This is a genomic window from Dulcicalothrix desertica PCC 7102 (assembly GCF_003991905.1).
Taxonomy (GTDB): Bacteria; Cyanobacteriota; Cyanobacteriia; order Cyanobacteriales; family Nostocaceae; genus Dulcicalothrix; species Dulcicalothrix desertica.
Genome location: NZ_RSCL01000013.1, coordinates 40,360 through 98,030, shown reverse-complemented (window position 1 = coordinate 98,030; position 57,671 = coordinate 40,360). Strand labels below are relative to the sequence as shown.

General features: G+C 38.5%; 48 protein-coding genes and 5 pseudogenes (1 of these 53 running past the window's edge). 20 read left to right on the top strand and 33 right to left on the bottom strand.

The features are described 5' to 3' along the window. Positions 1-1,575, top strand: the 3' portion of a protein-coding gene (locus DSM106972_RS25945) for a two-partner secretion domain-containing protein (RefSeq protein WP_127083412.1). 894 nt of this gene lie to the left of the window's left edge; the window shows 1,575 of its 2,469 coding nt (coding positions 895-2,469); its start codon lies off the left edge, out of view; the stop codon is at positions 1,573-1,575. 574 nt (positions 1,576-2,149) lie between these two features. On the opposite strand, the gene DSM106972_RS25940 is transcribed toward DSM106972_RS25945, so the two are convergent. Next, a complete protein-coding gene (locus tag DSM106972_RS25940) occupies positions 2,150-2,860 on the bottom strand; it encodes an IS200/IS605 family accessory protein TnpB-related protein (RefSeq protein ID WP_233787274.1) in 711 nt (236 codons plus the stop codon). Between the two features lie 543 nt (positions 2,861-3,403). On the opposite strand from DSM106972_RS25940, the gene DSM106972_RS25935 reads away from it, so the two are divergent. Further along, a complete protein-coding gene (locus DSM106972_RS25935) occupies positions 3,404-4,507 on the top strand; it encodes a PDDEXK nuclease domain-containing protein (RefSeq protein WP_127083411.1) in 1,104 nt (367 codons plus the stop codon). Positions 4,508-4,637: 130 nt separating this feature from the next. Further along, a complete protein-coding gene (locus DSM106972_RS25930; protein WP_233787275.1) occupies positions 4,638-7,064 on the top strand; it encodes a HEAT repeat domain-containing protein in 2,427 nt (808 codons plus the stop codon). A 108-nt stretch (positions 7,065-7,172) separates the two neighbouring features. On the opposite strand, the pseudogene DSM106972_RS25925 reads toward DSM106972_RS25930, so the two are convergent. The 4 genes and pseudogenes from DSM106972_RS25925 to DSM106972_RS25910 all read right to left on the bottom strand — a co-directional run. Further along, positions 7,173-7,259 (bottom strand): annotated as a pseudogene (locus DSM106972_RS25925) (element excision factor XisI family protein); the annotation flags it as partial. 66 nt (positions 7,260-7,325) lie between these two features. Beyond that, the gene (locus DSM106972_RS25920; RefSeq protein ID WP_127083409.1) at positions 7,326-8,054 is read right to left on the bottom strand and encodes a hypothetical protein; all 729 of its coding nucleotides are present in this window, start codon (positions 8,052-8,054) and stop codon (positions 7,326-7,328) included. 90 nt (positions 8,055-8,144) lie between these two features. Continuing rightward, complete coding sequence (locus DSM106972_RS25915) at positions 8,145-8,465, bottom strand: YkvA family protein (protein ID WP_127083408.1); 321 nt, start codon at positions 8,463-8,465, stop codon at positions 8,145-8,147. 175 nt (positions 8,466-8,640) lie between these two features. Beyond that, entirely contained in the window at positions 8,641-10,191 is a 1,551-nt protein-coding gene (locus tag DSM106972_RS25910; RefSeq protein ID WP_127083407.1) for an ATP-binding protein, read from the bottom strand. A gap of 265 nt (positions 10,192-10,456) precedes the next feature. On the opposite strand from DSM106972_RS25910, the gene DSM106972_RS25905 reads away from it, so the two are divergent. The 4 genes from DSM106972_RS25905 (at position 10,457) to DSM106972_RS25890 (ending at position 12,479) form a co-directional block, all read left to right on the top strand. Continuing rightward, entirely contained in the window at positions 10,457-10,999 is a 543-nt protein-coding gene (locus DSM106972_RS25905) for a hypothetical protein (protein WP_127083406.1), read from the top strand. After that, positions 10,996-11,394 carry a hypothetical protein gene (locus DSM106972_RS25900; RefSeq protein WP_127083405.1) on the top strand — a complete coding sequence of 133 codons (399 nt, stop codon included), beginning with the start codon at positions 10,996-10,998 and terminating at the stop codon, positions 11,392-11,394. Before DSM106972_RS25905 ends, DSM106972_RS25900 begins: the two co-directional genes overlap by 4 nt. A 260-nt stretch (positions 11,395-11,654) precedes the next feature. Next, positions 11,655-12,017: a hypothetical protein gene (locus tag DSM106972_RS25895; RefSeq protein WP_127083404.1), complete on the top strand. Its 363-nt coding sequence runs from the start codon at positions 11,655-11,657 to the stop codon at positions 12,015-12,017. A 12-nt stretch (positions 12,018-12,029) separates the two neighbouring features. Continuing rightward, entirely contained in the window at positions 12,030-12,479 is a 450-nt protein-coding gene (locus DSM106972_RS25890; protein ID WP_127083403.1) for a type II toxin-antitoxin system VapC family toxin, read from the top strand. A gap of 119 nt (positions 12,480-12,598) precedes the next feature. On the opposite strand, the gene DSM106972_RS53875 is transcribed toward DSM106972_RS25890, so the two are convergent. Further along, a complete protein-coding gene (locus tag DSM106972_RS53875) occupies positions 12,599-12,853 on the bottom strand; it encodes a hypothetical protein (RefSeq protein ID WP_127083402.1) in 255 nt (84 codons plus the stop codon). 1 nt (position 12,854) lies between these two features. On the opposite strand from DSM106972_RS53875, the gene DSM106972_RS52700 reads away from it, so the two are divergent. Next, positions 12,855-13,598 carry a MerR family transcriptional regulator gene (locus DSM106972_RS52700; protein WP_186538544.1) on the top strand — a complete coding sequence of 248 codons (744 nt, stop codon included), beginning with the start codon at positions 12,855-12,857 and terminating at the stop codon, positions 13,596-13,598. Between the two features lie 368 nt (positions 13,599-13,966). Here DSM106972_RS52700 and DSM106972_RS25875 read toward each other — a convergent pair. After that, positions 13,967-15,035, bottom strand: a pseudogene (locus tag DSM106972_RS25875) (ISKra4 family transposase). Between the two features lie 1,128 nt (positions 15,036-16,163). Between DSM106972_RS25875 and DSM106972_RS25865 the strand changes: the two are divergent. Then, positions 16,164-17,564 (top strand): peptidoglycan-binding domain-containing protein, encoded by a 1,401-nt coding sequence (locus tag DSM106972_RS25865; protein ID WP_127083401.1) that lies wholly within the window; start codon positions 16,164-16,166, stop codon positions 17,562-17,564. 355 nt (positions 17,565-17,919) lie between these two features. On the opposite strand, the gene DSM106972_RS25860 is transcribed toward DSM106972_RS25865, so the two are convergent. The 14 genes and pseudogenes from DSM106972_RS25860 to DSM106972_RS25790 form a co-directional block, all read right to left on the bottom strand. Next, entirely contained in the window at positions 17,920-22,659 is a 4,740-nt protein-coding gene (locus tag DSM106972_RS25860; protein WP_127083400.1) for an nSTAND1 domain-containing NTPase, read from the bottom strand. A 4-nt stretch (positions 22,660-22,663) separates the two neighbouring features. Beyond that, on the bottom strand, positions 22,664-26,140 hold the full coding sequence (locus DSM106972_RS25855) for a DUF7379 domain-containing protein (protein ID WP_127083399.1): 3,477 nt from the start codon (positions 26,138-26,140) through the stop codon (positions 22,664-22,666). Positions 26,141-26,622: 482 nt separating this feature from the next. Beyond that, positions 26,623-26,889 carry a DUF1822 family protein gene (locus DSM106972_RS25845; RefSeq protein WP_233787276.1) on the bottom strand — a complete coding sequence of 89 codons (267 nt, stop codon included), beginning with the start codon at positions 26,887-26,889 and terminating at the stop codon, positions 26,623-26,625. Between the two features lie 139 nt (positions 26,890-27,028). Next, a complete protein-coding gene (locus tag DSM106972_RS25840; RefSeq protein WP_127083397.1) occupies positions 27,029-27,595 on the bottom strand; it encodes a DUF1822 family protein in 567 nt (188 codons plus the stop codon). Positions 27,596-27,616: 21 nt separating this feature from the next. After that, a complete protein-coding gene (locus DSM106972_RS25835; protein ID WP_127083396.1) occupies positions 27,617-28,249 on the bottom strand; it encodes a sigma-70 family RNA polymerase sigma factor in 633 nt (210 codons plus the stop codon). A 191-nt stretch (positions 28,250-28,440) separates the two neighbouring features. After that, on the bottom strand, positions 28,441-28,743 hold the full coding sequence (locus DSM106972_RS25830; protein ID WP_127083395.1) for a hypothetical protein: 303 nt from the start codon (positions 28,741-28,743) through the stop codon (positions 28,441-28,443). A gap of 71 nt (positions 28,744-28,814) precedes the next feature. After that, positions 28,815-29,477, bottom strand: a complete 663-nt coding sequence (locus DSM106972_RS25825; protein WP_127083394.1) for a Coq4 family protein — start codon at positions 29,475-29,477, stop codon at positions 28,815-28,817. Positions 29,478-29,541: 64 nt separating this feature from the next. Continuing rightward, the gene (locus DSM106972_RS25820) at positions 29,542-29,745 is read right to left on the bottom strand and encodes a hypothetical protein (protein ID WP_127083393.1); all 204 of its coding nucleotides are present in this window, start codon (positions 29,743-29,745) and stop codon (positions 29,542-29,544) included. A gap of 56 nt (positions 29,746-29,801) precedes the next feature. Further along, positions 29,802-31,229, bottom strand: a complete 1,428-nt coding sequence (locus DSM106972_RS25815) for a cytochrome P450 (protein ID WP_127083392.1) — start codon at positions 31,227-31,229, stop codon at positions 29,802-29,804. Positions 31,230-31,422: 193 nt separating this feature from the next. Then, a complete protein-coding gene (locus DSM106972_RS25810; protein ID WP_186538546.1) occupies positions 31,423-31,782 on the bottom strand; it encodes a hypothetical protein in 360 nt (119 codons plus the stop codon). A gap of 6 nt (positions 31,783-31,788) precedes the next feature. Continuing rightward, a complete protein-coding gene (locus DSM106972_RS25805) occupies positions 31,789-32,463 on the bottom strand; it encodes an XRE family transcriptional regulator (protein WP_233787277.1) in 675 nt (224 codons plus the stop codon). Beyond that, positions 32,460-33,191: pseudogene (locus tag DSM106972_RS25800) on the bottom strand (TIGR04255 family protein); the annotation flags it as partial. The pseudogene DSM106972_RS25800 and the gene DSM106972_RS25805, both read right to left, overlap by 4 nt. 443 nt (positions 33,192-33,634) lie before the next feature. Then, positions 33,635-33,721: pseudogene (locus DSM106972_RS56155) on the bottom strand (IS982 family transposase); the annotation flags it as partial. A gap of 587 nt (positions 33,722-34,308) precedes the next feature. Continuing rightward, complete coding sequence (locus DSM106972_RS25790) at positions 34,309-34,617, bottom strand: hypothetical protein (protein ID WP_127083390.1); 309 nt, start codon at positions 34,615-34,617, stop codon at positions 34,309-34,311. A 373-nt stretch (positions 34,618-34,990) separates the two neighbouring features. Between DSM106972_RS25790 and rbp the strand changes: the two genes are divergently transcribed. Beyond that, complete coding sequence (gene rbp, locus DSM106972_RS25785) at positions 34,991-35,296, top strand: RNA-binding regulator (protein WP_019493593.1); 306 nt, start codon at positions 34,991-34,993, stop codon at positions 35,294-35,296. Between the two features lie 136 nt (positions 35,297-35,432). Here rbp and DSM106972_RS25780 read toward each other — a convergent pair. Further along, positions 35,433-35,973 (bottom strand): annotated as a pseudogene (locus DSM106972_RS25780) (cytochrome P450); the annotation flags it as partial. Continuing rightward, entirely contained in the window at positions 35,960-36,154 is a 195-nt protein-coding gene (locus tag DSM106972_RS55895) for a hypothetical protein (RefSeq protein ID WP_411675337.1), read from the bottom strand. The gene DSM106972_RS55895 and the pseudogene DSM106972_RS25780, both read right to left, overlap by 14 nt. Positions 36,155-36,499: 345 nt before the next feature. On the opposite strand from DSM106972_RS55895, the gene DSM106972_RS25775 reads away from it, so the two are divergent. The 5 genes from DSM106972_RS25775 (at position 36,500) to DSM106972_RS25755 (ending at position 44,560) form a co-directional block, all read left to right on the top strand. Next, a complete protein-coding gene (locus tag DSM106972_RS25775) occupies positions 36,500-39,232 on the top strand; it encodes a PAS domain S-box protein (protein ID WP_127083389.1) in 2,733 nt (910 codons plus the stop codon). Positions 39,233-39,288: 56 nt separating this feature from the next. Continuing rightward, a complete protein-coding gene (locus DSM106972_RS25770) occupies positions 39,289-39,918 on the top strand; it encodes a response regulator (RefSeq protein WP_127083388.1) in 630 nt (209 codons plus the stop codon). Positions 39,919-40,234: 316 nt separating this feature from the next. Next, positions 40,235-40,720 (top strand): hypothetical protein, encoded by a 486-nt coding sequence (locus tag DSM106972_RS25765; RefSeq protein ID WP_127083387.1) that lies wholly within the window; start codon positions 40,235-40,237, stop codon positions 40,718-40,720. A 97-nt stretch (positions 40,721-40,817) separates the two neighbouring features. After that, entirely contained in the window at positions 40,818-41,657 is an 840-nt protein-coding gene (locus tag DSM106972_RS25760) for a fimbrial biogenesis chaperone (protein ID WP_127083386.1), read from the top strand. Next, positions 41,654-44,560: a carboxypeptidase-like regulatory domain-containing protein gene (locus DSM106972_RS25755; protein ID WP_127083385.1), complete on the top strand. Its 2,907-nt coding sequence runs from the start codon at positions 41,654-41,656 to the stop codon at positions 44,558-44,560. Before DSM106972_RS25760 ends, DSM106972_RS25755 begins: the two co-directional genes overlap by 4 nt. 14 nt (positions 44,561-44,574) lie before the next feature. Here the strand turns inward: DSM106972_RS25755 and DSM106972_RS25750 are convergent, their stop codons facing one another. Next, a complete protein-coding gene (locus tag DSM106972_RS25750; RefSeq protein WP_127083384.1) occupies positions 44,575-45,252 on the bottom strand; it encodes a pyridoxamine 5'-phosphate oxidase family protein in 678 nt (225 codons plus the stop codon). 56 nt (positions 45,253-45,308) lie between these two features. After that, entirely contained in the window at positions 45,309-45,869 is a 561-nt protein-coding gene (locus tag DSM106972_RS25745; protein WP_325052217.1) for a GNAT family N-acetyltransferase, read from the bottom strand. Between the two features lie 92 nt (positions 45,870-45,961). Here DSM106972_RS25745 and pdxR point away from each other — a divergent pair, with 92 nt between their 5' ends. Continuing rightward, on the top strand, positions 45,962-47,455 hold the full coding sequence (gene pdxR / locus DSM106972_RS25740) for a MocR-like pyridoxine biosynthesis transcription factor PdxR (RefSeq protein ID WP_127083383.1): 1,494 nt from the start codon (positions 45,962-45,964) through the stop codon (positions 47,453-47,455). 50 nt (positions 47,456-47,505) lie between these two features. Continuing rightward, positions 47,506-47,679: a hypothetical protein gene (locus tag DSM106972_RS51555; protein WP_158632880.1), complete on the top strand. Its 174-nt coding sequence runs from the start codon at positions 47,506-47,508 to the stop codon at positions 47,677-47,679. Positions 47,680-48,110: 431 nt separating this feature from the next. On the opposite strand, the gene DSM106972_RS25735 is transcribed toward DSM106972_RS51555, so the two are convergent. Continuing rightward, positions 48,111-48,842: a DsbA family protein gene (locus DSM106972_RS25735; RefSeq protein ID WP_127083382.1), complete on the bottom strand. Its 732-nt coding sequence runs from the start codon at positions 48,840-48,842 to the stop codon at positions 48,111-48,113. A 40-nt stretch (positions 48,843-48,882) separates the two neighbouring features. Beyond that, on the bottom strand, positions 48,883-49,482 hold the full coding sequence (locus DSM106972_RS25730; protein ID WP_127083381.1) for a TetR/AcrR family transcriptional regulator: 600 nt from the start codon (positions 49,480-49,482) through the stop codon (positions 48,883-48,885). A gap of 63 nt (positions 49,483-49,545) precedes the next feature. Between DSM106972_RS25730 and DSM106972_RS25725 the strand changes: the two genes are divergently transcribed. After that, positions 49,546-50,262 (top strand): phosphotransferase, encoded by a 717-nt coding sequence (locus DSM106972_RS25725; RefSeq protein WP_127083380.1) that lies wholly within the window; start codon positions 49,546-49,548, stop codon positions 50,260-50,262. Positions 50,263-50,345: 83 nt separating this feature from the next. On the opposite strand, the gene DSM106972_RS53870 is transcribed toward DSM106972_RS25725, so the two are convergent. Genes DSM106972_RS53870 through DSM106972_RS25715 form a run of 3 tightly spaced genes read right to left on the bottom strand, consistent with a single transcriptional unit; the run spans position 50,346 to position 50,908 of the window. Next, entirely contained in the window at positions 50,346-50,483 is a 138-nt protein-coding gene (locus DSM106972_RS53870; RefSeq protein WP_233787279.1) for a hypothetical protein, read from the bottom strand. A 3-nt stretch (positions 50,484-50,486) separates the two neighbouring features. Further along, positions 50,487-50,618, bottom strand: a complete 132-nt coding sequence (locus DSM106972_RS54985; RefSeq protein ID WP_267901157.1) for a ribonuclease HepT family protein — start codon at positions 50,616-50,618, stop codon at positions 50,487-50,489. After that, positions 50,615-50,908, bottom strand: a complete 294-nt coding sequence (locus DSM106972_RS25715; protein ID WP_127083379.1) for a nucleotidyltransferase family protein — start codon at positions 50,906-50,908, stop codon at positions 50,615-50,617. Before DSM106972_RS25715 ends, DSM106972_RS54985 begins: the two co-directional genes overlap by 4 nt. Before the next feature lie 190 nt (positions 50,909-51,098). Between DSM106972_RS25715 and DSM106972_RS25710 the strand changes: the two genes are divergently transcribed. Both DSM106972_RS25710 and DSM106972_RS25705 read left to right on the top strand, forming a co-directional pair. After that, the gene (locus DSM106972_RS25710; protein WP_127083378.1) at positions 51,099-51,668 is read left to right on the top strand and encodes a hypothetical protein; all 570 of its coding nucleotides are present in this window, start codon (positions 51,099-51,101) and stop codon (positions 51,666-51,668) included. Between the two features lie 1,058 nt (positions 51,669-52,726). Next, positions 52,727-54,325, top strand: a complete 1,599-nt coding sequence (locus DSM106972_RS25705; RefSeq protein ID WP_127083377.1) for an ABC-F family ATP-binding cassette domain-containing protein — start codon at positions 52,727-52,729, stop codon at positions 54,323-54,325. Positions 54,326-54,377: 52 nt separating this feature from the next. Here DSM106972_RS25705 and DSM106972_RS25700 read toward each other — a convergent pair whose 3' ends face one another. The 3 genes from DSM106972_RS25700 to DSM106972_RS51550 form a co-directional block, all read right to left on the bottom strand. Continuing rightward, positions 54,378-54,710, bottom strand: a complete 333-nt coding sequence (locus tag DSM106972_RS25700; protein ID WP_127083376.1) for a hypothetical protein — start codon at positions 54,708-54,710, stop codon at positions 54,378-54,380. Between the two features lie 323 nt (positions 54,711-55,033). Then, positions 55,034-57,103 (bottom strand): hypothetical protein, encoded by a 2,070-nt coding sequence (locus DSM106972_RS25695; RefSeq protein ID WP_127083375.1) that lies wholly within the window; start codon positions 57,101-57,103, stop codon positions 55,034-55,036. 174 nt (positions 57,104-57,277) lie between these two features. Next, positions 57,278-57,671 (bottom strand): hypothetical protein (locus tag DSM106972_RS51550; RefSeq protein ID WP_201800789.1); only part of this gene is annotated, 394 nt, incomplete at its 5' end.

Below are 57,671 nucleotides of genomic sequence, written 5' to 3'. Positions count from 1 at the left end.
ATATTTATTCAAAATCAGGAATCGCAAAAAGGAGGAAGTATAAATGTAAATACTGTGAGTTCTTTAAAACTGAGTGGGATTAGTCCTTCTTCAAAATTTAATGGAGGTTTAAGCAGTGAGACTACAGGCAGTGGAAGCTCTTCAAACCTAACGGTTTCAACTAAGCAACTAGAGATTAATAATGGAGCAGCAATAGTTACTCGTTCTTTCGGCTCAGGTCATGCAGGAAATATAAATGTTAATGCCTCTAGTTCTTTAGACTTGATTGGATTTACACCATCAAATCCGTATTTATCTAGTGTTATTGCTTCTGGGGCTTTTAATTCTGGAAATGCGGGAGATATATCAGTACTGACCAATCAAATAACAGCTTTAAATGGAGGAAATATAGGAACTGCAACTCTTGGTCAAGGTAACGCAGGAAATATAATAGTTAACTCTAAATCTATTGTATTAATTGGACAAAGCAGCACATATATACCAAGTTCCATATCTGTCGCCTCTTTTGGTGCAGGAGATGCAGGACAACTCACAATTAATACATCTAGCTTAGTAGTTAGAGATGGAGGAGAAGTAAATTCTTCTACTTTAGCTACTGGTAGTGCTGGTGATGTTACCGTCAATGCTAGAGATTATGTAGAAGTCAGTGGTACTTATCCAAAGTCTACACCTAGTTCTGTTGCTTCATCTGCGTCGATTAGAGATAAGTTGTTTCAACAAACTTATAAACTCCCACCAATTCCTAGTGGCTTTTCTGGGAATGTAACAGTTAATACTTCTATTTTGAATATAAAAGATGGTGGTTTGGTGACTGTTAACAATCAAGGTTTAGGTAGAGGCGGAACTTTACGAGTTAATGCTAATTCTATCAAAATTGATAGTAGAGGTGCTTTTTCCAGCGCCACCGCATCGAGTAGCGGTGGTAATGTTGAACTAAACGTCAAAGATTTATTACAAATGCGTTCTGGTAGCAGCATTACCACTGAAGCCAATGGAAATAATAGTATTGGCGGTAATATTACAATTGACGCTGGTGTTATAGGTATATTTGAGAATAGTCAGATCAATGCTAATTCGATAAATTTTCAGGGCGGAAAAGTACTAATTAACACGGGTGCAATATTTGGTTCTCCAGATAGTCAAATTACTGCTAGAGGATCAACACCTCAACTCAATGGCACGGTGCAAATTAATACACCATTAGTCAATTCTAGTAAAGGTTTAGTGCAACTTACAATTCGTTTTGTTGATGCCTCGAGACAAATATCTAATGCTTGCACTCCAGGTAATTCTAAGTTTAACGATACTTTTACTGTAACTGGACGTGGAGGTTTACCCCCGCATCCATATGAACCATCTCGTGTTATGACTACTGATAGTGCTTGGGTAAGATTTCCAGTCAAACGAGAAGAGACCAATGTGAAAATAAACCTGTCTTCCTTAATTACAGCTTATCCGACCATTATAGAAGCTTCAGGTTGGATAGCTGATACTCGTGGGAATATAGAATTAGTGGAGAAAGCAACTCAAACTCATATAATATTGCATCCTCTTTCTTGTTCTGAATTAAAATAAGTAAAAAAGGTTACTCTAATTTCCCCTTTATTTTGTTTTATCCACCTATATTTAAAACTCAATATAGTATGCCAACTCTAAGTAAAAGGATGATTTTGAAGCTGATATCATTTCATCTAGGTCTACTTTTTATTTGTTGAGTTGTATCCTGTCAAAGTAATATTTTTAACAGTTTGAATGTTCGCAACCAGCTTATTATTAATTGTCGCACAATTCAACACGGTTTAGTCGATATTCAAATTCTGCCACAAGCTGTGGCAGAATTTCTTTAATGGGTTAAGAAAAGCACCGATTGTAATTTTGGCATGGCAGTTGTTATAGTCATATTGATACTGGCAGAGTGTTGTGCTTTAGTAAAAGTAAAACTAGTTTTAACACTGTCACTTACTACTGGGCGTTCGCTTATTTTTAGAACCAAAGGGGAATTAAGAGAACCGCTCAAAAAAGTATACCCATATCTATCCACCAGTGGATAAATATTGACAACCGGAAAGATAGCAGTCAATCTTTCCTCCCTTGAAGGAGTCACACCTTCACTGCCTAATGGAGAGAATTAGACCCTCTTGCTCAAGAGTCAAGCTTTGCTCGTCCTTTTAACCACCTTATTGATGGTACGAACGGTGTTCACTGAGCTATCACTAGTAGAACCTGTTAGATTAGGTGAAGAGAACCAAGCATTACGAGAACCTACCTTCAAGTAATACTTATTAAAGCGTTGCCAATGTGCAAAGACGTGCTTACGAGCTTCAGGGCGTACTGAAGTCTGAAAGGCGTATCTCGCCAGCAACCGCTCATGATAAATTCTCATTCCACGACGAGCTATGACTAAAGCCGCAGAACTATCACTTCCCATGCCATAACGACGCATGTATTTTACAACACCAATCTGGCTGGAATATTTAGGACTGACTTCTATGACTTGAATACCTAATTTTAGGCATCGAGATTTTAATAATTCAAAAAACTTGGCATAAGCAAACCCAGATAACATGCGATTATATTTACGACCACGTAAAAAAAGTTTCTTTTTTGAGGAGAAATCTAATTTTTCAATCACAATTGGTTTTTTTGTAGCCAAAGCTCTGGATGTAATTTCCGTAATGGCAACAGCCAGTCGCGCTTCTGTTTGTTCAGTAGAACACGAATGTAAATCTAAATTAATTTTTCCCCAGCCAATTGGATTACCGTGATGATTTGTAGTACACCAACCAATAGACCCAGGATTAATATCTATGCCAATACACCCCTGAACAGGGCTATTACTAGTAATTACAAAATCGACCAATGTGGTAATAGCTACTACCCATTTACCTTTTTGATTTTTACTAAATACATAGGTAAGAGCTTTGTTTAATGCCCAAGCAGTAACTATTTTATCATATCCATATTCATTGATTTTGTGAAGTGGTAAAGTTACATACGGACCAAACTTTTCTTCTAAAAAATAGGGAACACGAATCGGTAATATTTATCACCATAACAAAAGCCTCTCTTAAGCGGTTATTTGGGGCATAGGGGTAGCATAAATCATAAAATAGCTAAAAGCCCTATCCTAAACGAAAATGCCTGAATCGATTGCATAGTCTAGATTATAAGCCCAGTAAGCCTTTATTAAATCATGAGGTCAAAAATGAGCGAACGGGCAGTTACTAGGCGCCAAACCCGGATTTGAGGAAAGCTACATTAACTTAAATTGAGCAAGGTCAAGATATTTCAGTACAAAAGCAGTAATTAATAGTTAAAAAAAAACTTAATTTATTGAGTAATTACTGAAGACAGAGAAACTACAACTAAGGAAAAATTATAGTACAATTGTAGAGTTCGGAATATGTCTCCTAGAAAGAAAAGTAATCTGCAATTACCAGCCAATTACGCCGATGTACTTAAATCGATTAAAATGCGTATCCAGTCTGCCCAAATTCAAGCGGCCATAGCAGTCAACAGAGAATTAATATCCCTTTATTGGGATATTGGACATGAGATTATCTCACGTCAAGAGTCAGAAGGGTGGGGAACTGCCGTAATTGAACGATTAGCTTCGGATTTACAAAAATCTTTTCCAGGAGTTAAAGGCTTTTCTGCACGAAATATTTGGCGCATACGAGCCTTTTACTTGGCTTACACTCAGGATATTCAAAGCACTTTAGATATTGCCACAGGTGTGGATGCTCAAATTCTGCCACAGCTTGTGGCAGAAATTCCTTGGGGTCATAATCTGCTGTTATTAGAAAAAGTCAAAGACTTACAAGCAAGGTTTTGGTATATTCATAAAACTCTTGAGTATGGTTGGAGTCGTTCGGTCTTATGGCATCATATAGATACAAAACTTTATGAAAGACAATTTGAAGCCGAAAAGACAACAAATTTTAATTTAACTTTACCTTCTCCTCAATCTGATTTGGCGAAAGAAGTTTTAAAAGACCCTTATAACTTTGATTTTTTAACTTTAGCAAAAGATGCTCAAGAGAAAGATTTGGAAAAAGGCTTACTAGACCATATACGAGAGTTCCTCCTGGAATTAGGAGTTGGTTTTGCTTTTATTGGTAGCCAATACCATTTAAGAGTGGGCAATGACGATTTTTATCTTGACTTACTTTTTTACCATGTTAAATTACGTTGTTATATAGTTATTGACCTAAAAATGACGGAATTTAAGCCAGAATTTTCTGGAAAAATAAGTTTTTATATTTCGGCTGTAGATGATTTATTACGCCACCCTGATGACCAACCAAGTATTGGCATTATCTTATGTAAGTCAAAAGATAAAACAATAGTCGAGTATTCATTGCGTAGTACGAATATGCCAATTGGTGTTTCAACTTATCAACTAAGGGATGCTTTGCCAAAAACATTAGAAGGAAGTTTACCAACTATTGAACAGTTAGAAGCTGAGTTAGATACGCTTGCTGCAACAATTGAAGATGATGAATAAATGTAGCAACTAGTTTACGGCGCCTGTAAATATAAAATCATCATCCGTTACATCCGTTCTCATCCGTTGCAAGCTACCCACTTGGCGCTTAGAGTAAAATAGATACAGTAAAGCAACGGAGCTAATAGCAGTGAACATCACCGCTTCAATAACCAAAATGCTGAAACTAGCTATTTTGTGCCTGATGATGTTCCTACTGTGGACTGGTAATAGCTGGGCACAAGTTACTGTAGATGAAAAAATTGCTCCTCTAGTTGAAAAATTAATCGATAACAACGCGCGTGTTCGACTAGAAGCGCACGATGCACTTGTAAGTATTGGTTCCGGTGCAGTTCCCACACTTGTAGAAACTTTAAATAATCCAGATTGTAATATACGTTGGCGCGCAGCTTGGGTATTAGGAGATATGGGCACCGAAGCTGCATCTGGAGTTCCAGCACTAACAAAAGCTTTACAAGACGAAGATACTCAAGTACGTATGTATGCTGTATTAGCATTAGGCGCCATTGGTATACAAGCAAAACCAGCGGTTCCAGCTTTAATGGCAGCATTACAAGATAAAGAACTGTACGTTCGGATTTATGCAGCTTCGGCATTAAGAAGAATAGGTATGGAAGCAAAAGTAGCTGTTCCATCTTTAATAAATGCACTCAAAGATGATAACCCGCGCGTTCGGAAAAATGCCGCTTTGGCTTTGGGTGCAATGGGAACTGAGGCAACTTCTGCTGTTAAAGATATGATTCCTCTGTTGAATGATACCGAATATTATGTGAGGTATGGGACGGCAAAAGGGTTAGGTGGTATTATTGGTGCCTATCAGGATGTTGCCGATAAATTACCAAGTGCTAAGTTAACAAAGGTAATTACTGACTTTGAGCAAGTTACAAAAATTGTAGAAGAACATCAACAGAATTTTACTGAAATTGACGCTGCAAGAATACGGCGCCCGTTGGAAGCTTTGAAATCTGAGAAAGAAACGCGGTTATTTGATAGAGTAGTCGAATGGCTTCTCAAGCATAAGTTACTTTTGGGTGTTGCTGCATATGTGACTTTGTTGCCTACTCTATGGTTTATGATGTTGCGAGTTAAACCAATATGGCTGTTAAAGATTAATAATGCTCTTAAGCCATATACTGATTTTTCATTACCCCTTGTTAGTATTAATGTACCTTTAAGGTATGTGTTATTCGTTGGATGGTTTCATTACCATCCTAAAGTACTTGATGCATGGGTAAGTAAATATATTGAGTCAGCGCGCGAGCAGTTTCCAAAAAAAGATACTGTTAGTAATCGCAATACTTATATTCCCATTCCAGTTGTGCTTGATGGTAATACGGTAGCACAACTGGCGCCGGATAATTTACGTGCGACTTTTTCTAAACAGCGTAGTTGCTTGATAATATCAGGTGAAGGTGGAATTGGTAAAACTAGTTTGGCTTGTCAAGTTGCCAACTGGGGAATGAGTGATACTGCTGATAAGCGCTTGTGTCAGCATTTAATGTTACCTGTGCTGTTAGAAGAAGACTTTCGTGCGGTAGATGGAAAGTCATCATTGAAAGAAGCTATTCGTGGACAGTTACAAGCATCAATAGATGAACCAGAGCCAATATGCGAGGAATTACTAGTTAAGCTGTTACGAAAACAACGTATATTAGTAATAGTAGACCGTTTCTCTGAATTAAATACAACTACTCGCGAAGCTTTACAACCAGACTCTCCAGACTTTCCAGTTAATGCGCTGGTTATTACATCACGGTTAGAAGAGAAGCTAGGAAGGGTAAATAAAACTACAATTAAGCCATTGCGAATTGAAGCAAACAAGCTTTCCTCATTTATGGAAGCTTATTTAATGCAGCGTGGAAAGCGTGATAAATTTACAGACCAGGAATTTTTTGACGCTTGTAATCGTTTGTCGTTAATGGTCAGTCACGGTAATATTACGGTACTATTAGCAAAATTATATGCCGAGCAGTTAATAGCTAATGTTGAAAAACAAGTTGTATATGATATTCCGCAAACGATACCAAATTTAATGCTGGGGTATCTCAACGAACTAAACCGCGATGTTGCTGGTGATAAATTGGACGATAGAATTATACATCAAGATACAAAAGCAATAGCTTGGGAATGTTTACAGCGTAATTTCCAACCAGGTACAGCTTTGCGTACTGATGCTATAGCTGCTTTATTAACTATAAACCCTTTAGATGTAGACAGGCGCCTCGACTACTTAGAAAATCGTTTACATTTAATTCAAACCGTTGGTTCCGCAAAAGATAAAATCAGGTTTTGTCTCGACCCATTAGCTGAGTACTTAGCTGGTTTGTATGTTGTGGAGATATATGCAAACAACGATGGTAAATGGCGTTCAGGATTTTTTAAAAAAGCTGATGATTTAGTGAAAGCCAATGGGCAGGATATAATTAAAGGGTTTTTACTGGCAGTTTATGATTGCTACCTGTCACAAATTATAGGCGCCAAACCTTCAGATTTTGTACCAGTTAGATTAAGTAAGCTGACAGGTGTTACAAGTGCTATACAATCAGTGGCGCCGTGATTTTTAGAGATTATATATATCTCTTGTGGAACAGGCATCCCTGCCTGTCATAAAATTATAAATCTTGTAGAACGGGCAAGGATGCCCATTCCACAAGAGTAATATTATTTAAGCAACAGCATAACCAGTATATTGCCTAACATTAGGATGATGAAACGCTAAAACAATCTTGTCTTTAGGTACACCCGCAGAGACGTGACATGTCACGTCTCTACATTTAGGTTATTTAATAATTGTTAACGACTATTTTGTTCTATCAGTTTACAGTTTTGCGGCGGTAGATTCTAGAATAGTTTTGAGTTGCTTTCTAAGTACTTGTTCGGTTTGAGCTACTGTTGCTCCAGCTTTAGCCGCTTTTTTATCTGCTTCTGTTTGATATTCGTCTACAGGAGAAGGTTCACCGTTGGCTATTTTTGTTTTTGTTGCGTTGTATGAAGTTTGTGCTGTTTCCCAACGTTGCTTAACTTGGGTGTAACGGTCGCCATATTGCGCTGTTAATTTATCATCCCAGTTAGCTAATAGTTCTTTGAGGGAAACGTAATCTTTTTGAAGACTTACAGATAATTTGCCTCTTAGAGCGTTGAAAACTGTTAAGAGTAAAGATATTATACGACTGCGAGGTGCTTTTTGCTTTTGGGTTTCGACTGCAACAAGGGCGCCATCAACAGCATCTAGAATTTGTTGTTCACCAATAGCTTGGTTGGTAACTGTTTGCTGTTGAGTATTGCTATCTTTTACACCTGCGATGGCGCCTTCCATTGCTGCCATTGTTTCATCTTTAGCTTGTTGACCCTTAGTCTTGAAATTTTCTATAACTGCTGTAACGGCATCTTTAGCGATATTGCGAATTTCGCCAGAACCACCTTTAAGCTCATTTACAGCTTCATTGACTGCAACTTGAACTATTTCACGAATTCTTTTAGTTCTGGCGCCGCCTGTTTCTTTGACTTGTGCTAAATCTTGAGCAATACGTTCTTTAATTGTAGACATATGATATTCCTCCCAATGTTCTTAATTAAAATAATGACGTGTGTTTAAAATATACGCAGATAATAAAATACAAGTAAATCGTAATTGTGTTTAATTTACAGTCACAGCTTCAACATCAATTACATTATTTACTACATTATATACTTTGTCCGTATCGACTTGAGCATAAGTATCATGCTTTTTGCGGTTTTGAAGTTTCTCCATAACAATTTGGGATACTTCAGCAACTAAAAAGGTAGCAATTACACCATCATCAATAAGTCCTAAAAGTGGTATAGCATCTGGTACTATATCTATAGGACTAATAAAATAAAACAACGCTGCAACAACTGCTGCCCAACGATACTTAGGATTACGTAAAGCTTTACGAATTCCGTTTTGCAATACCTGTGTAATAAATTGCTTTCTCATTTATACTTCCTTTGCCTCACAAATTTATATTGACAGATATATCGCAGAAAATCCGGTGTAGATAACCATCAATAAATTCGTAAAAACACACCGTTCTATTTTTGTAGTGTTAACCGTACATAAACACTATCTTGTAAGGATAATCTTATGGAGCGGCTATTGCGAACCGCCCTTACTACGCGCGTATAACTGTGACGGAACGTTTGTTTTTTGTGGTTGTAATTTGAGTTGATAGGCGTTCTTCTAAAGATGGCGCCTTTGTACGTCGGTCGAAAATAAATAACCAACCAGAGTCTAAGCCTAAGCGTGCTAAATATGAGTCTAATTGTTCAAGACCTTCTTGTTGGGGGTCGCCTTTTTTATTGCGCCAAACTTTTAATTCAATTCCTAATGTCACGCTTCCGTATTTTAAACATAAGTCCATGCGGTCGCTTCCAATGGCGTATTCCCGTTCGAGAGTTCCACCCCCGTTGACGACGCGATGTAAAAATGCCATTAGTACTAGATGCGGTGCGATTTCATGGTATACAGCACTACCTAGTAATGGTTCGCCATGCTGGCGCCAGAATTTTAAAAATGCTTCGAGTAGGGCATCGATATTTAATTCGCCTTCTTGAGTTAACCAAGTAGGTGCGATTTTAGGCAACGAAGCCATCGGTGTCACTGTTAATACTCTAGGTAAGACCTCGCGGTAAATAGGATTCGCAATTGTTAAGCCGCCTTGCGGATCCATTTTACATAAACCTAGGTCGAGAACAAATTGGATATCATCCGAAGGCACATTCCCTAGTTCCAATCCTGCTAACATTGGTTCGATGATTGCTCTTATTCTTGGTTCTCGAAGTCTTTCTGCAAGCGAGTCGAGATGAGTATCTTGACGTGCAATTAGTATTTCCTTGGCTTTTAAAATATGTTCATGTGTAATTGCAACCGAAGTATCTTTTACCATCTTTTCTACAACTTCTTTGGCAAGCGCGTTTACTAACCAAGGTTGCCCCTGAGTTAAATTAAAAGCTGTCTCGATAGCAATGGGAGTGAAAATTTGTCCTGTATCGTCAGTATGTTGCTGGTATAGTTCTTCCACCTCGGAAGCGTTGAAATCTCTCAGTATTATTGAGCTAACTTTAATATTAAATGGGCTTGATGTATTTAATCGCTCACTTCCACCCGATGCGACTTTGTAATCGCGTACATCTCGTAAACCAATTAATCCTACGGACAGCGGAAAATTTGTCGGACGGTCAGAATAACCGTCTCGTAACTGCCGCAACATAGAGATTAACGCTTCATCGTGTAGCGAGTCTATTTCGTCTATAAATAACACTAAAGGTTTTGGAGAAGCTTGTGCCCAACCTTGTAAAGCGGCTTGAATTCTTCGTCCTGGCGGAACTTCATCCCATGTGGGGGGTTGTAAATCAGCGGGTAAATGAAACTTGGCACGCGCTCGCCAAGAATCTAAAATAGCTAGTTCTGCTGCGCCTGGGTCATGACTATAGGGCGCCCCCACTTCTGCAGATACCATGATTGCTGTGTAGCTTCCACTACTCGTTAGTTCCTTGGCTAACGCTAGCATTGCAGTAGTTTTACCAGTTTGGCGAGGTGCATGAATCACGAAATAGCTACGTTGTTCAATCAACCGCTTTAAGTCTGGCAATCGACTAGTTGGCGACAACATGTAGTTAGTATCAGCTTGGCAGGGACCTGCGGTATTAAACCAACGAGACATGGATAATTAATATATTTACTTGTGGGCTGCGCGATTCGATGCTATAAGTTTAGCTCATAATGGGATTACCTTTAGTCTTCCATATTCCACTTACAGCGAGGCGCCTATTCCCAAATGATACGAACAAATAAGTATAAATACTATAACTTTTGCAGGGTTAATAAAGGTAAAAGAAAGCGATGCCCGCGCGCTGTGGATACAGTGATATTTTTATAATCAAACATTCATAGTACAATACAACTAATACAAGTAATTAAATTTATTAATGTTTGGCGAACCTATAGAACTTGTACTAACTGATTTATCACAAGGATTACCTGCTATTACTCCTGCACTTGGTGCCGTGCTAGCTGAAGCTTGTGCTGTATGCTTAGATGAACAGGGTCATTGTCAAGGTGTTGAGATTATAGTCAGCGGGGAATTTAGTGCTAAATTCAAGTTGCGATGGCAGACTGTTACATCACAAATGTTACGTTGCTGGAATGATGAGGAGTTTACAACTGAACAAGCGGCTTATGGTATTGCCTTTTTAATTATTAGGCAACTTACTAATTTAACCGTTATCGAACGTTCGAGTAAAGGTACAGGGTTTGATTATTGGTTGGGTACAATTGATGCAGAAGGAGAAACTCCTTTTCAAAACAAGGTTAGGTTAGAAGTATCAGGTATACGTAAAGGAGATAGTACCCGTGTTAAAGCTAGAGTAAAACAGAAGAAAGAACAAACAAAACCTTCAGATGGAAAATATCCTGCTTATATCATTGTAGTTGAATTTAGCACACCTTTATCTTTTGTTGCAGAAAAATGAGCAGTATTCAAGAAAAACATACAATAGCAATGGATTTAGCTGAGGCGGCTTTTGTTGCTAAACTTAGAGGTGATTTGGAACAAGCATCGCAACTAACTCGGCAAGCATTTGAGAACGAGCAAGCAGCAGCAACGTTAATTGCTAATCAATTAGACGCGGAACCAACACGCTCAGTTTTACATCGTAGTGCTGCAAATCTTGCTGTTAACTGTGGAGAATTGGAAGCGGCAGAACGTTTGATAGCTACAGCTTTATCTGGTAATCCACCGACTGAAATAGCTGAGGAATTAAAGGATTTATTTATTCAAATTAATTTACGTCCTTATTTACAACGCCACGGCATCAAAGTTGACAATGAACAAATTAATGCTTTGATTTTGAAAAATGTATCATGAATAAATACATAATTAGTTCTATTTTTCAAAAACTTGATCAAAACCGCCATAAAAATAATCTTAAAACTCAATGTTAATCCGGCGCCACTGCAGGATTTTGTGATGTGGTTGGTACTTACTGATTATTTGAGGCAGATTGGACAGAGGAAATTCAGACTAGTGGATGAGAAACGATAAACTTATAAGCCGCTCCCTAGAAATCTTTGGCCTCTCAAACAGTATCTGTTAAAGTAGGATAAAATAAAACTTAAATAATAAATATGCTTGAACAAATTAAAGAGAAAGAATCCTTACAAAATAACTCGATTGAGCCGTCTCAAGATTCGCTAGCGTCGATAGTGCTAGAAATAGAGAAAATTCCTCAAGAACACTGGTCAAATTTACTACAAATCATTCGTTTGTACGGTGAAAGTGTAAAAATTAAAACACCACCAGTCGATGCTGCTTCAAAAGTAATAGATGAATTAACAAATCAAGACCCAATAGTCAAAGCTGCACGACAGCAAGCGCTCCTCCAACTTTTGGAAACTTGGGCAGAAAAAGGAGATGAACAAGAGCAAAAAGAAACTTGGGCAATTCTTAGCCAAGCTTTAGGTGTGAATGACAGTAGCATTTCTGCCTAATTGAGCCTTTGTATGAGTACTTTTGTTTTGCTCGATTCTGGCCCCTTGGGGATGTTAACTAATCCTAAAGCAACACCGCTATGCGAAGAATGCAGACTGTGGTTTAGTAGTTTGGTTTCAAAAAACTATCAAGTAATTTTGCCTGAAATTACCGACTACGAGGTGCGACGTGAATTACTTCGTGCTGGTAAATTGGCTGGTATAAGACAGCTTGACTTACTGAAAACACTGATTCCATACCTTCCTATTACTACAGAAACAATGCTTAAAGCGGCACAATTGTGGGCTGAGTCCCGGCGTTCAGGAAAGCCAACAGCAGACCCTAAAGAACTTGACGGTGATGTAATTTTAGCTGCACAAGCAATATTAGTAGAAGACTTGGGGCACGAAGTAATAATTGCAACTACAAATGTTGGTCATTTGTCCCAGTTTATAGATGCTCGTGAGTGGCGTTTAATTTAGTTGACAATGGCGCCTTCATTACAAAAATACTGTTTTGCATAAGTAATATAAATACTAAGATAGTTTAAGTTAGTTCATATCTTGCGTTACTTCCACAAATCCAACCAAATCGCTTTCACTCATTGCCCACTATTCGTTCTCTTACTCCTCGCTGCTTTAGCAGGTCTAGAACGCTTTATTTGAAGATCGATCTTATCTTGCAGAGCGTCAACCAAATCTCCGGGTTTTTGCGGCATACGTGATAAACGCGCTTCTTTGGACAAGGGAAGTAGCTGTGGTTTATCAGGTACATTACCACGACCCGAATTTCGTTTATTTTGTTTATTTCGCTCGTTTTGCAATATTGCGACAATTATAAATACATGTTGTACCAAGTTGTCATTATTGTTTGCTTGGAAACACTCCGGCGCCGGAGCGTCTCTATATTGTGCGGCAATACTATATTTACTAACTTGGCCTTTTATTCTAATTGAAGCTTACGAAACTAAATACATACGACACTTTCTATCCTGCAAACGGGTAAAAAGTGAACTTTGTCATGCTGAGGAACGAAGCATCTTAAAGATTTACGTTTACTTGAAAAGTATAGTTTTAAGCCGTTTTGAGTATACCAACCAAAACGTCAAACAGGCAGTACCCATGAGCGAAGATGCCGCTATCCCCGTCCGTAGCAGTCAAATTTTGGCATCCTACTTGCAGAAAAACGTTTCTCACGGAACGTTTAAGCTGATTTCAGATGATACAGAGGGCGAGATTGTCACTATACCAACGACGGCTTTAAATTTGCTCGTAGAAATTTTGACACAGATGGCTGCTGGTAACACTGTTAATGTAGTTCCTATTAAACAGGAACTTAGCACCCAAGGAGCTGCCAACATTCTGCTAGTTTCCCGTCCTTATTTGGTAGATTTACTGGAGTCTGGAAAGATTCCTTATCGTAAAGTGGGGACACGTCGTGGGAGCATCCAGTTTTGGCAGAAACACCACAACTACAGGGCAAACGCATCTAAATTCTGTAAGTCTTACATAGCAAGGGTTTTAAATTTTAGTTACAAAACTAAACAATGTCTGAAACCTTTACCTAGTAAGCATTTTAAAAATAAGATGCGTTTGCCCTGACCACAACTAAGGGCGCCTATCCGTGAACACTCTAATCTTAAATATAGTTAGTTATAATACTCACCACATATACTACAAAACCATCTCAAACCTTATTCAATTTTACACATCTAATCAATAATTATTCTTAATATATACCAAACATTAACCTAAAAAATAATACTAACAAAAACTATATTCAATAGAAAGCGGAGGTTATAAGCTTTAGCTTGTAACGATGCCACGGCGCCTGTAATCAAAGCATAAGAATCTGTTGATACTGTAAAATAACAGTACAGCATCATAATTTGTTTGCAATATTTCTATATTTTATGGACACCAGCGTGCAGCAACGCTCATGCTTCTGAGCTTTTATAAAGAGATTAAATTCAAACGTTAAGTAAACCGTTTAAATAAGCACAACGCACTCCTAAAATTTGGTTAACACTCCCAATATTCCACTTCGCCCCAGAAATTTTAATTCTTCTTCCAATTTGTTTAATTGCAGATTCTACGGCTCCAGAACCAATCGAGTATATTCCTTCAGCTTGATAATAAGCGTAATTAACAATCCTTGATTTATGCTTGTCAATATAGGCAATAAAGTTTTTTGCTTGTTTGCCCCTTAAACCCGTAAATAATGCTTTAGTTTCATCAACAGAACCTTGCCGTAAAAGAGTCTCAGCAGCTTTTAAACGTTTTAAAGAACCACCAACTTTATAAAGATTTTCTTTTAAGTGGTACCAATCTAATATTTCCAATCGCTGAAACTCCAAAGTCCCAAATTCTCTCGCTATATTCCAAACTCCGTCATGACCATCTCCCAAACAAACTAATGGATTTACTAAGGGCTGACTATTTACATAATCAATTAATGATTGGTTATCATTAAAAAACGCAGCAGTCGGGAATTCCTTGAATGCGAATCGCTTTATAATCTTTCCAGTCAAAGCCTTATGCATGGTTGTCCACGTAGTCTTACTTTTCCACCATCTACACTTACTTCAGAAATACTTTGCTCTGCTTGTGGTAATTGAAATTCATGTTCTAAAACTAGTTTTTGTTGTGTTGAGTGTCCAACTTTAACACCTGTTAATACTTCAACCTCTATTTCTGCTTTCTGATATGATTCATTAGCTGATATCCTTAAACAAAACTTTTCAAGCAATGGACTTAATCTACTTCTTGGCTTCAACCCGAGTCTCTCTAACTGTTTAGCTTTCAGTTTGAGTTCTCCAACAATACTTTTTATTTTTCTTTTCTTGCCTACTTGCCTTCCAGTTGTTTGTTCAACAAAAAAAGGGCTATTTCTGGACTTACATACTTTAATACTTGACTGCGTACAGTTTTTTCTATACCTTCAAGGTCTGTCAAATTAGCTTTGTCTGCTTCTTCATACAATATTTCTGCCACTTCTTTTAGGCAAGCATTAAGACGTTCTTGTTTATCTTGATTCATAACGGTTTCTGCACACTTTTACTGATTAGACGCATTATCTCATAATTGATGTATTTTTATGTATTAGCTTCCAAAATATTTTAGAATATCATTACTTATTAATTTGACTCAGGCGCCGTGGCATCGTTACAAGCTGAAGCTTATAACCTCCGCTTGTGTTGAATACAGTTTTTATTAGTATTATTTTGTGGTTAATGTTTTGGTAGATATTGAGAATATTAATTAAATTTGTGGATGAATATTGTACGGTTAGTAAGTAGTAAATGCCGTATTTTTTGTGATTAATTATACTGCTAAATCGAGTGCTTGTCTCTCGTACCACATCGTTTTGGCAGAAGCCTCCTGCGTTCTGATTCAGGCGCCATGGCATCGTTATAAGCTTCAGCTTATAACCTCCGCTTGTGTTGAATATAGTTTTTGTTAGTATTATTTTTAGTTAATCTTGGGTATATATTGAGAATAATTATTGATTAAATGTGTAAAATTGAATAAGATTTGAGATGCTTTTGTAGTATTTGTAGTAAGTATTATAACTAACTATATTTAAGATTAGAGTGTTCACAGATAGGTACCCTTAGTTGTGGTGTTTCTGCCAAAACTGGATGCTCCCCACGTCGTCGGATTCTTGCCCAAGATGTTATTGATTATAAAAATAGAATAGATGCAGCACGAATGCAAACTTTAGCTGAGTAGGAGAGCGCAAGCGCAAGAACTAAATATGGGGTATTAAGTTAGAAAACAGCTGAATAATATTATTTATTCAGATAATATTCTTAACTGTTATATTCAAGCGCAGTCGTGATTTTAAAACTGCATAAGTCGCTTTTACTTGTACCCATATATATTATTTGGGCTGGATAAAATAACCAATTAAGTTATCTACCCAAAGGTAGATATTTTACATTTATAGTTTGTTTATATAGATTTTTTATAACTAGTTGTGCAAGAATATTTTTGTTGTATTAATTATTTCTGAAGCTGCACATTGCATTGAGCCGAGATGCTCTCTTCTAAGAAGCAAAAATCTTTCTTTATATCCATAGAGAATTCGATCGCTTTCCTCGGACGCTTTTACCAGTTTCGGAGAACCTAATTGCTGAAAGCCTTTCGGAGCTATTCTTCCGTCTTATGAAAAAATTAGCTGATTTCAAAATAGTTGTTCGTCACGAAGACTTAAATCCACCCTCTAAGCTTAGAGCTTTTAGGAATATAAAACACAAAGCACTCAATGTAGTGAAGTCTATTGCGCTCACGGCTGGATGCATTACCTCCGGAGTAGTCGCAGGAACAGCAGCTCAAGCAGAGACTGTACATAAAACCTTTAGCTACGGAGATAGAGGTTCAGGTATAGCAACATTGCAATCTAAATTAGGAGGTATCGCCGTTGATGGGATTTTTGGTCTTGAGACCTTAAGAAAACTCAAATCTTACCAAGCAGCGCGCGGGTTGGCAGTTGATGGTGTTGCCACACCTAAAACTCTTGCACGTATTGGCTTGCTTAAGCTAGCTCAAGCTTCCAACCAAGCCCCCCTACAGCAAGGAAAGCTGAAATTGATCAACGATCTACCAAGGCCAATGATTATCTATTTGAAAAAGCAAGGGGATGTGAGGTATTCCAGATATGCCTACCTGCGTGGATGCACAGAGAGAACACTCGACGCACAATATAGTAGGAGTTGGAATGTCAGCAATGATCTTGAGTCATGGCATGGACTAAATGTTCATCGTGGAGGGGTTTATTATGTGACAGCGAGTAGTATGGAAAAAAATAAAGAAGGAGTAAAGTGTCTGGGGTATATAAAATTAAAGGAGAGTATAAGAAAGCAAGACGAGGAGGAACACGGACAACGGGCAACACAAGTATCTTTTTTATCACCTCTAGACGATGCGTTGAGGGCGATTCGTATTGGTGACGATGCACTAGCCCACGTAGCTAATAAAGGGATAAAACAAACGGACGAAGGCTTTAGGTTGGCACAAATGAGCAAGCGATATATAAGTCCAGAATACCAGGAAGTAAACAAAGCATACAAAGCGACAAAAGTTATAACCGACGATATAATACTACGCGAGAATCAGACAATAGTAAACCTCATATGGCAAGCCAAACAGAAACAGAAAAACCTTATCAAAGAATATTTGCAACTGAACGGAGACACAAACAATTTCAACGATATAGAAAACTTTACACAGACATTGATTAATGCGAGTGTATTGGAGGGCACAGTAGACCCAAAGACCTTGAGGCAACAATTGTCTGAGTTTTTCAGAGTGAAATGTAGATACCAATTACAAACAGTAAAGGTGGTAGATGCATTGGTAAGCAGTGCGGTGCATGTGGCAAATATCACCAGAAAAATCAATACTATGAGTACGAACAACAAAGTAGTCAAGTCGCAACCGTTGGTGGTGCAAGCAGAGTTAACTCCCCGTGAATCGCTCGAAACGATCTTTAAAGGGGCGAATTGTATAAAGAATGAAAAAATTCGGAGAACAGAAATGGTACTGAGTTTCGCACCAAGGCAGTAGTAAGAGTGATGGCGTGTGGTGGTGGAGTAGGAGAATAAAAAATCCTTACCCCAAATCAAACATAATTCCCAAAACCGATAGCATCCCGACTTTAATAGCTCTTGGAAAAGAGGTTTTTCCTCAAGCCATCATCGCCGCATCTGCAACACATCCCCATTAAAATGATGATGGGCACGTTTTTCACACAGCCATTGATAAGCTGTTTCTAAAATTTCATCTGAGGGGATTTGTTCGAGCAAGGGCAGACTTGCTCGTAGTTTTTCTGGGAACCATTTCTTGCCAACATTATTCGTGTGTTTGTCTCAAATGTATAGAGATAAATTAATTCATAGTATATTTCTCTAAGTGATACGCTCTACTCATCCTCAAATTTTATATTATTAAGTTGTATGTAATTTTGTATACGGATACAAGCAGTTTCTATCAGTTTCTCAAGACTTAAGTTATAAGTTTGTATTATTCTATAGCTTTCATACCTTTTATTTATACGAGTTGCCATAGCAATTCCTTTTCCATTGGAACTAAAAGCAGCAGCCTCAATATCTATATCCAATGCTTGTTTATTCAATGTTTCAATGCGCTTCTGACAAGTTCCATCGATGCTCCAGATATCTATGTAACCAGGTTGGTTGATGGAAACTATTATTTTATCTTCATAGCAAAATTTTAAAGCATAAATCTTACCTGTAGTCTCTTTACACCAACGCTCAATTAAATCATTATGGACAATACTACTTCCAACATCAGAGATTGTATAATCTGCTTGATTAGCATCGAGATTCCAAAGTTTTATTGTGCCGTCATCACTACCTGAAACAAAAAAGTTACCATCGTCGCTAAAAGTAATTGCTGTAATTTGCTCGTGATGCCCAGTCAATGTTTTCCATAACTTTACATTCAATGTATCTAGCTCTCTATTTATTCGCCAAAGATTTATAGTATTATCTTTGCTGGTTGTTACAAAGATATCTTCTTTAGGGATAAAATTAAGGCTATTAATTACCTTTTCATGCTTGATAATCGAACGAGCTTGGATCATCCCATCTAAGCTATATAGCTTTACTTCGACCTCACCCTGACTCGCCACTGCCACAATGATTTCATTATCTCTGCTCAATTGAACATCGCAAATGTCGCTTGTATTATCAATAGATATTTTCAGTAGTTCTCCGGTAGAACTCCAAAACTTTAAATTTCCGTTCGTTTCTACCGTAGTAACAATTTGATTACCCGCGCTAAAACTAACTTTCTTAACTTCAGCCCTCGTGTGTCCTTCAAATCTGTCTTTAAAAGACCAAAACTTAACTGTTCCGTCATTGCTGCTAGAAAGCAATTGGGAGCCATCTAATGTGAAGCTAATCCTATTGATCCCATCTTTATGCCCTGCTAACTTATATAATCTTTGCAACCGATGACTAGCTTCGGTGATTGAAGTATCCCAAAGATTAATAATGCCATTGGTATGAGATGATGCCACTATCTTACCATCAGGGCTGAAAGCAACAGAGCTTATACTTGCCTCTTCATCCGTAAACCCATTGTTCCTAATTTTGCTGCAATCTTTACTGATGAGCCAGATGTAAAGTTTCCCATCCTTACCCCCTGAAACTAAAGTTTTGCCATCAGGGCTAAAGTCAATTGCTGAAATTTCGCCTTCGTGTTCTGGATCAAATTCTTCAAATTCCAAGAGACTATTACCTTTGCTTGAGACAGCTTGATTCTCTCTATCTTCGTAAACTTGATATTCCAAAATCTTTATATTACCCTTTCCGGTTTTTCTGTTCTGATAAACAAAAGCGATAAGTTTATCTCTTGAGCTAAAAGCTACATTTCCAACAGGATGATTATGGGTGATAAACGTTCTGATAAATTTGCCTCCCCGTTCCCAAAAATTTATATTTCTATCTGAGCCAACAGAAACCAAGACATTTCCACCAGGGCTAAAGTTTATACAAATAACTGCGCCGCTATGCTTTTTTGCATGACCTTGAGTTTTATAGAAAGAATGCCAGCCGTTATCCTCTTTTCGATAGAACTTAATTATTCCATCATTTCCACCAGTAACAAGAGTTTTCCCATCTGGGCTAAAAGCTAAATCGTAAAACTTATCTTCATCTTCTTGATCTTCTTCAAAATCTATTGGCTTTCCAGCCCAATGCCATAAGCTAATTTTGTCATAAGATTGACCAGATAGAGTAGCAATGACTTGGGCTTTTTGGTTACAACTGAAATTGTTTACTGGTTCTCCTATATTAATGCTATTAAGCTCTCCTAATTCACTCAAGAAATGGTTAAACATAATTATAAAATAGAGTTCTTTATACTCAGTAATTTTGGTACCTTTCTGCAAAAAAAATGCAGCTTCAATCATCTTGACCATTGCATCAAGTCTATCGTTTGCATTAAAGAGTTTTTGTGATTGTTCAGTATAAAGCTCCACATCTTTTTCCAATTTTTCTCTTGCCTGTATTTTGCGGTATTCCACGCAAGCCTCAACAAAGTCTATCTCTAATTTGTTTAGCCAATTATTTTCAGATTTAGCTATGTTTTCTAACAATTCAATACGAGGGTCTTGTTTCCAGAGAAATTGAGGGTCTTTAGTACTGTTCCAATCAAGCGTAGGTGCAGCTAGGCGCTTTTGAAGCACTAAATTTTCTTGCTCCACTGCGATCCATTCCTTTAATAAAACCCATTCACGTATTAGAACATCATGGGCTGGTTCAATATATTTATCTGCTTTCTGGTTTGTGCCTCTTACAAATAAGCGAGCATCCACAAAGCGATTAATTACTAATTTGCAGATTTTGTTGTTTTTTTCATCAGCATATACCAATTCAGCATCTAGAACTGCTTGCTTAGTTGGTACACCGCCATCTAGAGTAACCATCCGCAGCATCGTCCAACGTAGCATTGTTTGGCGAGCTTGCGCTTCTAATTGATCGATCTCGACTGCTTGACCATTGTCATCAAAGTCATCTTTTAGATTATCGTATTCTTCAGTTGCTTTACGTGTGAGAGCTTTGGTAACACCTCCCAGTTCGTCATAGTCGTGCCATCTTAGTGTTCGATCGTTTCGCGCTTTTTCAACAGACTTGCAGTAAAGCTGACTGAGGGTGAAAGATAAAAGCGGTAATACTCCTGATGTATCGCCAATGTCATCAAGCAACTGATTAACTAAACTTTCACCATTTTTCTCTTCAAAATTCAACACTTGTGCTAACGCGGGTTGTTCGATCGCCTCACGCAACTGGTCGCGCGCCATTGAAGTTACGGGAAAGCAAGCCTTTTTCCAATATTCTTGAAGCTGCTCGCAGTTCTCGAAGTCGTGTCTAAAATCATCGCGCAGTGTCAAAACTAACCGAAGTTGTTGGGAACAGAATTTCAAGGCTGCTTGTAATGCGTTTGGGAATTGCTTTCTTTCCTCCTGATGGCATTGAGTGATTAATTCTTCAAACTGATCGATAACCAAAAGTATCTTTTTATCTTTGACATAATTCTCAACAAATTTACCGAACTTTTCGCCATCTTTTTGCCATTCTTCACTCCAATCCTGAATTTTTTTGTTGCACTCCTTATAGAAACTAGTTAGTTGCTTTTGTTCTTCAGAATTTAGTAGTTGCTTTTGTTCGGCGGAATCATTATTTTGTTTAAGCTCGTCAAAGTTATCCAACACTAGCCGACTGCGACTAAGCCCCATTTTCCGCAGTTCTTCAAGAGTTGTTTTTCCTATTCGATCTCCACACAGTTCTTTGAAGCGAGCGAAGTTCTTGATAATGACTAACAGCTTGTCTTCTGGAGCAGTTCCCCGCCACTGGGCGAACAAATTGTTCAAATTATTGTCGTTAGGAGCTTTTTTACGTGCCTGCCGCAACACAGCATCTATCTGTGTTAAAGGCTCAAAATCCGGATCGCTATCTTCTAAGGTAAGAGGTAACACTGCTTTTGCCAGAGCCTTAAAAGGTGTAACTCCAGGACGAATCGGTTCAAGTAGGCGCCATTGTGTTGGATTCTCACGCAGTTTTGGAATTAAACCTGCTTGAACTAAGCTAGATTTTCCTGATCCAGAAATACCTAAAACAACAGTCAGTGGCTGATTTTTATAATCTATCTTCTCATATAAACTGTCGATTTCTTTACTGCGCCCAAAGAATAATCGGCTATGGGCTTCTTCAAAGGACTCCAAACCTCGATAGGGATTGTTATCCTTGTTGAGATTGATGGCTTCAGGTAGTTTCGTTGGATCGAACTCTCCAGTTTGAAAAAAGAACTCTCCCTTGTCAAGTGTGGGTAAGCACCAAGTACGAGAAACTTGAGGCTTATTCTGCTTTTCTGTAAGTTCACGTAATTTTTCGCTCAGATACAAATTAAGCTCTGTAACAGTTGTAATTCCATCTTTGGTACAGTCTGCATCTCCTTCTTCTAACGCCTTAAAAAGCAACCAAGCAAAAGGAGAATGGTTATAGTTTTCATATGTCCCTCGATCATCTTTAAGCTTCCTTACGGCTTCAAGTATATCTAAGGCTTTCTGATCGTGGGCAGCTGAGGTAATGACTTGTCCGACTTTTTCTTTTTTATAGCGATCGTAGCGCTCTTTGGAAAGTTCTTCTGGGCTGGAGCCAAGATCTCTCGTCCCAAAACGAAATGCGCCTGCATAGCAGCAGTCTAGGATAATTAATAAATGATGGCACCCAAGTTGGGTTAGTACATCATGAATTTCCTTCATCGACAGGTACTTGTCATGCCTGTTAACTTCTGCGTCTTGTGGCAATAAGTAACCTGCTTCGCCATCTTCTCCTTGTGGAGCAGTTCCATGTCCTGCAAAATAAAACAGCAATCTTACCTGTTTATTTTTATCTTGCTTAATTTTTTCAGACAATTCGGTTTTTAGGTAATTCCAGATATTGTTCGATGTTGCCTGTTTGTCGATGAAAAGTTTAACTTGATAATCGTGCTTTGTCTCCAAAATCTTAGCGAGTCGTTCAGCATCGCATCGTGCCGTTTTAAGTTCTGGGATGCCGTTTTGATATTGATTAATACCGATAACAACAGCAAGGTCATCATCGAATGGACGAGGATTTGGCGAAGATTCAGGCATAATACTATCTTGCTGTAATTGGTATGGATTGTTGACTCAGTGCTTGACTAATTGCTATAGAAAGTGCGTTCAACCCTTCTCGATCTGTAAAGTAGACCAGATGATCGCAGCCGATCTCTAGAACTAGGGGTTGCGGTGATCGCCCCTCTGGAACCTGCTTGATGCTATAGACCGTAGCAGCAATGTCATTAGGTTGTCCAAAGAACGGTAGCGCGACTGCATGACTCATCAACTTCTCCATCAGTGGCTTCAGGCGATTTGAGTCCACGGCTATTGAGGTATTGCCTGCCAAGATGGTGTAGGGAATCTGCGGATCGGGACTGGCGCCTAATGACTTGAGAAATTCCGATCCCGGCTGTATCTGATCCAGCGTGGTATCAATTGTCTCGATTGCCGCAACTAAACTCCCCAGTACTTTCACAGGCCAAGCAACGGTTGTCAGGCTATTCAATAGGAGCGCTAGAGCAGCAGTACCCCAAGCTTGGACTGTAGGCCAAGGAGATCCGCCATTCGGGGTTCCCAACATAATTAAATGGTTGGCAATCGCATTGCCGCCTTCCCGTTCGATAAACCAGCGTGCCACCAGTCCGCCCATTGAGTGGGCCACAATGTGGAGGACTTTGCCGTGATTATGCTCGAGCCCAACTTCTGCGAGTTTTTGCTTCAAGCTGCGTGCATGGGTCTCAATAGACGTATTCAAGCTTTCATAGTCAAAGGACAGTACCAAGTCATATTGATCCCCCAGAGATTTTTGCTGTCCGTTCCCTGTAATTTGAGCATTCCGAACACTGGGCGCCATACTCTCGGTATCACCAATAAAGCCGTGGATGTAGAGTACAATACGCTTGGCTGTGGCAACGAGTTGCTTGACATTCTTTTGCTCCCTATCATAGGCAACCGTTCCATCAGGACTGACGTTAACCGCCGCTAGAATTGGGTAGGGAAACTCTAACCCCAGCTTTTCGCTCACCACTTTTTGGAAGAAAATACGAATCGCTCCAGTTAGGTTGCGCTCTCCTTGGCTCACGGGATCTGGCAATCTTTCTATTATAATCTCGGTTTTACCCGCCCTCGTCCGTCCCAATCCCAAGGGCAGAAAGAATTCGCCGTCATGGGCGATCGCTAACACCCGCTCTCCCTCACGCACGGTTGTATCTACTGATAGCTTCAGGGGTTGTTGGGGAGTTACCGTGGCAATTGTCTCTGCATCTACATGACTGAGTTCCAAAGCACTCAACCCTGGATCGCTGCCACGACTAGTCGTAAACTGAAACGGTTGAGTCACCGCAGAATTTTCCCGAAAGATGATTGGCAAGATTCGGCTGCCCAAATCTCGCGTAGATTGCGTGACGGTAGTTAGGCTTGCCTGAGCCTTTAAGCCAGGATGCGGTTGTAGCATTACCCCAGACCCTAAAGAGATCCCCTCTCCTTTAATGTCGTTGGGAATGACTGTGGAATTTAATGGTCGCACAGTCGTAATGCTAACCTGGCTACTCACCCAGTCATCGTAAAGCTCTTCTTCTTCGGGAGCCGCTCCAAGTTCACGCAATTGCACCCGCCGCATCAAGCGATTCAGTGTTCCTTGACCTCGTTGAGCAACTCGCGCGTCACGGGAAGGGGGTAAGTCTAAATTTCCTTGTTCGAGTAATGTGGCATCAAATTCAGCCGTACTGACAATCAGTTTAAGCAGATCTTTCTTTTCGGTAATTTCTTGCTTCCACAGTTCTTTCGGCACCTTGGCATAGATTAGATTTCCCCCTAACGCCCACGTTTCTTCTCCCGAAGCGAGCCAGACTCCGCCGCCACTAAACAAATTTGCATCCACCGCATACTGATCGGTTAAATCCAGAAGCGCACAGTAGAGAGGTTCATTGCTGGTATTTTTGAGCTTGACCCTGAAAGTCGGTTGTTCCCACTTACCATTTTTCAATTGATACTCTAGACGAATCTGAGCCTCTTGGAGTTCTCGCCCCTCTTGGAACAGAGACATTTGCACCGCACCCGGTTGAATACGGCTCTTGGCAGGATTCGAGAGTTCAGCGATATTTGTCCAGCGAGCCATATGTTCCAATCGCTGAATCGCTTGCATGGCACTTGCAGCAGTATAACCCTGAATTTGAGCAACTAGTGGGCGATCGTCGGCGGGTCGGGAGATCAGATATTGCCCGTCACGAGCCATTAACTTAAATTCCGCCGCTTCAACTGTGGTAACTTCGGCAACGTACAGTGATGGTTGCTGCCCCGAACCAATTTTTTGCAAAGCGGCACGAGCTAATTCAATTCCGTCTGCATCCCCGATCATCAAAATGCCTTTGGGTGGTAAAGGCAGACTGGTGATGACTGCTTTATAAGTTGTTTCTGGATTTAAGTTCTCGATGTCGCTGATCTTAACTATACTAAGTTGCGGCAGGATATTGATGACTTCAGCACGCCCAATCGGTGCTGGCAATTGACATAGTTGTTCGGGGGGACTGTCAAAGGGAAACAAAGCCAGTAAGGTAGTTTGTCCTCCGGTGGGTTGAGGAATCCCATGCACGGCGCCACCATCGATCACCCAACCGTGTTTTTTGTCATAGCTGACGGTAAAGTAGGGAGTGGAGGGGGCGATGGCGCCTCCCAAAAACGGCTGGTCTAGATCTTTCAAATTGGTGGCTTCAATTTGAGGCGATTGATCCGTCACTTTTGAGCGTACTAAGGCATTTGTGTGTTTAAACAAATTGCGATAAGTCAGGCTGCCATTGGCTTTTTGCAGCGTATCCAGCAAGAAGTAGGAGAACGCCCCCCGATACTTCCCCTCTCCGGTGTATTCTTTAGCAAGTTCGCTGTCGCGGCAAGCAGATAGGACAATGTGTTTGCCTTTCGGTAATGTCCAGCCACTCGGATTTACCTCTGGATTAGGGGAGGCAACCGCCAAGTGTTTAATGTCTGCCTCGGAGAAAATAAAGCTATCGAGGGGACGTTCACGGCGATCAATCGAACATTTGCGAACAGCTGTGTCTCCGTCTAAATCGCCACGAGTCGCTGCCCCTGAATGGCAACAGTCCAAAATGATGGTAATGTGAGGTTCTTTCTGGTCAACCTCAGCAATCAGCGTTGCCAATTCCTTATCGGCTAAACCCCAACCACCTGAATCTTTACTGTTGTCATAATCATAACAAGCCAGGATTTCATCCAAGCGATCGGGTTCCAATGCCCAAAAGGCTTCAGGGGAGACTTGCTGTCCGCCATGTCCAGCATAGTAAAATAAGGCAACATCCTCTCTCTCTGCTTGGCACAGGTGTTGGCGGAAACCCTCAATAACGAATTGACGAGTAGCTTCTTTATTTAGCAGGGTGCGGAGATGGAGCTGATAACCATCAGTCGCAACTCGCCCTTTTAGATAGGCTTCGACTGCACGAATGTCGTTAACACAACCCTTTAACGGAGAAACACTAACGTAGTCGTCAATGCCAACAAGAAGTGCATAAAGGTTACGAGTCATAATCTTCTCAAAAGTAAAGAGGTTAGACGTAGTTTAGATATAAATAGTTATGTAGTGCATTATACTTTGTTACAGCACCTCCCTTAACGATTTATTCTGTTCCGGATTACAATCAAAGTGCTTGTGCTTGTAAAAACACAAACACTTCGCTCTACCCTTTACTCAGGGGATTAGAATCATCTTTATCCATTACTAAATAATTATTTTATAAAAGTTTACAATTCTTGAGTCAGTAAATTTATTTATAAAATAAACTATATCAAATGCTTATATCCCACATTCCACACCCACTGGCGCCACAATAAATAGTTCCTCAAATTCATTAGTCCAGATATCCGTACTAGCAGTAAACTAGAATTTCCTCAAAAGCCTTGATACAGAAGTGGCTTTGCATAATCGCCCCCGTAATGCGGGAACCCAAACAGGTGAAACGGTGATAGTATCGTTGTAGGGTTAAAGAACGATAAAGTATATTATCAATATTAAATTACAAAATTTTCGATTACGCTGAAATTCTCTAGAGTTATTTTAACGCTAAAATGCTCCCCAACGGCGCCGCTCAACTTTAGTTGAATTGCTTTGTTATCATTTTTGGCTTTAGCTTCGATAACAGAGGCGCTATCTTCATCTAAAATCATTACGTGTAATGATGGTGGTAAATATTCTTGGTCTTCTAAAGGATACAAATCTAAATAAACCTGCATTTTTTCCACATCGACTTCATCTTGTTTTACCCTCATGACTATCACTACTGATTCATTGTGTGTTTCTATACCAAAGTTAATTAACTTAGCTCTTTCGACTACATCTAAAATTGGCTGTTCAAAATTTGTAAATTCCCAAGCAGGTTCAGCGAATAAAAGCGTTTATACAGGTTGCCAACCAAAGTCATAAATTTTTTTCACGCCATTTTCTCAAACTTACAATCTTATTTTTACGTAATCTTGTATCTTGCAGTTTTTGAGAATTCATCTGCTCAAATTCAAGAGAATCTAAATATTCTAAGAAATGTTCTAGTGACTGTAATTCGTTAATAGGCAAATTATCTGTAGATACCTCCTTCAGAAATCCGAGAATTTTTGCTTTTCCCAATAATGCGTTTATTTTTACAGCCAAATAGCCAATTCGCTCTGACTGTGCTTCTGGTGGTACATATATCCATTGTTCATTTTCTAAGACTGGACGACACTCTAGCTTTCCCAAATTTTTAACTACTAAATCAGCTACATTTGTTAACATAATTTGGGCTGGGTTCATGCTATCGCTTTCTTTGATATCAGTCTCTACTCCAATACAGTCTAAATAATATTTCACAGACCATACAGCTAAACTATTTAGATACACTTGCTGACTTTTCTCTGGAGTTACTTGCTGCTGTGATAACTCCTGTGCCAGCTTTATAGCAGCAGTCGATATTGGACTTGTAAACGTATGAAAAGTATTTACTTCATTCATGGTAGATTTAACTATCGATAGTCAGACAAATAAGCTGTTTAATTCATCACGAAATTTATCCAGGCGCCGTTGGTAAAAGTTACTTAAAGTTGGTATTGGTACACATAGCTCTTCTGATATTTGCTTCCAAGATGCTCCAGATATTTTTTTTAGAGCGATTTTTTGGAAGGTGACATTTGGGTTGCTTTTCATTTGAGATTGTTTAAGAATTCCTTTGGGGTCTGTTTCTATATACCTTCTGACTTTTTGAAATCGCTCAATAATATCTTTCTCATAGTTGGTGCCATGAAAATCATATGAAGGTAAATTGTCCCAGAAAGATGGTTCAACAGATATCTCATTTTTTTTACCCATTATCGTTCGAGCCGCTTCTCGGTAAAATCGTTTGATTAATAGCGTGTTGACCCAAGCCATGATATCACCACGTGTATTGTCATACTTGTCAATGTTGTGACAAAGCCATAAAGATAAATTTTGTAACCCCTCTTTACGTATTTCATCATGAAGCGATGCAGGTAGTCCCATGTTTGGACGGCTAAGTTTATTGGAACAAAAAATACTATTGATAAGTATTGATAAAGCTCTACGCCTTTCTGTTTTGCCTACTGGATGCTGCTTTGCTTCTAACGCTAACATTCCTAGCTGGTTATTCATATAAGCTTCTAATTATATATTTGGTCTGAACTTTGAACTTTATCCAGATATTTGGAGAAACTTTACAAAACTTTTCTTGTGGGGTGGGCATCCTTGCCCGCCCTAGATATTAAATGGGCAAGGCGCCTTGGATATTGGATGCTTTTAAGATTTGACGGCTGGGGACAGCCGTTCCACAAGAGTAATAGTTTCTACTTTGAATATATTTGTTGTACTGAGATTCTTGCTACTTCTCGTAAAGTCTGAGTGATAGAGTTTGCTTGTATGCACAATCCAATACTTAATGAGGCAAGAAATCCGATTAGTAGATATATAGCCTGATTCTGAGATTTAAATTTCTCTACTCTTTTTACAGGTAAGTTAAAAGTTGATTTAAGTTCTTTAAGAAGCTGTTTTTCTATACAAGGACTCCAGTAATTATTACTATACAGTTCAGTATTGGATATAATAAATCTACCTAAATGTCTATTATGATAATTTTCTTGTTGTGACATATTTATCCTCCAATTAGCTGTTAATCACTTTTAAAAACTTAATTAACAAGTTAAAGAACGAGCAGCAGACCTTAAAGACTAACTTCAATTCCTAATTCACTTCTCCATTGCAATAGTGGCTTTTCCCAATTTTCTTCCCACTTTTGAGCAAAAAGGGGTTTTGCTTTTTCACCCATTTGATATCCCAAAATTATTTGTTTTAATAAATTAGGCAAAGCTTGCGGAGAAGTCGCAAGTGTTGCTAACATTGCTGCTCCTACTAGAAAAACTGCTAAATTTCTGCGCGTTTGAGCTAATTCAAAAGCTTTAAGTCCTATTTCTCCATTAGTATCTGTCTTAAAACCTGTAACTACGTGCCATATGTCATGTGTCTGACGTACACGTAAAAGGAAGTAACTAACATTATCTTCCACTTGAATCGTGCGATAAAAGCTAGGGTCAAAACCTGCTTTTTGAATGTAAACAGCATAAGCATACCCTAATGAATCTTGAGGATATTGTAATAATGCTTCAATATCTGGAGGTGGTGCTATATAACGTTCTTGAATGAGTTGAGCTACTTCGGGTTGAGTGTTTAGCCACTCTAGCGCTAGTAAACTTGCTTTAGTGTCACGCAACCCATCCTCTAAATCATAAATATGGTCAAGGTTTTCAGGTTCTCTCACTAGACAAACTATTGAGCGCAATATCGTTTTTATATTAGGGTGAATTCTTCGCTTTTCTACAACCAACATGGCAAATCCTTATTTGGTAAGCTTAAAAACTCTTTGCTATCAATTATACACGCCTAAGTTATTATTATATTTTAACTTTTTTGTCGCCATTAAAAAGTTTTAAAATAGCTGATGGAGCATTATCTAAACCATCAACAACATCAAAAGAACAAACTTGGAGTGCTGTATTTAATCCCTTAATACGAATTAAAGCAGTCCATTCCTCTATAGTTGAGAGCAATTGGGAAAATTCTAGATTTTGAGAAGGGTAAAACTCACGGGTCGTCACGAAGTTCGTAAATCACAACTTTCTTAACCATTGTCTACATAACTAAAGTAGTATTTTTAGAGTTTGTTAATACTAAAATTGGAGGCTTCTTTATCAACAGAACTTGTAGTTGAGCTAATCCTTTTACCTGTGACTACCATCTTGATAGGAGATGCAGGCGCCGTTACTAAACCACGGCGCCCAGCTTTTACGTCACGATTATCAGTCAAAGCCAATGAACACTCAGAAAGTATCTTGACGAGTGCGACTTTCATTTCAAACATCGCAAAAGCGGCGCCTATACAACGTCTGACACCACCACCAAAAGGTAAAAACTCGTAGGGAGAAAATTGACGAGCTAAAAAACGTTCTGGCTTAAACATATGAGGTTCAGGGTATAAATCCTCACGATGGTGTGTCAAATAGATATTTCCGTATAATATAGTACCAGGCTCTAAATCATATCCACACAGATTTACAGGCGTTTCTACTACTCGTGGGAAAGTAAGCATTCCTACTGGGTATATCCGTAAGGTTTCGCAACAAACCGCATTTAGATAAGGTAATTTATTTATGGCAGTTGCGTCTATATCTTGACCTAAACTATCTATTTCTTGAAGTAACTTCTCTTGTACCACAGGTAATTTGTGTATCCAGTATAAAGCCCAAGCTAAAGCAGTAGCAGTTGTTTCCTGTCCTGCTATTAATAGTGTTAACAGTTCATCACGTAATTCCTGGTCGGTCATTGACTCACCCGCTTCATCACGAGCGGACATAAGCAGACTTAGAATATCTGTTCTAGATAAATCTGCTTGCTCTTGACGGCGTGACTCAATTTCCTGATAAATGAGTTGATCTATTTGTTCAGTGCGTCGCAGATGCTTACCCCAAAGACTCCAGGCACCCCAATCTTTTTGCAACACCGGGAAGTAAAGCATTATAACGCCACCAAGAGAACTGCTGTTATTTACCATTGCATTCAAAAAGCCTTCCAATGTTTTGGCACGCTTATCGTCATACAACCCAAACACAGCTTTAATAATTGTTCTTAGGGTAATACCTTGAGTAATATCTCGCACAGAAAAGGACTTACCTATTTGTAATTCACCCATTACCTCTTCTGTAATATCACTAATTACCTGGGTATAGCTACGCATCCTTTCGCCGTGAAAAGGAGGTGTGAGTAGCTGACGTTGGCGTTGATGCTGTACTCCACTTAAAGTCATTAGAGAATATTTTCCAACCAACGGTTCAAATATACCATTCTGTTCTCCTGGGGCAGAAAACTGCTTGGTTGAATCACCAGTTAAAATTTCCTGCAACGCGATTGGATTACTAACAAATACTACAGGGGCATATTTTTCACCAAGGCACAAAGTAAATATATCTCCATAGCGCTTGGCACACTCGGACATCATAGACAACGGATTTACAATCCATTGCATCATTTGTAGAAAAGCAGGCGCCTTGGAACCATTTGGTAATTTTGTATTGTTTTTAGTCATATTTACATGAAATTAAATACTTTTATAATCTAGTGTTCTTGTGGGATGGGCATCCTTGCCCGTCCTATATCCAAGGGCGGGCAGGGATGCCCACTCCACAAGAGGAGTGTTTTGTTGGGTAAGTAAATAGGTTTTAATATAAATTTTGACACTTATTTTGCAGTATGACACTTAACTTTAGTTAAGTTGTCAGTTACATAAATATTAAAAACTGAGAAATTCCTGAAATGTAAGCAAATTGAGGGCGCCTGCATCTTTTAATTTCATACAAAAGTTGCTCGTTAACTTCGACCAAAGGCGCCACTTCTATAAATGGACGTTCAGCACAAGAACGCACAATATCGCAAGTCTGTGTAACCACAGCAAAGCCTCTAACCTCCGATTCTACGAGGTCTGTGTCTTCTTGTGCGTTAGCGATGGAATCGGGTGTTAAAGGATATTGAGGATTAAAACGTTGGACAAACCAATATTCTCCTAAAACGCAATCACCTTGACACCACTCCTTAAGTATGTTATCAATTTCCACAAATCTAACCGAGTCGCTCTCATTCATTGCTCACTACTTTTTCTTTTGACTCTTTGCTGCTTTAACTGGCCTAGAGCGCTTTACTTCAAGCTCAACTTTGTCTTGGAGTGCATCAACTAAATCTTCGGGTTTTTGCGGTGCCCTGGATAAACGTGCTTCTTGGGATAAGGGAAGTAGCTTTGGTTTATTAGGTGCGTTACCACGACCAAGAATCTGTTTAACTTCTTCGTATTTACCTAACATTAATAAATCGAACAGAGGTTTACCATTATTATCAGGTTTTAGTAAGAGACTACGATTTAGACTTGCACTGCCTCTGTCAATATATTGGATAGTACCTAATAACCGATTCAAGTTCTCCTCATTGAAGTGCGATAGTGGCTGTCCACTCGCCCAAAAATGAAGGCTTCTGCGTGAAACATTAAAAAGTTTCGCAAGTTGTTCCCATGTTAAGCCACTCAACCTTCTTAGCTCGTTGAGAGCTTTTCGTGTGACTTCACCGGAACAAGCTGATGGTAGGGTCAGCCCACTCGTCGTCATCTCGCAAGCAGCAATTAAATCAAAATTGATTGTAGTGTCCGTAGCTGTACTAGGATGAGCCATTAAAATTCTACAGCCAGTAAACCTATAGTTATGTAGATGTCTCATAGCTCCTAGTGCAGAAGTTCCAGGTAACTTGTTAGGGTTTACGACTGAGAAATTACTCACAGTTCCCCTCCAAAGCGCCGTAAAAATTCATCTTGTACTGCCCATCGGAAAAAAGTATAAATTCTTTCAGAAAAACGCTGTGCTTCACTTATCAGCCCCTCAACACTAAATTCTCTATTCTTTGACAGCGACATATCTAAATCAAGTATCCAGCTAGGCTCTTCGATAGGCTCAATCGCATCTGGATCAAAAGTTATACCTTCAGGCAGAAGCCCCCATCTTGCTATTATTTCCTCGCCTCCATCGGGAATAATAAACAAAGATTCATTAACTGTTTGACGAATATATTCTTTGAAGTCGGCAGCCGTAATACCAGCTATCTCTGGTTTTACTAGTGAGGATATATTTAAAGCATTCTCTCCACTGAGCCTATGAATATATCGCAATCCAAACCGTTCAATAACTTTTGGGTTGATATTTTCTTCAAGAAGCTCAAATATGTTTTGTAAATGCTGTATAAAATCTTTACGATTAGAGTAAGCAGTTGTCTCAAGCGCCATAAAGTTAGGCGCCAACGAAACGCGCCAATTATTTGTTGCGTCTAAAAAGCGCCAAGTGAGTTGAGATGTAGTTTGTACAGAACCTTGAGAACTCAGCACCAAAGCTTGAGTTTGTTCAGACCTTAGAATCGGATATTTTTCTCGGATTGCTTCTTGCAACGAAGCAACAAAGTCTTTTTTTTCAATCGAAAGAATCGGTGGGAAGCGCACTTGCGAAATTACGCGAACTAGAGGTGCTTCCTTTTACCTATTTTATCTGGTAACAATAAAAGCTTTTTTTGAAACAGAATTTATAGTTTGATTTAACCTTTTTACCTATAACTACCATATTTATGGTCGATGTAGGCATAGTTACCATACTATATCGTTTCGCCCTAACTTCACCATTATCAACTAAACTTAACGAATACTCATATACTATCTTAGTTAGGAGTAGGTAAGTTAATTCACGTTGATTACTATGTTGCGGAGGTTGAAATATTTTGCTGGTCTACCGTCTAAGCTTTCGCTCTCTACTAACCCAAGTTACGGGTTATCCTCTCCGTGTGCAAAGTACGCGGAGTCGGTACTGGCGCCCATCAAAAATTAGGTAGATGTGAATCGCACAACCACGACTTAAACTAACGATAATCACATAAGTACGCTAGTAGTCTTAAAGTCAGATATATGACTTACTCTATAAAAGCTGATTTAAGAGAGAATGCAATAATAAAAGCTTCAAGTTTAAGTACGAAACCTTTATAAGTAACTGCGTGAATGTAACTAGCAACTTATGTTAATAAATTACCAGCATATCAAACGGTGCCACCGCAAACGCCCTCTGATGCAACAGGCAAGGATGCCTATTCCACAAGATGGAGGATTAAATTTTTTGAAATCCCTTAGAGTAAGCCAAAAAATGAACGATCCTGTGGTGTCATGAGTCGCGAACGAAGGGCGCAGTTTTCCCGCTTTCGCGCGCATCTTAAAGCGCCACTTAAAAGTAGTTTTACCACAGGGAAGCATCTGGACAAGATTCTACCCTTCGGGAAAACTCCGTTTACGTTTACACTGCGTTCGCTTGGGACCGAAAAGCATTTTTTTCGTGGAGTTCTCTACATGATGAGGAAGCTTAGGTGGACATCCTGTAAAAGCTCGATATGGACGGGCTAGAAGCCCATCCCACAAGAGTGACAATATAGTATTTTTTTACTTACTGTTTGTTATTGATATCAGATATGAAGAGAATTTTATTTGATTTGATTTAAAAACCTTTGGTAGAGATGCGATTCAATCGCGTCCCTACATTTTCATTCATACAATAATTCAACGATGCCGATATTTTAAATACTAAGAATAAAAAAATTTAGCTTTCTTTATCTACAGTAACAAGGTTAGATTCAGAATTTTTCTTAACACTAGTCACACAAGATTTGATGTGCGCTCTAATTGCCTGCTCATAAACGACAGTCTGCTGTGTGCGTATCCCTATCGGCTGATAGACTAAGGTAATTTCTGGAAATTCTCCCCAAGACATTAAAAATATGTCACTAGCTGGAGTAATTATCTCATAATTATTTTCTTGTTTCTTCTTTTTGAGTTTACAGTTATTCAGTTGCAATTTTTGTCTAAATAATTTTTCAAAGTCAGAAATGAGATTTGAAGTTACTATCATACATATACACGTTAAAACGTGGCATTGAGGAAATGAATATCCCGTGATATTAGTGAGTATAACATCTTAGCTACACCGAGAGAGTTAATTCTCTATAAATAGGCTCTACAACGTTGTGTAGCATAGGTTATACTGATAAATGGCTCTCAACGGTAATTATACTGTGCTATAAATTTTACATAAATTTACATAAATTTATATAACAATTTTTAGAACATCCACACAAAAGTTCTCTGCTATGCCATAATGGGTGTAAGGTTAATTCGGTTAACAGCGTTTGTTTTTAGTAGTGACAGGTTTTGTTCTTGGTATTTACAAACTTCAATCTCCGAAACCTAAATCTCTATAAATTTATTAGTTCGGAGACAATCTCATGTCAGTTTATGTAGGCAACCTTTCTTACGATGTTACAGAAGAGAGTTTAAATGCAGTATTTGCGGAATACGGTACTGTTAAACGGGTTCAGCTGCCCACAGACCGTGAAACTGGTCGTTTACGCGGCTTCGGATTTGTTGAAATGGGTACAGATGCAGAAGAAACAGCTGCGATTGATGCGCTTGATGGGGCAGAATGGATGGGACGTGACTTAAAAGTAAACAAGGCTAAACCCAGAGAAGAAAGAGGTTCATTTGGTGGGAATCGTGGTGGAAACAACAATTTCCGCAACAACCGCTACTAATTTTCAGTCTTCGCCAAGCAACCTAGGTTTTCGTATAGATTATCTCAAGGAAAATTAGAAACACTTATCTTTTATAAAGAAATTATGTTTCTAATTGCATGGTAGCTAACAAATTAATTTGTATGCACGTAGTGGTTCAGGCAAGAATGCTTGAGCCTTTTTGATTTAAGCCTATATTCGAGTTTACTCTTTTACCTGTAACTACCATATTTATAGGAGATGCAGGCGCCGTCACGCTCACCACGACGTTTAAGCTCTACTTCATCATTACCAACCAACAAGAGCGAATACTCAGATAGTATCTTCACTAATGCCACCTTCATTTCCAATAAAGCAAACGCGGCGCCTATACATCGTCTAACTCCACCACCAAAGGGCAGAAACTCGTAAGGAGAAAACTGTCTCTCCAAAAAACGTTCTGGCTTAAATTTCTTCGGTTCTGGGTATAAATCCTCACGTTGATGTGTCAAGTAAATACTACCGTATAATAATGTGCCGGGTTCTAAATTCCAACCACACAGCTTTACTGGTTTTTCGACTCTACGCGGAAAAGTAAGCATTCCGACTGGATAAATACGCAACGTCTCGCAACAAACAGCATTGAGGTAAGGCAATTTAGTTAGCGTGCTTACATCAGCATTGGCGCCGTTTAACTGAGCTATTTCAATAAGTAGTTTTCTCTCCCAACAATGTTGCAAATATCACATTTTTATCACCGGGTGCCGAAAAATATTTATTTGAATCACTTGTTAGAATCTCTTGCAATGCTTGCGGATTGCTAATAAATACGATGGGAGTTCGTTTTGGACTGACGCGCAAAGTGAATATATCACCGTAGCGTTTAGCACAGATCTCCATCATCGACAATGGAGCAACAATCCACTGTATTGCCTGTACGAAAGCAGGTAACTTTGAATTATTTGGTAACTATATATTAGTTTTGGTCATGTTCAATATTGAATGAATTGTTTTCACCTGCTGTCAATGCGGCGCCGTTTAACTAAGCTACCTTAAAAAAACACTCAAAATTAAATTCTTACCTTGAAAGACAAGCTGATACACTTAACTTTAGTTAAGTTGTTAGCCTAAAAATTATTAACGCTTGTAAACCCTGGTTTCCTTCATAAATTTATTGTAATAGTCATCTATCTAAAGGTAGATAAATTTTTCTATTCAACTATAGAATTAATAGTTGTGAAGTGAATGAAGTTGAGTACTATATTATCTAAACTTTCGCTCTCTACTATTTTAATAGTTCCCTTTGTGCTGCAAATATTTATGGCAGTGGGTTTAACTGGTTATTTTTCGTTTAGAAACGGGCAAAAAGCTGTAAATGATATTGCCGAGCGACTACTGAGCGAAATTAGTCTACGTGTTGAACAAAATTTACAGACCTATCTTGATACTCCTCATCAAATTAATCAAAGTAATTTGACTAATATTCAACTTGGTAAGTTAGATGTGCAAAACTTTGGTGATTTAGAGCGTTACTTTTTTTATAAATTAAAACAATATAATAATATTAGCTTAATTGGTTTCGCGAATACAAACAAAGAATTTATTTCAGCGGAAAGGCATTACAGTGATAATTCTTTAACAATTAGAGTTTCGGGTAAATCTACTAACTATGAATTGCGTACATACAAAACTGATAGCCAAGGTCGGCGCCTAAACATCATTGCGGCAGACACTGGTAAAAACTATAATCCTCATATAAGACCTTGGTATATAAACCCTGTTAAAGCAAGTAACCAAAGTTGGGGCGAGATTTATCCTCACATTGGAGGCAAGATTTTATACCTTGGTGCTGGGCAACCCGTTTACAATAATGGTAAGTTACAAGGAGTATTACTCTCTAATATTAACCTGCTCAAAGTAGGGAATTTTTTACGCAGCTTAAAAGTGGGTAAAACTGGGCAAAGTTTTATTATTGAGCGTTCAGGAAAGTTAGTAGCAACTTCGAGTATTGAGAAACCTTTTAGTTTTAAAGATATTTTAGCAGCAAAAAAGCCCGAAGACAAAGTTAAACAGATTTTTGCAAAACAGAGTAATAATGAGAAAACACGATTAACTACTGAATATTTAGAAAAAAGATTTGGAAACTTAAATTTAATAAAAAATGAGCAGCAGTTAAATTTTAAAATTCATGGAAATAAGCAATTTGTTCAAGTATTGCCTTTCAAAGACAATAAAGGACTTGATTGGCTAATTGTGATAGTAGTTCCAGAAGATGATTTTATGGAGACTATTAATTATAATACTCGTATTACGATTGTACTATGTGTGATTGCTTTATTAGTTGCTATAGTCTTCGGTCTTTTAGTTGTAGGGTGGATAACTCAACCTGTTCTAGCTTTAAAAAAATCAGCTATTTCACTCCAGAATGGTGAATGGGAAAAAACTGTAGAAATTCAACGTAGCGATGAGTTAGGAGAACTTGCCAACTCGTTTAAAAGTATGGCACATCAGCTCCAAGCAAATTTTTTAGAGATGCAAACTTTAAATAAAGCTTTATTAGAAAGCGAAAGTCGTCTCAAGCAATTTTTAGAAGCTGTACCCGTTGGTATATCCATACATGATACAACTGGACAAATATACTATGCAAATCAAACAGCAAAACAGTTTCTTGATATTGAAGTAATACCAACTGCAAGTCATGAGCAATTAGCAGAAGTTTATCAAGTTTATCGAGCTACAACAAATCAACTATACCCAACTCTTCAACTTCCTGTTATGCGTTCTTTAGCTGGTGAAAGCGTTGAGGTTGATGATATTGAACTTCACCAACTAAATAAAATTATTAGTCTTAAAGTATTTAGTACGCCAGTATTTAATGATACTGGTGAAATAGTTTATGCAATAGCTGCTTTTGTTGATGTTACTGAACAAAAACAAGCAGAACATCTATTAGCTAATTATAATCAGATTTTACAGCAACAGGTTACAGAGCGAACTTTAGAGCTTAGAGAACAAAAAGAAATTCTCCAAAAAATCTTTGAGATTATTCCTGTAATGATATGTTTATCCGACAAAAATGGTCAAATTCGGTTACTTAACTCAGAACATGAACGTGTAATGGGTTGGAAACGAGAAGAAGTAGAAAATATCGAATATTTAATGACAGAATGCTTTCCGACTCCAGAAGAACGTGCGTTTGCTACTCAGTTATCATTGGATGGCAAATGGCATGATTTTAAAATTAGAGTTCGAGATGGTCGCTACGTCGATACTTCTTGGTTAAGGATTGACCTTACAAATGGTGCAATTCTTGGTATTGGGCAAGATATTACTGAACGTAAATTAGCTGAAGAAGCATCTATTTTGGAAGAACGCAACCGTATGGCGCGAGAAATTCATGATACTTTAGCACAAGCTTTTACGGCTATTGCCATACATTTAGGAGGCGCCTTACGAGTAGTAGAAAATGCCGAAGCTGTAAAAGAGCATATTACCATAGCACGTGAACTATCTCGCACTGGATTAGCAGAAGCTCGTGCAAGTGTTCAAGCACTGCGCTCTCCTTTTCTCACAAACAACGATTTGTGTAGCGCACTTAACCAGGTCGCTACGCAGATATGTCTAGCAAGCGATGCCGAAATTATTTACCAAGTCAAGGGTACACCATATACGTTGCCATCTGAAATAGAAAGTAACTTGTTACGAATCGGACAAGAAGCTTTAAGTAATGCGACCAAACATACTAATGCTAGTCTAATTCTGATGGAGCTTATATATAGTAAACGAGAATGTGTTTTGCGTGTTAAAGATAATGGACAGGGATTTATAACAGATAATCTTGCCTCTAACAGTAGCTTCGGTATTTTGGGAATGCGAGAACGTTGCAATAATATTGGCGCCGAATTTACTATTAATAGTCAATTAGGACAAGGAACAGAGATTTTAGTATCGCTTAACTGCATAACAACGGTGGAATGATACCTATTAGTATTTAGTAGCTTGTTGTAATTAGTTAAGACGAATAGCATACCTTTATGAGTGAATCAAACTTCATCCGTATTATAGTAGCCGATGACCATCCGGTAGTAAGGCAGGGTTTGGCGACAATCATTGAGCGTGAGCTAGATATGTCTGTTGTTGGGCAAGCTAGTAACGGGTGGGAGGCAAAAGAACTTTATTCCAAAAAGCGACCAGATGTTGTGCTTATGGACCTACGAATGCCTAAACTTTCTGGCGCCGCAGCAATTCAGAATATTTGTACTGATTTTGACGACGCAAATATTATTATTTTAACTACTTATGACAGCGACGAAGATATTTATAATGGCATACAAGCAGGCGCCAAAGGATATTTACTTAAAGACACAGAACCAGAGGAAATTCTCTACGCAATAAGAACTGTTGCTAATGGTCAAAAGTATATTTCCAAAGTTGTCGCTACTAAGCTCAAGGAAAGGATGCAAAAGCCTGAATTAAGTCAGCGTGAGCTAGAGGTACTTCAACTTATCACCAATGGCAATACTAACCAGCAAGTAGCAGCTGCTTTATTTATTACCGAAGGTACCGTCAAATATCACGTCAATAATATTCTAGGTAAATTAGGTGTCAGTGACAGAACACAAGCAGTAGTAGCTGCTGTCAAACGTGGAATAGTCAAGTTTTAACGAATCTCTATCTACTTGTTTATTACTAGTTATTATATTTGTTTATTCAAAAAAGATATATAGAAATTATAAATTGTTACGATTCGGAACTGAAATGTATATTTTGTATGTTTTATTTATTTGTTTTATTGTTCACATTTGAGAATAGTTATTATTTGTTTTATTTGTTTGATTTTTCCTGAGAATTAAGATGTTTATCTATTAATTACTTAGAATAAAATCTATAAGCAATTAAGTATTACCACGGTATACATTTTTATAAGTATAAAAATATTATTAATAATATAAATCACTCACAAATAACGAGGATAAATACATGTTACGTCAGGCATTATTAAGTTCTGCACTTTTGTTAAGCAGCACTATTGTAAGCATGTCAAGCGTGAAAGCTGCTCCTTTACCATCAACACAGGATGTCTTTTTTAACGGCTCAATAATATCTGGGTGTAAATTTAATAGTAAAACTGATGGTACTGTGACACCAAATGCATTATTTGCTGCAAATTCTTTAGGTTCTACAGTTACCTATACAGGTGCAACTTCTGGTGAAGTTAAAGTTGTTTGTAATGGTACTGGTGGTCAAGTATCAGCTAGTTTACCTACCGCAGAAATAGCGCCAACAGGAGCCACGTTTGATGCGACAACCTCATCATTAAATGGTGTTATTGGTAGTGTTGCACAGCCTGTGCTAGCTAATATTGAAAGCACATTGAAAGTAGATATGACGGCAACTAGTCTAGCAGCACCTTTACCTGTAGGTGATTACAGGTTTAAAGTTGTTGTCACCGCAGCTCCTAACTAATCTGTAAATATTTCTGAGTTTGAATAAACATTAGCTTTCTTTGATAAACAGGGTGTATCTATCTTTTTAAATACAACTAACTCATCTCACCCTGACAATGCAGAAATATAAACAATTCATTTTTTCATGTTTTTTAGCGACTAATACCGTAGCAACCATATTTCTCTTCAACAATAGCGCAGTCGCTCAAGTTGGTATTTCTCCAATAGTTATTAAATCACAAGCATCTCGCGGTCAGTCAGAATCTGTAATTAATTTATTAAACCCTAGTAAAGTTCCTATTCGAGTTAGGATTTTTTCTCAACCATTCACTTATAGTAAAGATGGGCAATTCCAAACCTTATCTTCTAGTAAACAAGATTTAAGCTCTTATCTACAATTTTCTCCGCGTGAACTCAGTTTGGAACCTGGAGAATCTCGCAAAGTTCGTTTGCTGGCTCAATTAAACCCTAATCTTCCTGATGGTGAATATCGTGCTGTTGTTTTTGCAGAGAGTCTGATTGAAAATGCAAATAATCAAGGCTCTGGTATCGGAGTAATTGCAAGAGTAGCGACAACTGTTTATGTCACTAAAGGTAATCAAGTACCTAATTTAACAGTTGGTGATGCTAGTTTTAACCCTAAACAAAACCAGCTACGCTTACTAGTCCTAAATCTTGGTACTGCTACCGCACGTCCCGTTGTCTCTTGGCAGTTAAAACAAGGTACAACAGTTGTTCGTAAAGGTACAATTCAACCTTCAACAGTAATTGCATCTAGTGAGCGAAATCTAATGATTGAATTGGGAGCAACAGATACACAACCATTGCCATCAGGAAACTACGAACTTATCGGTGAGTTGACATGGATGCATTTAGCCCAACCTAAAACCACCACTTTCAAACTCCCTGTAAATATTACTCAGCCTATTAGTCAGTCAGTAGGAGTTCAAAAATGATTGATGCTGCTACAACAACTCTAGAAAACTTCCGTTCTCCAGAGCAGCTTTTATCAACACAAGCATCCCCTATGAATCTGGCAATAGATACATTTTCTGTTAATTATGTTAATTCTAGCAGTTCAATTACAATTGCCCCTCCAGAAATAGTAGACTCAATAGACTTTGAGTTTATTGCTAAAATCTTTGAGGATTCAGGACAGAATACAATAAAAAAAGAAACTGCTGAACCAGTTTCAGAATCATTTGAATCTTTATTTAATCTGTTTCCTAGTTTACCAGAGATTAATATTACCAGTCTGAAAGGTTTACAGTTAGATGAGGTAAAGCCTGATACTGAAGAAACTGCATTACCACAACCTACAGACTTTAAAACCTTTCCTGTCGGTATTTTGATTGGTAGACGCAATGTCAAAGCTAGTGTGTTGGTGCGGGGTGAAGAAGACGGCGCCAAGGCAATAGAGTTTGACCGTTGGTTAATACCATATGATGTTGTAATTAATACCTTAAAGTTCAATGTCAAAACCTTAGCTTCGGAGCAAGTCGAATTACGCTCGTCTGGAATTATTACTCGTATCAATCTCGCTGAACTAAAAAAAGACCCACAGTTAGGGTTAGTTTTTTCAGTAGACGATTTACAAAAATATTTTGGGGTTAGCGCTGATTTTGACATTAAAGAATATGCCATTCGCTTGAATGTACCTTGGTCAGAAGATAGCATTCGCACCACGATTGAGAAAAAACCAGTCATTTTAGAAGGTTTGCCGCGTTTAACTGCACCAACCATTGGTATATCTTCAATATCTCAACAGTTGACGTTGACAGGTGGTGACAATCAACCAACTCAACAACGTGGTGATTTGAGTGCTATTGGTACAGCTTTTGGAGGTGGCTGGTTCTTACGGGCTAATCAGTTAGACCTGCAAAATACCCAAACTTGGAATCTGACGGAAGCGCAATTTTTACGACAAACTGATACCGCAGATTATGTAGTTGGGTCACAGGTTCCTTTTTGGCGTGACCGAGGCGCCAACGGTGATTACTGGGGATTTAGTACTATTAGGCGCAGCGGTTTTCAGTCTCCTAATTCCACAGGAAATACCTTACCACAACAACGTATGCAAGCTGCTACTGTTAGACGCACAATCAGCGGACGAGCGGCGCCAGGAACTTTAGTCAGGCTGGTACAGAATTTTACTAATCGAACGGTAGCTGAAGTTTTGGTAGATAGCGATGGTATTTACGAGTTTGATAATGTAATCGTCGATGGGCAAATTAGTATAACTAATTACCGCCTCTATCTCTATCCCGAAGGAAAACTCACTGCCCAACCAGAAATTCGAGAAGTCACCTTTAATAATGTTGCTGGACAATTACCATTAGGCGCGTCGCTCTTAAATGTTTCTTTTGGATGGCAACGTGAATATAATAACGGGTTTGTCGGTCAATTTACAGATTTTCAAGGCGGAGTACAAGGACGTTGGGGAGTATCAGAAAATTTAACCTTGGGTTTAGGCGCCGTTTATGACGGTTCAGCTAGAGGGTTAGGAGAAATTTTTTGGCAACCAGAAAACTTTCCGTTATCCGTAGCGATTTCAGCTTTAACACCAGATGTAATGGGGGCAGAAAATAAGGGTTGGGTTTTTAATAGTAATATTAATTACCAACCTTCCACAAATTTTCAAGCGAGATTCAGTAGCGATTACCTGCGAAACCGTCTCAATGTTGATTGGCAAGTGATGCCTGGTATGACTTTATTTGGCATCGTAGATAGTAATAACCCTGCTGCTGTCGGAACGCAATTTGTTCGCAGTCGAGGTGATAACTTTACCTTTGCTCGTATGAGTGTGGATACTTCTAATCGCTGGCGCTGGAATTTACTGCAACGTATAGGCAGACTAGAACTATTATCAGATGGTAGTGAGATTGGGTCATCCTCTGAACTTGGTTATTATTTTTCACCCAGCAGGTACAGTAATATTGGACATGCCTTGATACTAGGCTATCAAAACCGCTTTAATTCAAACTTTAATTTTATCTCGAATGACTTGTTGAGCTTAAATTGGCGATATCGCTCTCAAAAGCAAACTCAGAATGGAAACCCGCTTTGGGAAACCCAGCTAGGGTATGGTATTGGTTCCAACGGTTCTGGCATAATCGCTTCTGCACAGACTTCTATCTTACCAGGACTAAGTTTACGGGCAAGATATCAAGGAGTATCCCTGTCCTCCGATGATTCATCATTTAGCCTAGAATTTTTACCTAGTCTTAATCTTCAAGGAGGACTGTGGGATAATAGCGATTATACTAATAGCCGCTTGCGTACTCAAGGCGGACTCTTACTTCAAGCTTTCTTCGATAAAAATGGTAATGGCAAGCGCGATTCAGGAGAAAAGATATACGAGAATACTCTTGATTTACTAGTACGTCTCAATAATAAACCCTTAGCGACTGCTCAACCAAAAAAAGCTGGCGCCAGTACTTGGGTACATTTATCTCCAGGAAAGTACCGTCTTGATTTTGACCCAGCAGGTTTTCCATTTGACTGGCAAGTATCAGCTCCTGCCTACGCAGTTGACGTAGTTGCAGGCAGCTTTACGCCAATCATGGTACCCTTAGTTCCAGCCTACACTCTTTCTGGTGTTATCACAGATAAGCAAGGAAAGGCTATTTCTGGTGCAAGAGTAGAAGCAATAAATCTCCAATCAGGACAAAGATATTTATCTATTACTAACAGCGCTGGAGTTTACTACTTGGAATACTTACCACAGGGAAATTTTGAGTTGCGAATTGATGGTCAATTATCGCAATCTCAAACAGTTACTTTTAATTCTACATCTGAGAATATGCAAAAACTTAATCTACAATTTGCCGAAATAGCTTCGCAACAAACCCAATTTTAATTTTTAAAACTTTTTTACCGACTGTAATTCTTTACGTAGGCAGGCATCTCAATATTCTCTGGTAATCTTGAGTCAGCAACAGCTTTACCCACATCTAATTGCAAAGGTAAAACACCTGCCCATACTGGTAAATTATAATCCGCTTCATCATCGTTCGGCGCCCCTGTTCTTACTTTGGCTGATGCTTCAGTTATTGGTAATGATAATACTAAAGTACCTTGTAGTTCTTGCCGAGTTGGTTGTCGCACTTCATTCCATCTTCCGGGTACAACATGCTCTGTGAATGCTTGCAATGCTTCTAGTTTCTCAGATTCGGCGCCTACAATTTCAGCTTTGCCAAATATTACAACTGAGCGATAATTCATTGAGTGGTGGAATGCAGAACGCGCTAGTACTAAACCATCAAGTAGAGTAACTGTAACACAAACTTCGATGGCGCCGACTAAAGAACGTAACATGCGACTCGCAGGTGAACCATGAATATAAAGCTTGTCATTTATCCTGCCATATGCTGTAGGAATTACAAACGGTTGATTATTGACAACAAATCCTACATAACATATCAAGCCTTCATCTAATATATTATATATCGTTTGAAGCTCGTAATCAGCGCGCTGCGGTAATCTTTTAACTTGACTGCGTTGAGTAGGAATTAATTTTTCTTGGTTAGTTTGATTTTCGTGATTATTCATGGTTAACTCCTTAATCTGAATAGTTAAATCCCCCCAACCCCCCTTAATAAGGGGGGCTAAAAATTATCATTTTTCACCTTTATCAACAGAGCAGAATCTTCTTGTTCCCCCCTTATCAAGGGGGGGTTAGGGGGGATTAAATCAATATCTAAATGCATCGCATTGCTTTCAACAAAACCAAGACTTGTATAAACAGGTTTCCCATCAGGTGAAGCATTCAGCACAACTCTTGTGCATCCAATATCTTTCAAATAATCAGTTGCTGTATTGGTTAATTGCTTGGCTATACCTCGTCTGCGATATACTGGTTCAACATAAACACCCCAAATGTAACCTAACTTACGATGTTTAGGTTTAATTGCATTTAGATATAAACCTGCATATAACTGACAACTTGTAGAACCAACGACAACACCATCAACTTCTGCAATAAAAGCTTGATATTGCAAATTATCCCGTGCGTTTTGAATAAACTGAAGAATTATCTCTTGCCAGTTTGCTTCAATTGCATCTTCAGGAACACCAACATCAATCCACATTTTATAGAAGTGTTCGGCAATTAGCGGTTCTTCCTCTAAATGTATTCTTCTGATTAGAATATTCGATTTTGTTTGCATGGAAAGCAGAAGTAATTCCAACTGATGCCAGCATAGCCTTATAATTGGTATGCTTAAAGAGCCAATTTTGCAATTCTATACCAGTCCACTTGATGGATATAGCAATAAGTCTAAATACAAATTCTCTTCCCCTACACCAACAACTGTATGAACAACTGCGTGCGTACATTCTTACTGGAAAATTACCTCCAGGAACACGCATCCCAAGTACGCGCGCGATGGCAAAATCTCTAAATATCTCTCGTAGTACAGTTACACAAAGTTACGAGCAACTTTTGAGTGAGGGGTATCTTGAAACTGTTATTGGTTCAGGGACTTATGTCTGTACTCAACTGCCTGATGATTTATTACATTCTAAGCCTGTTGAATTGGGGTTTGGAACGGGCAAGGATGCCCATTCCACAAGAGTTAGGTTATCTCAGTATGGAAAGATACTAGCTGATACAGAAAATGTACCAAGGGTTCATGAAGGTAAAGAAGAAATGAGCTTTAGATATGGGCGCCCTGCTTTCAATGAATTTCCTATCAAGCTGTGGCGTTCTTTACTTTCGCAATACTGTAGCGCCAGTTTAAATTGGTTAGATTATTCAATAGAACCATTAGGATACAAACCTTTACGAGGCGCCATTGCTAATTATATTTCTCGTGCGCGCGCTGTTAATTGCACACCTGAACAAATATTAATTACCAACGGTACACAGCAAGCACTCGATTTAATTATGCGGTTGTTGATAGAACCAGATAATACTATTGCTCTGGAAGACCCTGGTTATTTGAGTGCGCGCTTAATTTTTCAAACGCATGGTGCAAAATTACTACCTATTCCTGTTGATGATAATGGTTTGATAGTAAGCAAATTAGAAAATTATTCAAATCAAGATATTCGACTTGTTTATGTTACACCTTCGCATCAGTTCCCGACAGGCGCCGTTCTTTCATTACCCAGACGCTTAGAATTATTAGCATGGGCAACACAAACAGGCGCCTTAATTATTGAAGATGATTATGATAGTGAATATCGTTATGGTGATAGACCCATCCCAGCTTTGCAAGGTTTAGATAAAAGTGAGTCAGTACTATATATAGGTACATTCTCAAAAGTTTTGTTTCCATCACTGCGAATTGGTTATTTAGTACTACCACAAAATTTAGTACCAATTTTCACGCGCGCAAAATGGTTAAGCGACAGGCATTTACCTATATTAGAACAGCAAGTACTTACAGAATTCATTGAACAAGGACACTTAGAACGTCATATCCGAAAAATGCGGTCAATATATGATAGGCGCCGTCAAGTTTTATTTCAAGCACTATATTCACACTTTGGAGAAAAAGTAACGGTGTTTGGTGATAAAGCAGGCTTACATATAATGGTACACCTGCAAACACATTTATCAGAGAACGAAATTATTGAGCGTGCTGCTTCATTCGGAGTCGGAATGATGTCAGCTTCTACACAATATCTTATACCCACATGCAAAAACGAATTTATTTTTGGTTACGGTGAACTTAATGAACAGCAACTTATTGAAGGTATTCGTAGACTAAAAACAGCCCTAAATACAAATGTATTTAAATCTATCTAACATCATTCTTCTTCTTCATCTTGTGGAGCGGGCATCCCTGCCCGCCTCTGATGATGGACTGCTTGAGGCGCCTTGTTGTTGATAATAGACTTAGCATTTATTTTCAAAAATATGGTGAACACCTTCAACAAGTTGCTGTTGAAGGTGTTCGTAGATTAAAAACAGTGTTAGACACCAATGTATATAAAGCTACTTCATTATTGTCGCTAACTCAAAAGTTTTAGCACCTGGAAGCATAACCAAGTATTTAAATGCCATAATCAAAGTAATATTCTTCAACCTTAATCAACTTGGTACAAACGTAGTGCAAACACATCCTACCAAAATAGTTAAAGCCATTGAAGTCTTGAACTACAGTGACCAACCTATGCAGAGGTATGGACACGGATTCTAAGAGGTTTCATAAGTTTTTCAAGCATTTTTGGCATCAGAAGAAAAATATTCCGAGGTTTATAGTCGTCTTGCTGAATCCTAAATTCGTCAATACACAAGAAGCTATTGCAATCCTATTAAAATATGATTTACAAATTTTGTAATCTAGGGCGCCAAACATAATATTTTTCTGACTTTTTCGTTGTGTGGCGAGAAACCTGGTTTCTTTTCGTGAATGTTGAAAATTGTTATGTTCAGTGTCAAAGAAACCAGGTTTCTGATTTTAGCTTTTAATTATTTTTTCGATTTCTGTTAGTTCTATTCCACCTGAGTAGTTGTCGGTGTTGAGTACAAAGAATGGTGTTCCTGAGACTCCTAGCTGTGTTGCTAATAAAACGTCTTTTCTAATGGTGTTATTAGCAATGGCTCTATCTTGGGCAAATTTATCTAAATCTAAATTTAGATTTTTTGCAGTCTCTATATAGAATTCTTCACCTAGTTTATTTTGATTTGTGAACAGTGCATCTTCGTATTCCCAGAATTTACCTTGTTGTTGTGCTGCCCATGCTGCTTGTGCTGCTGCTACTGCTTGGGGATGTGTATTAGGTAAAGGAAAATGTTTGTAAACTAGTGTGAATTTATCTGGATATTTTGCTAACAGTTTTTTCAATGTTTTGTGTGCTTCTGCACAGTAAGGACATTGAAAATCGGAAAACTCAACTAATATTGCTTTAGATGGAGTGCTTCCAGTAGCGGGAGACTCACCTATCACCTGTTGAGGATTCATTCTTAAGTCTTGTAAAAATGCTTGTCGCGTTTGTTGCAGCTTTGTTTGTTGTTCTTGTTGATATTTTTGTACTGAGTCAATTAGTGCTTCTGGATGTTCACGGATGATTTTTAGAACTTGTTCTTCTAAGCGACTTGCTGCTTGAACAGGCGGCGCCCATAATAGTACAGTAAAGCAAATTAGTAGAATTGCGATACGAAGAACCCTGGTTTGGATGAAATTGTTCATAGTTACAACTTTCCTATTACAACTTTTCTAATATAAGCGCTTAATTTCTTTTGGCTAAACCTTTCATCACGACATCAGGTAAATGTTCGGCAAAATCATCATCTATAGGTAAATGTCCAACCATCAACCGATAGTAAAGCGAACCGTACAGAACATCTAAGGCTAGTTCGGGGTTAAGTGACTCATCGAACTCGCCCAATTTTATACCTTTTTCAATCAAAGAAGAAGCAGCTTCGCGTCTGGGAAGTATAAACCTGTCTCGAAAACTCTTTAGTGCTTCGCTCGAAGCTTGCCCCTCTGCAATAATTTCGGCGACAATGCGACCATTATCACCTCTAAAAGCTTTAATAAGGAGTGTAACTTGTTCTTTTAACGCTACAATTGCTGACTCTACCTCTGTTGCTGGTATTTCCGGTTCGACTTGTGCCATAAAAGCATCGACTATTACCGCAGCTTTACTCGACCACCAACGATATATCGTTGTTTTCCCAACTCCTGCTTCCCTTGCTATTGCTTCTATCGATAAATCTTTTACCGTTCCAGCTTGTAGCAACTTCCATGTCGTATTCAATATGGCTTCTTTTGACTGCTCAGAACGTGGTCTTCCAGAACGCTTGTTTGGTTTTATCTCATCCGTCATACGATTTTATATATTTAGTATTGTCTAGTACTATCTATATAATACGCTACGTATAGCTTTATTATGCATCAGCAAGAAATTCTTTTAACAGGTGGCAAAACCAATCTTGGCAGGATTGTCCGTGTCGGAGATACTGTAAGGCGCCCACTTAATATTAACAGTACTTTTGTTCATAAGTTTTTGCAGTATCTAGAAAATATTAACTTTGATGCATCACCACGTTTTCTAGGTATCGATGAACAAAAAAGAGAAATAATTAGTTACATAGAAGGAGACGTACCATTAAACCTGGGATACTACTCAGACGAACAGTTGATTGTAGCAGCAAAATTAATACGATGCTTTCATGATGCTACACAACGATGTTCGTTAGCGAATAGTAAGGAAATTATTTGTCATAACGATTTATCGCCATGTAACTTTGTATTTATAGATGATATGCCAACTTCAATTATAGACTTTGACATGGCGGCGCCGGGAACGCGAATCTTCGATTTAGCCTACGCCGCATGGTTATGGTTAGATATTGGTAACGAAGAAATTAGCGCAGAAGACCAAAAGCGCAGATTAGTAGTATTTACAAAAGCTTATGGTACATCTGAGATAAACTTGCTAATTGAAGCAATGACCAAGCGACAGACTATTTTAATAGAGGAAGGACACAGGCGCCAAAAACCCTGCATGGTAAAATGGGCAAAATCAGCATTACAATGGACAAAAAGTGAATTTTCCCATCTTATTTCTACGGCAAATTCTCAATCTACCATACATCATAGTTAAAATTGATACTTGCTGCTCAAATAAAAAGGCGAGTTTTACTAAATAATAATACTGATTTTTAGAATTTAAGGTTATAAAAAATACTAAAATACCACTGCGGCACCAAATGTCCACCAATGGTGGACATTTGCTACAACCAAAAAAAGAATGTGCTTCCCTAATTTAATATCAGGGTAGGCATTTTTCCAATCGGATGGTAATTTTTGTACAGATTCACACATAACCTAAACATTTCTTAATACAGCGTCTTGAGTTTTAATGTCATTGAAAAAAACTTCTTTCCCTTCAAGCGTATATTGGTTGATTCGACTAATACAATCACGAATATGGATAAGGTAAACACGACCTTCTTTCATAACACAATAGCCTCACTCAATACTTTATCTCTAATTAAATAATGTAAAGAATTAATTGTGACTACATCTACTCGCCGCTTTAACAAAGTTTCTAAATCCTCAACTAATCCACTAGGAAACCAAGATGAGATTTTATCCAAATCATAATCAATTAAAAAATCAATATCACTTTGTTCTGTTTCTTCGCCTCTAGCAACACTACCAAATAGTCTAAGATTAAAAGCTCCATGTTGATCTGCGATATTAATAATCTCTTCTCGCTTTTCTTTAATTATTTCTTTTAAACTCATTTTATTTTTTAATTTTACATAATTTGGCACATATATTATATCACAACATCCATATTAACCAAGTATTCCAGCCAAAGGGTTACTGTTATCGGGTATTATCATAGTTATACTCTCATAGTGAATAAATAAATTTACTAATAAGCTATTATAGCAAAAAAATAAAATCTGTTTACAGGGGCGAAAAACTCAGATGCTTAATACAAACAGAAAGAATATAATCATTAACATAAGCGACCAAAATAACTCAACTCAAATTTTGCCTTGTCCAGCATTAATATCAAGCAAAGCTGACTGGCAATCATTGTTTTTATCTAAGTATGACCATCCCCCACACAAAACACTAGAGCATGTACTATTGCATCATGTTATTGCCATAGCTCAAAATCAATTTCACCTCGAAGTCAGAAAAGACGGTAAATTCCAACAGCAACTTGTTAATAACGGTATCATCCAACTTACGCCAGCTAAAATCTCTCAATCACTTGCATGGACTAGCCAAGGCAAATTTTTACTTCTCAGTCTTGACCCTGAATTTATCGAGCAAGCTACCTGTGAAATTACTCTTAGGCGCCTTGAACTTATCCCGCAATTTTCTATCAGCGACCCAATTATTTTACATATTGCTCTAGCTCTACAAGCAGATATTATTACAGGAACCAATACAGGCAAGCTTTTCGGAGAATCTGTCGCTACAATGCTTGCAACTCATTTAGTAAAAGCATATGCAATAAAGGTAAAGCTTAAAAATTCACGCTACTGATGTTCTTGAAACCCCAACAGAAATGCCTTCTAGCTATACCTTATCTATGAATGTCTTGCATTTCCTTCTGCCCTCTGCCCTCTGCCTTCTGCCTTTTCTTCGTGCCATTCGTCTATACGGTGGGGTGGTTCATACTAACAAACTAAACCTACTAATAGTTTATAGCATTAATTTTGGTGGGTAGGGAGTGCAACGGATGTGAAACGGATGTAACGGATAGTTGATTCGTTATTTGAAGGCGCCGAAAATTTGAAAATCTTGTTCGTAACAAATAAATTATCCGTTACATCCGCTCTCATCCGTTGCAAACCAACACACCAAAACTATTGACACAGACCAATAATAATTTATTCAATTAATTTTGGTGGGTAGAGGTAAATCCTCCGGATTATTTGGTTTATTTTTGTATACCTCTGTTTCCTCTGTGTCTCTGTGTATCTGTGGTTAAAAAACTATATCACTGTACAAGCAAGGCGCCTATCTAAAACCCACCAAAACTTATAAAAATGACTAATAGTAACAGATGCAACGCATACAATATATAAGTTATCCGTTACATCCTTCATCATCCGTTGCCAAGCTCCCAACCAAAATTCAGGAATCGACCAGGTTGCAATTGAATATAATTTTTAAGGCAATCAGAAAAACTGGTGTTATACTACAATGTAGTGTACATAAGCCACTAAGACTGGCAAAATAGTTCACAATTTGTAATTCAGTAAGAAATAAGAAAATGAAGTACTAAAAATTACTTTTATCTATTAGTTCATAAATATTAACTGATGTCAATCATTACAGTGCTATGAATTGGCAACATATAGCATTCCTAAATGATTTGTAAAAATTATATCCCTGTAGAGACCGAATTAATTCGGTCTCTACAACGTGCGGATTTTATGAATGATTTAGGACTGCTATATAGCTGTGCGAGAATAATACTTATAGATAAAAGTAGATAAGTAGAGATGTCGAAGCGTGGTTGAAAGCTTGTCTCTACAAGATAAAGAAATTTATGCAATTGAAATAAAAATATAATTTTGCGCTTAGGAGGATAATTTATGTTGCATGTAAAAGCGCTGCAAGTTAATTTTGGTTTGCAATCCGTTTTGCAGAATATATCATTTGGATTGACAAGTGGTGAAGTTCTAGCTATTACAGGCGCCAACGGTGCAGGCAAGTCAACGTTACTCAAATGTATCACAGGTATAATGGCGCCGACTTCAGGAGAAATACAGCGTCAAAAAGGTCTTAACTTTGCTTATTTACCACAAAATACACCAGATTCAAATCAATCAGTGATAAAATTTTTACTTTCTGATTTTCCAGATATTTATCAAAATTACCAAAAGATATATTGTGGTGATTCGGAAACGATAGAATATGCTAATGCTATCACCCAGTATATGGAAGTCGGTGGATATGAGATGGAAGCCAAACTTCAGAGACTTATCGAATCGTTTGCTTTCTCTAAAAATGATTTATTCAAGTCATTACATTGCTTTTCTGAAGGGCAAAAGCGAATCTTTGCACTACTACGAATTTTTCTAACTGAAGTGCAACTGTTAATTTTAGATGAACCTACAAATCATCTGGATATTTCAATGCGGCTTTATCTTGAAGAAGTTATTAGTGCAGAAAAACACAAAGGACGTGCTTTTATTGTTGTTAGTCATGACAGAGTTTTTGTAGATAAAATTGCTGACCGCACTCTTTATATTCAACGTGGTGAGAGTATTTTAGTTCAAGGAGGTTATGGGCAAATTCAAGCACATCTAGAGCAAGAGTTTCAAAGTCGGCGCCAGCTATCAATGGAAATTCAAGATAAAATCAATAAACTTGAACGCGAAGCTCGACGAAAGAAAGTTTGGGCTGGTCGTAAGGAAAAAGATAAAATAGGCGCCGCTGATAAAGGTTTTGTTGGTGCGCGTGCTGCTGCTTTAGCCAAACGTGCTAAAGAAGTAGAACGCAAGCAACAGCAGATGATGGATAAACTTAAAGCTGAAAAGCCATTCGTTGAAAAAAAATTAAATCTATCTTTCGCAAACTATACTGTTGTTAATAGAGAAATTTTCTCAACGAAAAATTTATCTAAATCATTTGATAATCGTAAAATATTTGAAAATGTAACACTGGAAGTTAGTACACATGACCGAGTAGCTATTATTGGCTCTAATGGTAGTGGCAAGACTACATTAATGAAATGCTTGTTAGGGTGCCTGCAACCAGATAGCGGTAGTATATCTCGTAATGACTACGTGAAATGGCTTTATCTTCCCCAAAATATTCAAGATTATTTTCAGGCAGAGATTCTAATTGAGAATTTAATGATATATGGAGTTGAAGAAACAATTGTACGCCAGTTTTTAGGCGCCGCTTCTTTACGACGTGATAGAGTATTACAACCTGTTTCTACTCTAAGTTATGGAGAACTAATGCGTGCGGCAATAGTTAGTACTATTCTTGCTAAAGCTGAGTTTCTTTTCTTAGATGAACCTACCAACCATTTAGATATCGAGTCACTGGAAGTTTTAGACCAATTACTCGAAAATTTTCCTGGCGGTATGTTGTTTATTAGCCATGACCGCCAGTTTATTGCTAAAAACGCACGTACTATTTTTTCCTTTGAGTCATCAATGTTAGTACCTGTCGCATTTTAAACTTATCTTAAAAGGGTGAGGCGCCAACAAGCGAATTCAAATAATAGTGATTTTATGAGGCAATTCTTTGAAGCTCAAGGTAAACAATTTTTTCTTCAAGATTGTTAGTGTTCAAAGCAATTTGCCTCTTACTCTCAAGAACGTCTCTTGCTCTTACCAGCACAAGCCAAATATTTAACTCATTGCTTAATTGTTCAAAAACTGCTTCATAAGACTTCAGTTCACTTAAAAGCGAATCTGGATAAAATATAATTGCAAGTAATTCCCATTCTCTATATTCTGGTTCTGTAATTACATGTACAAAACATTCTTCTAATAGCTCTCCAAGCCTACCAGTACAATGGTTTTTTACTTTGGTGGACTCTTTTAAATAACGCAGAGTCATATTACCTCGTGCAATAATTGTAACTTTTGGTAGTAGTTGTTATAACATAATTATCACGCTCTAAACTAGTATAAGATAAATTATTATAAATTTTATAAAGAATAATTATCTAACTGCGAATTGAGCAGCCTGTTTTCATAGCGACGGTTTCGACGGCGCCGTTTTGCTCCATTCGCACGTTTGTGCGCGCGCTTGTCTAGGTTTTCTCCCATTATCTAAAGTTTTATTAAGTAATGTCAATAGGTGTCGGGAAAGTCAAAAGTAAAGTGCAGTCACGCGCTTGTAACTGCACATCGGAACAATTAGGGTTGAGCGGATAGAGTTTAAACGCTTGCTAACGATGCAAATGGATTTTGCATAGTATAAGCATCTTCATTGCGAATTACTTTATCAAAAGTTTCTTTCTCGGAAGAGTCAAAGTCGTCTGTTAAACCATAAAAGACATTGCCCATTTTTGTAACTGTTGTACTAACCAGGTCGTCAACAACACTCTTGATTTCTGCCCCTAGCGCTAAGTTGTTAACTTTTTCAAGTAAGCTGGAAACAGTGAGTTGATTAGCAGGTGTGTTGTCAAGAACAACAGACCAGTTACCATTACCAATGACAATGCTGTTACTTGTAAATACCCAGTTACCATTACCAATGACTAGGTTGTTATTTCCGAAGTTGTAGTTACCATTACCTAGTGTTGAGTTATTGCTTCCAATATTCCAGTTACCATTACCAAAAGTGTTACTTCCACTACTATAATCTAAATTCCAGTTACCATTACCAACTGTTTTATTGTCACTTGAAAAATTCCAGTTACCATTACCAATGGTAGCGTTACCTGTGGCGGCATCCCAGTTCCAGTTGTTGTTACCGATGCTGGCATTGTTTGTTCCATAGTCTCTATTAGCATTACCAATAGTAGCGTTGCCGGAACCAAAGTCTCTGTTGCCGTAACCTATAGGTAATTCGCCTTCGGGAGTTTGAAAGATATTAGCAGTACCTGTGAAAGGTAATAATCCTTCAAGTGCCCATCCCAAGAATTTGAAGAGTCTGCCATCAAGTTCTTCTATTGCAGTTTCGTTCTCGTTACTAGCAAATGGGTTTTCACCAGCAAAAGGATTGTCTGTACCTGCAAACGGGTTATTTTCACCAACAAAATTGGTAAAAGATTCAACGGTGAGACCAAAGCCAGCCATATCTGACCGGAAAAGCCTTAAAAGTTCGGAAGGAGAATTTAGTGGGGATTCGTTACCAGAATTACCACCAAATAGGCTGTTAGAACCCATACTTCTGAAACTTTCTCTCAAGTCTAGTACAAAGTCTAAGGTACCTGAAAGAGTCTCATTTACAGTGGCGCCTGCAAATGGATTATCACTACCACCACCTGTTAAAGGATTACCACTGGCGCCATCAGTTACAGGATTACCACTGCCACCACCAAATGGGTTGCCGCCACTAGCACCGCCACCAAATGGGTTGCCGCCACTAGCACCGCCACTAAATGGGTTGCCGCCACTAGCACCACCGCCACTAAATGAGCTGCCGCCGTCACTAGCACCACCGTCACTAAATGAGCTGCCGCCGTCACTAACACCACCGTCACCAAATGAGCTGCCGCCGTCACTAGCACCACCGCCATCGAATAGGCTGCCACCGCCAGTAGTTATTGAGTTATCACTATCAGCGTTTGTGGGTGGATTACCAGCGTCAGCAGCGGCAATTAGACTACCGTCATCAGTAGTTGGACTCTCACCAGCAAGATACAGATCACTGACCCCTGTAGACGGATTGCTACTACCATCAACAGATACATTACCACCGTTAACTGGTAAACTGCTGCCATCAGTAACTGTGCCGCCTTCATTACTTAATGGACTACCACCAAACGGCATGTAGTTAACACCATCCGGGAAGTTTTCTTGTAAGAAATTTGAGGCATCTTCTGAGGGCATCGGATAGTTTTCGCCAAATTGCGATACCAAAAAGTCTCTAGCTGGCAGTTCAGGCATATTGCCTTCACCAAAAGGATTGTTACCATTCGCAAATGGATTTTCATTTGCAACTGAGTAAGTCTTTTTATCACCGCCCTCACTTACAAATTTATCATTCAGCCTATCGAAAACTACGGTTACAAATTTATCAAGAGCATTTCTTGCTTGTGTTGCAAAATTCTGTGGATTGTCTCCTGGAATTACTGATGCGTTGTTACCAACTATTATGTTGCCACTAAGAGATAAACTGCCAAAATTACTGCTACTTCTACTAAGTGAAATCCCACCAAGTAAAGAATTACTGCTACTAGTCGATAGTGAGCTACTAGTTTTTAGAAGATTGGCGCCAGTAGGCGTACCAAGTGTGTCGTTATTCAGATTAAGAGATGTGGTTGAAAATCCGGTTTCCATTAAAAATAACCCTTTTTATTTAAGAAAACAAAAGTTTGTAGTAGAAATTAACTTAAATAGAGAAAAGCCTGCTACGCGAATATTTATTCGATAGTTACTCTATTTTTTCATCCAGGCTCGTTGTCAGACTTTTAGCCGAAACGCTCTTTTATAAAGAGCGTTTCTAGCTATAGTTTATTCTGCTGGAATTGCTGGAATATTATCTAGAAAAGAAAAGTCTCCTTCAGGGTTAACAGAAGTTAAGAAACTTCTAACAGCTTCAACTGTTGGCTCGTCATTGTCAGGATTTTCATCAGTAAATGGGTTGCCATTGCTGAATGTTTGAATAATGTTATTCAAGCCTTGTGAATTACTCCCAATCGCGCTGGCAATATCATCCGGTACTTGGTCAGGCAACTCAAAGTCAGAGCTACCGCCACCTGCGAAGCCGCCACCGCCGAATGGGTTTCCGCCGCCGCTACCGGAGCCGCCACCGCCGAATGGGTTTCCGCCGCCGCTACCGGAGCCGCCACCGCCAAATGGGTTTCCGCCGCCGCTACCGGAGCCGCTACCACCAAATGGGTTTCCG

Excerpts from the sequence above, each read along its gene's own strand:
- DSM106972_RS25935 (WP_127083411.1), top strand. The coding sequence starts at position 3,404 with ATGTCTCCTAGAAAGAAAAGTAATCTGCAATTACCAGCCAATTACGCC.
- DSM106972_RS25920 (WP_127083409.1), bottom strand. The coding sequence starts at position 8,054 with ATGTCTACAATTAAAGAACGTATTGCTCAAGATTTAGCACAAGTCAAA.
- DSM106972_RS25915 (WP_127083408.1), bottom strand. The coding sequence starts at position 8,465 with ATGAGAAAGCAATTTATTACACAGGTATTGCAAAACGGAATTCGTAAA.
- DSM106972_RS25910 (WP_127083407.1), bottom strand. The coding sequence starts at position 10,191 with ATGTCTCGTTGGTTTAATACCGCAGGTCCCTGCCAAGCTGATACTAAC.
- DSM106972_RS25905 (WP_127083406.1), top strand. The coding sequence starts at position 10,457 with ATGTTTGGCGAACCTATAGAACTTGTACTAACTGATTTATCACAAGGA.
- DSM106972_RS25900 (WP_127083405.1), top strand. The coding sequence starts at position 10,996 with ATGAGCAGTATTCAAGAAAAACATACAATAGCAATGGATTTAGCTGAG.
- DSM106972_RS25895 (WP_127083404.1), top strand. The coding sequence starts at position 11,655 with ATGCTTGAACAAATTAAAGAGAAAGAATCCTTACAAAATAACTCGATT.
- DSM106972_RS25890 (WP_127083403.1), top strand. The coding sequence starts at position 12,030 with ATGAGTACTTTTGTTTTGCTCGATTCTGGCCCCTTGGGGATGTTAACT.
- DSM106972_RS25865 (WP_127083401.1), top strand. The coding sequence starts at position 16,164 with ATGAAAAAATTAGCTGATTTCAAAATAGTTGTTCGTCACGAAGACTTA.
- DSM106972_RS25860 (WP_127083400.1), bottom strand. The coding sequence starts at position 22,659 with ATGCCTGAATCTTCGCCAAATCCTCGTCCATTCGATGATGACCTTGCT.
- DSM106972_RS25855 (WP_127083399.1), bottom strand. The coding sequence starts at position 26,140 with ATGACTCGTAACCTTTATGCACTTCTTGTTGGCATTGACGACTACGTT.
- DSM106972_RS25840 (WP_127083397.1), bottom strand. The coding sequence starts at position 27,595 with ATGAATGAAGTAAATACTTTTCATACGTTTACAAGTCCAATATCGACT.
- DSM106972_RS25835 (WP_127083396.1), bottom strand. The coding sequence starts at position 28,249 with ATGAATAACCAGCTAGGAATGTTAGCGTTAGAAGCAAAGCAGCATCCA.
- DSM106972_RS25830 (WP_127083395.1), bottom strand. The coding sequence starts at position 28,743 with ATGTCACAACAAGAAAATTATCATAATAGACATTTAGGTAGATTTATT.
- DSM106972_RS25825 (WP_127083394.1), bottom strand. The coding sequence starts at position 29,477 with ATGTTGGTTGTAGAAAAGCGAAGAATTCACCCTAATATAAAAACGATA.
- DSM106972_RS25815 (WP_127083392.1), bottom strand. The coding sequence starts at position 31,229 with ATGACTAAAAACAATACAAAATTACCAAATGGTTCCAAGGCGCCTGCT.
- DSM106972_RS25810 (WP_186538546.1), bottom strand. The coding sequence starts at position 31,782 with ATGAATGAGAGCGACTCGGTTAGATTTGTGGAAATTGATAACATACTT.
- DSM106972_RS25790 (WP_127083390.1), bottom strand. The coding sequence starts at position 34,617 with ATGATAGTAACTTCAAATCTCATTTCTGACTTTGAAAAATTATTTAGA.
- rbp (WP_019493593.1), top strand. The coding sequence starts at position 34,991 with ATGTCAGTTTATGTAGGCAACCTTTCTTACGATGTTACAGAAGAGAGT.
- DSM106972_RS55895 (WP_411675337.1), bottom strand. The coding sequence starts at position 36,154 with ATGGAGATCTGTGCTAAACGCTACGGTGATATATTCACTTTGCGCGTC.
- DSM106972_RS25775 (WP_127083389.1), top strand. The coding sequence starts at position 36,500 with ATGAAGTTGAGTACTATATTATCTAAACTTTCGCTCTCTACTATTTTA.
- DSM106972_RS25770 (WP_127083388.1), top strand. The coding sequence starts at position 39,289 with ATGAGTGAATCAAACTTCATCCGTATTATAGTAGCCGATGACCATCCG.
- DSM106972_RS25765 (WP_127083387.1), top strand. The coding sequence starts at position 40,235 with ATGTTACGTCAGGCATTATTAAGTTCTGCACTTTTGTTAAGCAGCACT.
- DSM106972_RS25760 (WP_127083386.1), top strand. The coding sequence starts at position 40,818 with ATGCAGAAATATAAACAATTCATTTTTTCATGTTTTTTAGCGACTAAT.
- DSM106972_RS25755 (WP_127083385.1), top strand. The coding sequence starts at position 41,654 with ATGATTGATGCTGCTACAACAACTCTAGAAAACTTCCGTTCTCCAGAG.
- DSM106972_RS25750 (WP_127083384.1), bottom strand. The coding sequence starts at position 45,252 with ATGAATAATCACGAAAATCAAACTAACCAAGAAAAATTAATTCCTACT.
- DSM106972_RS25745 (WP_325052217.1), bottom strand. The coding sequence starts at position 45,869 with ATGCAAACAAAATCGAATATTCTAATCAGAAGAATACATTTAGAGGAA.
- pdxR (WP_127083383.1), top strand. The coding sequence starts at position 45,962 with ATGGATATAGCAATAAGTCTAAATACAAATTCTCTTCCCCTACACCAA.
- DSM106972_RS51555 (WP_158632880.1), top strand. The coding sequence starts at position 47,506 with ATGATGGACTGCTTGAGGCGCCTTGTTGTTGATAATAGACTTAGCATT.
- DSM106972_RS25735 (WP_127083382.1), bottom strand. The coding sequence starts at position 48,842 with ATGAACAATTTCATCCAAACCAGGGTTCTTCGTATCGCAATTCTACTA.
- DSM106972_RS25730 (WP_127083381.1), bottom strand. The coding sequence starts at position 49,482 with ATGACGGATGAGATAAAACCAAACAAGCGTTCTGGAAGACCACGTTCT.
- DSM106972_RS25725 (WP_127083380.1), top strand. The coding sequence starts at position 49,546 with ATGCATCAGCAAGAAATTCTTTTAACAGGTGGCAAAACCAATCTTGGC.
- DSM106972_RS53870 (WP_233787279.1), bottom strand. The coding sequence starts at position 50,483 with ATGTGTGAATCTGTACAAAAATTACCATCCGATTGGAAAAATGCCTAC.
- DSM106972_RS54985 (WP_267901157.1), bottom strand. The coding sequence starts at position 50,618 with ATGAAAGAAGGTCGTGTTTACCTTATCCATATTCGTGATTGTATTAGT.
- DSM106972_RS25715 (WP_127083379.1), bottom strand. The coding sequence starts at position 50,908 with ATGAGTTTAAAAGAAATAATTAAAGAAAAGCGAGAAGAGATTATTAAT.
- DSM106972_RS25710 (WP_127083378.1), top strand. The coding sequence starts at position 51,099 with ATGCTTAATACAAACAGAAAGAATATAATCATTAACATAAGCGACCAA.
- DSM106972_RS25705 (WP_127083377.1), top strand. The coding sequence starts at position 52,727 with ATGTTGCATGTAAAAGCGCTGCAAGTTAATTTTGGTTTGCAATCCGTT.
- DSM106972_RS25700 (WP_127083376.1), bottom strand. The coding sequence starts at position 54,710 with ATGACTCTGCGTTATTTAAAAGAGTCCACCAAAGTAAAAAACCATTGT.
- DSM106972_RS25695 (WP_127083375.1), bottom strand. The coding sequence starts at position 57,103 with ATGGAAACCGGATTTTCAACCACATCTCTTAATCTGAATAACGACACA.